Genomic DNA, 57,671 nt, shown 5'->3' with positions numbered 1-57,671 from the left:
AAACGGCTTAAATAGCTGTCCACAGCATGATAAGGAACGCCGCACATCGGTGCGCGTTCCTCCAGTCCGCATTCCTTTCCGGTCAGGGTAATCTCCAGCTCTTTGGACGCGGTCAGTGCATCATCAAAGAACATCTCGTAGAAGTCACCCAGACGATAGAATAAAATACAGTCACTATATTGTTTTTTGGTCTCCATGTATTGGGCCATCATTGGTGATAATCCAGCCACGTTTTAACTCTCCTGTCTTTCCACTTGCTTTCCCATGTAATAAAATCCTTTGGACTCCTCCAGCCATACATCCACAATCTTTCCGATGAGGCTTTCGTCTCCCGGGAAATGCACCACGGTGTTGTTGCTTAATCGTCCAGTCACATAGCCCTCTTTGTGGTCATCCAGAGTCTCCACCAGAACCTTCTGGGTGGTATGAAGATCGCGTCCACAGACCTCTGAGGAAATCTTCTGGACTTCCTTTAACAGACGGTCAAAACGCTCTTTCACCACATCCTCCGGCACCTGCTCCATGGCTGCTGCCGGTGTTCCGGTACGCTTGGAGTAAATGAAGGTAAAGGCACTGTCATAGCGGACACGGCGCACCACATCCATGGTCTCCTCAAAGTCTTCCTCGGTCTCTCCCGGGAAGCCCACAATGATATCCGTAGTCAGGGCGATATCCGGGATGGCCGCGCGCAGCTTATCCACCAGAGCCAGATAGCCTTCTTTATCATAATGGCGGTTCATCAGCTTTAAGATACGGCTGCTGCCGGACTGTAGCGGAAGGTGCAGATGATTGCAGACCTTCTCACAGTCGCGCATGGCCTTGATCAGGTCATCGGACAGATCCTTCGGATGGGAAGTCATGAAGCGGATGCGCTCCAGTCCCTCAATCTTATTGATTTCACGGAGAAGCTCGGCAAAGGTCATCGGCTTCTCTAAGTTCTTTCCGTAGGAGTTTACATTCTGGCCCAGCAGCATGACCTCTACCACGCCGTCTGCCACCAGTTTTTTAATTTCGGAAACAATATCCTCCGGCTTTCTGCTGCGCTCCCGGCCGCGCACATACGGCACGATGCAGTAGCTGCAGAAGTTGTTGCAGCCAAACATGATATTGACGCCGGACTTAAAGGAATATTTCCGGTCTACCGGGAGCTCCTCCACGATCTTGTCGGTGTCTTTCCAGATATCGACTACCATGCGGTTCTCGCTCATCATGCGGCAGCATAACAGCTCTGCCAGCTTGAAGATATTGTGGGTTCCAAAGATCAGATCCACATAGGAATAGCTCTTCTGGATCTTCTCGATCACAGATGGCTCCTGCATCATGCAGCCGCACAGGGAAATCATCATGCCCGGGCGTTTTTTCTTTAAGGTCTGCAGATAGCCAAGACGGCCGTACACCTTCTGGTTTGCGTTATCACGCACGGTACAGGTGTTATAAAGCACCAGGTCCGCGTTCTCAGATTCCACTCCCTTTAAACCGATCTGCTCTAAGATTCCGCAGAGTTTCTCGGAGTCTCTGGCATTCATCTGACAACCAAAAGTTGCAATGTGGAAGGTACCGTATTTTCCCTCTGCCTGAAGCTCCGAAAGCAAGGAACCCTCATAGCGCGCTGCCGCCTCCCCGCTGTCTACCAGGCCGTCAAACTGCTGCTTCCATAAAATTCTTGCCTGTTCTATAAAATAGTACTGACGCGCGCCCTCATCCTCCGGCGCCGCAGCACGGATCATTTCAAATTCCGGTGTTTCGTTCTGTTTGTATGTTTTCATTCTTTACCTCATTATTCACGTTATGCCGTTACATTAAAAAAGAATGTGCCTTGGCACATTCTCGCGCCGAGGCGCGGTTGCTTCGGCAACCATCTAACCTTGCGCCGAGTGCGCATCCCCGCGGAGCGCTTTGTATGATAGGGCAAACTTCCCTATCATACAAATTATAACATAAAAAGACTGGAATGCAAAGAGCCAAACGCCCGGAATCCCAGTCTTTTCTGTCCGATTTTGTTTTTTCTTTTCTCATCTGGCCTGTGGGGTTTCGCCTGTCTGGGAGACTTTCTTTCCCGTGCGGAAATCCACGCATTCCGACGGATCATAGTAGATCCGGTCTTCTGCCTCCAGAACCGCCTTTCCATTCTTCACAGACACAATATTCACTGCGCAGTTGGGCGGCACCTTACCGTGCCAGAAATCCGTCTTATCTTCATAGACATTGTGCAGGATTCCCCGGCAGGCACAGCCATGACTGGCAATCAGGATGGTCTTCTCCTGCCAGTCCGGATTGCTGGTCAGATCATCCCAGAATGCCTTCGTGCGGATGCAGAGATGTTCAATACTCTCTCCGTCTGCCGCCGTCTGGAAATGAAAGGGATCTTGATAAAAGTCCTGAAAATGTTCCGACGGGATCTCGAAGTTTGCCTTGCGGCAGCCCAGCCCCTCCCAGGAGCCAAAGCTCAGCTCTTCAATCCGGGCATCCTCTAAAACCGGAATTTTCCGGCCCGCCAGCACCAGATCTGCCGTCTGCCTGGCCCGTTTTAATGGGCTGGAAATGGCAAGATCAAAGGGAACATCTTTTAACGCCTCCCCGGTGATCTTTGCCAGCCGAATGCCATTTTCATTCAGTGGAATATCCGTCTGTCCCTGAAGCCGCCCCTCCGCGTTCCAGGGCGTCTCACCATGGCGAATGATATAAAGCTTCATTATGGTCTCACCTGCCCGTTTCCATAAATGATGTACTTGGTGGTGGTCAGTGCTTTTAAGCCCATCGGTCCCCTTGCGTGGAGCTTCTGAGTACTGATGCCGATTTCCGCCCCAAAACCAAACTCTCCGCCATCGGTGAAACGGGTGGATGCGTTGACATAGACAGCCGCCGCATCGATCCGGTTTAAGAACTCCTGGGCGTGATTGTAATCCTGCGTGATGATGGCCTCGGAATGGCCGGTATTGTAGCGGTTGATATGACGGATGGCCTCATCCAGGGAATCTACCAGTTTTAAGGACAGAATGTAATCCAGATACTCGGTTCCCCAGTCCTCTTCCGTGGCCTCCATAAATTCCGGCACAATGCCTCTCGCGCCTTCATCTGCCCGCACTTCCACAGACTTTTTCGCCAGGCGTGCTGCCAGCAGCGGAAGAAACTCCTCTGCAATGCTTCTATGTACCACCAGGGACTCGCAGGCGTTGCAGACGCCGATCCGCTGGGTCTTGGCATTTTCAATAATGTTCAGCGCCATCTCAAAATCCGCCGTCTCATCCACGTAGATATGACAGTTTCCGGTTCCTGTCTCAATGACCGGCACCGTGCTGTTCTGTACCACGCTGCGAATGAGTCCTGCGCCGCCCCGGGGGATCAGCACATCCACAAACTCGTTCAGCCGCATAAATTCTGTGGTTACCGCACGGTCGGTATCGGTGATCAGCTGTAGGGAATCCTCCGGCAGTCCGGCACGGGAAAGTCCGGTCTGCAGCCATTTGACAATCTCCTTGTTGGACTCAATGGCATCGCTTCCGCCCTTTAAGATCACAGCATTTCCGGTCTTAAAGCACAGGCCGAAGGCATCGGAAGTCACATTGGGGCGCGCTTCATAAATCATGCCCACCACGCCAAGGGGGACTCGCTTCTCACCGATCAGAAGACCATTCGGCCGCGGCTTCATGGAAATCACTTCACCCACCGGATCCGGAAGCTCTGCGATCTGCAAAAGGCCATCTGCCATGGCCTGCAGGCGGTCCGGCGTCAGCTCCAGCCGGTCGATCATACCCTGGCTCATGCCATTTTCTGCCGCCCGGATCACATCCTCCTGATTGGCTGTCAGGATGTCCTCTTCTCCGTCTAAAAGTGCCTGGGCCGCCTGGCGCAAGCCTTCATTCTTCTCTGTAATGCCAAGACTGTTTAAATAGGATGCCGCTTCCTTCGCGCGGGCACCGATCACTCTTAAATCCATGCCTTATCCTCCTGAATCGTCTTCATTCGCAACTGTTTCCTGTTTTGTAACTGTTCAGTACCCTCACAGTTACGGGCAAAAATCCATTGAAAATTGCCTTCTGCAATGGGATTTTTGCCTGCAAGCCCATGTTTTCATACGGTCAGCGCAGTGAATGCGCAGACCTACTGAACAGTTACCCTGTTTTTATTTTATACTGCTGCATCTTCTCTGCCGTACAGTACTGTCATCCGTTTTCCTGTTCTCCGGTCAGGACCACATCCATCCTCTTATCGTGTTCTTCGGTGGGCAGCACCGGGAATATCTGAAATGGATAGCAGACCGCTACCCGCTTATGCTCCGGCTCCTCCGAGAAAAAACGGTCATAAAAACCACCGCCGTAGCCCATGCGGTCACCCTCCCGGGTAAAAGCCGTTCCCGGTGTGATTACCACCGCCTGCGGACAGTCTGCTTTCTCGCAGTGTCCTGCCGGTTCCAGGATCTCACGAAAGCCTCGAACCAGGTCCTTTTGCCCCCGCACCAGATAAAAGTCCATCCGTTCTCCTGCCACCCGCGGCAGCGCCACCGAAAAGCCCTGCTGCCACAGCACATCCATGAGTCCGAAGGTATCGACCTCTCCGCCAAAGGAAGCATACAGATACACGGTAGCTGGAAGCTCTGTCTCCGCCCTCAGGCCGGTTAAAAGTGCTAAGACCTGGTTTCGGATGTTCGCGTCCATGATTTCTTTCCTGCCGATGGATTCCGGCTTTAAAAGTTCTGCCCGCAGTGTGCGGATCTGCCTGCGGATTTCTTTTTTAAGACTGGGTATCTTTGATTCCGCCATATTTCTTGCCCAGATCGGTAATACTGCCGTCTTTCTCCTTGATGGAAATGTTGTTTAAATGTGCTCTCATATTATTTTTGATGGCCGCCACATACTCCTTGCGAAGTCTTGCCTGCTCTTCCTTTTCCTCCTCGGTCAGTCCGACAGACTGGGATTTGTGGTAGAGGGTGTTGATGCGGTCGATACTGCTCTGATCCATAGTTGTTCTCCTTTGCTCGTTTATACTTCATATTTCGTATTGATGTAATCCATCAGGTCAAAATCCCGGTTGGGATGGGCCAGGAACAGAGTCCCTTTTTCTTCCCCCTCCATTAGCTCATGGATCACATCGACATCATCCGCGTTACAGATGATCATGTCAGATCCACTGTCCGTGGCAATCCGGGCCGCTGCCAGCTTCGCCGCCATGCCGCCGGTTCCCACATCGCTGCCGGAGCCTCCGCCCATGCCAATCAGCTCCGGTGTAATTTCTTCCACCAGGCCGATAAATTCTGCCTCCGGATTCTTGTGGGGATCCTCGGAATACAGCCCGTCAATGTCGGACATGAGGATCAGCAGATCCGCGCCGATGAGGGCTGCTACAATGGCAGAAAGCCGGTCATTATCACCAAACTGAATCTCATGGGTAGACACGGTATCGTTCTCGTTGACCACCGGAACTGCCCCCAGGCGCAAAAGCTCCTCGAAGGTATTCTGGGCATTGACCCGGGAATCCTCGTTGGTCATGGTATCCTTTGTCAAAAGCACCTGCGCCGCAATGTGGTTATACTCGGAAAAGATCCGCTGGTACACCATCATGAGCCGCGCCTGGCCTACAGCCGCGTAAGCCTGCTTCTCGGAAATGGTCTGGGGGCGTTTCTGTCCGCCCAGAGCCTGCCGTCCGGCCGCAATCGCGCCGGAGGAAACCAGAACGACGTCTTTCCCCTCTCCCTTCAGATCACAAATGACGCGGATCAGCTTTTCAATCTTAAAGAGATTCAGCTCCCCGGTCTTTTCATGGGTCAGGGAAGAAGAACCGATCTTGATGACGATCCGTTTTTTATCTTTCAGTTTTTCTCTGAAACTGTTCATATCCTGCTCCTTATCAGAATGCCACCGCATAAGGCAGCATCCGTTATCATTCTTATTCGGTAACTGTTCAGTACCCTCACAGTTACCTTATTCGTTCTTTTTACATGGACTGTAGCGCTTTGCGATGGCCTCTGCCACCTTCACGCCATCCATCGCCGCGGAAGTGATGCCGCCTGCATAACCGGCGCCCTCGCCGCAGGGGTAAAGGCCCGGCACCTCGCTCTCGAACTGTTCATCCCGCCAGATGCGCACCGGGGAGGAAGTCCGGCTCTCAATGCCTGCAAAAATGGCATCCGGCCGGTCAAAGCCATGAATCATATGTCCAAAGCCTTCCATTGCCTCCATCAAAGCCAGATTCAGCGGCTCCGGCATAATGGAACGGACATCGCCAAAGGCCCACTCGCCCCGCATCTGCGGTACCACATCGCCCAGCTTTGTGCTGATGGTATTCTGGCAGAAATCCCCATAAAGCTGTACCGGAATCTTTCCGCCTGCAGCCCGGTATGCTGCCTCCTCCAGCTTTCGCTGGAAGGCCACGCCGCTTAAGGGCCCACTCTCCGGGAAATCCTCCGGCGTTACCGTAACAATCAGGGCACTGTTGGCATTCTCTCCGGCCCGGTCGTGATAGCTCATTCCATTCACTGCCAGACGTCCGGCTTCCGAGGAAGCATTCACTACGTAGCCGCCCGGGCACATGCAAAAGCTGTACACGCCACGTCCGCTCTTTGTCTGCCTGGTAAGCTTGTAGTTTGCCGCGCCCAGGGATCCGGCGTCCTCCCGTCCGTACTGAGAAAAGTTGATCATCTTCTGGGGATGCTGGATGCGCAGCCCCACCGCAAACGCCTTCTGTTCCATAGGAATCTGATGTTTTAACAGCATGGAAAAGGTATCCCTCGCGCTGTGTCCGATGGCCAGCACCACCACACTGCTTTTGATTTCTTCTTCCGTTAAAGCGCCCGTCTGCGGATCCGCAAAAGAGACTTTCACGCCGCACACCCGGCTGCTTTCTGTGAGAAGGTCTGTCACCTGGGTATCAAACCGCACGGTTCCGCCCAGGCGGATGATCTCTTCCCGCATGTGTTTTACCACCTCAGCCAGCACATCCGTGCCGATGTGCGGTTTATGATCATATAAAATGGAAGGATCCGCGCCAAACTCGGTAAAGAGTTCCAGCACCAGCTTTCCGCGGCCCAGCGGGTCTTTCACCAGCGTATTCAGCTTTCCATCGGAAAACGTACCGGCACCGCCCTCGCCAAACTGCACATTGGTCTGGGGATCCAGGGCACCGCCCTGCCAAAAGGCATTCACCTTTTTCTGGCGTTCCTCCACGGAGCTGCCGCGTTCTAAAAGAATCGGCTGGTAGCCGTGCCGCGCCAGCATCAGGCCGCAGAACAATCCTGCCGGACCGGTTCCAATGATGACCGGGCGCTCCTTTAATGCTGTCTCCCCGGATTCCGGGAACTGGTACCTCGTTTCCTTGCAGAGGTTTACCTGGGGACTTTTCACCTTATGTAAAATCTCAGCTTCTTTTTTCACGGAAACATCCACGGTATAGCTGTAAAACAGCTCCGGCTTCTTTCTGGCATCCAGAGAACGTTTCCGGATGTGAAGCTCTTTTATTTCTTCCGGCGATACCCGCAAAAGCTTTGCCGCCTTTTTTGTAAGTGCCTCCGGCGTATGGTCTGCCGGAAGCTTGATCTGTGTTAATCGTATCATAATCTAATTTCTCCCTGCCGTTCTTCCTGCCACAGCCCCGGTACTCCAGGCCCACTGGAGATTATAGCCGCCGCAGATGCCGTCTACATCCGTCAGCTCGCCCACCAGAAACAATCCCTTCACCAGTTTTGACTCCATGGTATCAGGACGAAGCTCTCTGGTATCCACGCCGCCGCAGCAGACCTGGGCCTGCTCAAAGCTGTTGGTCGATGTGACCGGCACCTCAAATTTTTTCATCTGCATGGCCAGGGCCTCTAACTGGCCGTCTTTGATGCGCCCGCAGGTGCCATCCAGCGGAATTCCTGCCTGTTTTAACAGCACGGCCGCCAGTTTCTTATTCAAAACACCGTTTAAAAACTCTCCGGATGGCCGGTAACCCAAGGCTGCTTTCCGCTGCTTTAGCATAGTCCTGGTATCTTCCATACTCTTTGACGGAAAGAAATCCAGCACTGCACTGACTCTTCTCCCCTCATCCAAAGCCCGGGCCGCGTAACGGCTCACCTGAAAGGTCGGAATACCGGAGATGCCGTAATCCGTCAGCTGCACCTCTCCTTCATCGGCCGCCAGGGTCTTTCCGTCACTCACCAGCCGCACCACCGCCTCACAGCGCACGCCAGCCAGCTGCTTGAAGAACGTCCCCCTGCATTTTAACTGTACCAGAGCCGGAAGCGGTTTGATGATAGTGTGCCCAAAGACCTTTGCCAGCTCATAACCGCTGCCGTCGGAGCCGGACACCGGCGCTGCCTTGGAACCAGCCGCCAGAATCAGGCTGTCCCCCCGAAACGTACCTTGGTCGCTTTCCACGGTAAACGTGCCATTTTTCGTCTTCCATGCCTTCTTAATATGGCAGGAAAGCACGGTCTGAATGCCCAGATGCTCTGTCTCAAACCGCAGGGCGTCCAGCACCGAAGCGGCCTGGTCCGAATTCGGGTAAATGTAGCCGTTCCGGTTCTTGGTCACAATGCCGATGCCGTCAAAAAAGCTCAGCGTATCCCAGACAGAGAAACGGTCCAGCACCTTCATGGGAAACAGCTTCTGGCTGCTCCGGTAATGTTCCGGGCGCAGGGACAGGTTTGTCATGTTGCACCGCCCGTTTCCCGTGGATAAAATTTTCTTTCCCACCCGGTCCATATGCTCCAGAATGGTCACCTCTGCGCCCTCTCTGGCCGCCATGATGGCTGCCATGAGGCCGGAAGCTCCGCCTCCGATGATCAGTACTTTTTTCTTCACGTTTCTCCTCCGTAGTTTCCCTCAGTCATTTGGATTCTATTGTATCCAGTTTGCCGTTTCTTTTCAAGTAAATTTTGTCAGCTTGTGTAGGACTCCAGATAATTAAAGACCTCTGCCATGGAAGAAAACCAGATTCCTTCCCGCAGCTTCGTGCGCTCTGGCAGCGGAAAATCCATCAGTGGCACATGGGTATACAGGCAGATGGTCTTCCGGTCTTTTAAAAACACCAGAAGCACACCATCCTCCGCCACCAGATAATACATCTCCCGGCTTTCCGTCACCGCCTGCACATGGTCTTTATTCGCGGCCATCTGGTCTTCCGTCACGGTTTCCGGTGCCGCTCCGCTTTCTATTGCAGTTTCCGGTGTGTCCCAGGCTCCGCTGTTTTCCCGGCTGCGCCGCACGGAAAAAGCAATCAGGATGCAGACCAGACTGACGCCCAGAAACAAAAATAAACAGATCCTATACTTTTTCATGGAAAATCCCTCCAGGTATAGTATCTGCTTATTTTTACTGTTTTATCCAGTTTTCCTGATGATTCCGTGTTTTCCCGCCGCAGACAGGCATTCCGGCTCTTATTTTCCCTCGATTTTTGCCGGCTGCATGTCATTGGTGGTGCAGATGCAGATCCAGGTCTTGCCCGGATTTAAAGTGATCTCATTGCCGGACGCGTCGTAATAATGGGTCACGCCGAACTCTCCATCCTTCTCACAGGTGATGTCCTCCACCTGTCCATTGGAAATGTAGTAGCCCCAGGTATCTGCCTGCACGTTGATGTTGCGGTACTCGGTGGACGCGTAGTAAGCCGCCGGGCAGTACTGGATGATGATGTTCTTCACCGCAATCTGTCCCTCACTTCCCATGTGCGGTCCGCCATACTGGAAACGGTAATACAGGCCGTCATCCTCATGGTACTCAAACCACGGATTGTTCAGCTTGTAGCCCGGGGTTACCTTGTAAGCCTCGCGCACATCCGCTCCGTGCATGACCGCTTCCGTGCCTTCCTTCGCAAACCGGAAATGCCCGTCATAGTCAGCATCGTACTCCTGGCTGTAGCCCAGCTTCTCAATGGCACGCTGAATGCCCTCAAAGCTCGCATAGGCGTTGTGCGGAGATTTTTTATCTTTGGAACGGAAATAAGCCGTGCTTCCCTGTCCTTCAATCCCGTTGATATTATCAATGAATTTCAGATAAGGCTTCGCAAAGGTGCTCTGGCCGAAATGTGCGTAGATGGCGTCAAACTCTCTTGCGAAATACACATAGTAAGTACGGCAGCTGCGCACGGAACCGATGCGGGTCAGGTCATCGTAATCCTCCATAATCGCCAGATAGCGGTTCATGGTGGCCTCCACCGGTGCCTCGTAAACCACTCCAGCCCGGTTGATGCCATACTGCGGCAAAGCTGCCTTGTCATTGCTCATCATAATCGCCAGCGGACGCCGGTTGCCCTGGGATACCGGCACCATTTCTCCAGTCAGATAGCTGCGGATCATGCCATCCTTTTCGACTCTCGGCTCCTGCTCATCCGGATCTGCTGCCCCGGTCTCCGGCGCTTCTGTCTCTGGTGCCTCCGTTTCAATCTCAATTGGCTTTGTCTCCGGTGCTTCCGATGCCGATTCCACGGTGATCTTATTGTCTGCTTCCTTTGCCCCGCAGCCGGTCAGTGCCGCAGCCCCCACTGCAAGACACCATGCTGCCATTATGCCAAACGCATACTTCTTCCCCTTGTTTTTTCTCATCTATGATAGCCCTCTCCTGCCAGTATCTCTCTCTGCCGGGTTTCCATTACCTCTCGCTCCGCCTCCTCCATGTGATCATAGCCACACAGGTGAAGCATGCTGTGGGCAATGAGGAAAGCCAGCTCCCGCTCTCGGGAATGGCCGTATTTTTCTGCCTGCTCAATGACCTTTTCCACGGAAACAATGATATCTCCCAGAATCAATTCTCCCGTCTCCGGATTGAAATAATCTTCCACAGCATCCTCCACATGACTGAAGTCTGATTCCTTCTCAAAGTCGATCATCGGGAAGGAAAGCACATCTGTCGGACGGTCGATCTGGCGGTAATCCCGGTTGATCTCCTGGATCGCGTCATTGTCCGTGAGGATCAGGTTCACCTCAGCCTCATACGGACATTTCTCATAGTCCAGAGCTGCCGGGATGATGTCGTTTGCCACCTTCTCATAGTCCACATCCAGAGGCTTGTCTGTCTCATATTCAATATTAATCGTCATGGTATGTTCCGCCTTTCTGCATTCCGTTATCTGTGATATTTGAATTCTTTTAACCGGTGTGTTTTTTCCTTCGGCGGCTGCTTGGCCGGATTCTTTTTCTCATAGTCATCGTAAGCCTGTACAATCTTCTGAACCAGCGGATGACGCACGACATCATTGCTGGTCAGGTTGCAGAAGCCAATGTCATCAATTTTACCAAGCACCCTCATGGCCACATCCAGACCGGATACCGCGCCGCTCGGCAGATCCTTCTGGGTTTTATCGCCGGTGATGATGACTTTGGAGCCAAAGCCGATACGGGTTAAAAACATCTTCATCTGGGCCGGTGTGGTATTCTGCGCCTCATCCAGAATGATGTAGGCGTTATCCAGGGTACGTCCACGCATGTATGCCAGCGGTGCCACCTCGATCAGCCCCTTCTCCTGGTTGTGTAAAAAGCTCTCGGCTCCCATGATCTGGTACAGCGCGTCGTAAAGTGGACGCAGGTACGGGTCGATCTTGCTCTGCAGGTCACCCGGAAGAAAGCCCAGCTTCTCTCCCGCCTCAATAGCCGGACGGGTTAAGATGATGCGGTTTACATCTCCATTCTTAAATGCCGAGATGGCCATGGCCATGGCAAGGTAAGTCTTGCCGGTTCCGGCCGGTCCGATGCCAAAAACGATCATCTTCTTGCGGATAGTGTCCACATACTGCTTCTGGCCTACTGTTTTCGGTTTGACCGGCTTTCCGTTGATGGTCCGGCAGATAATGTCTTTGTCAATCTCCAGGATTGCATCGTCCGATTCCGCAAAACATAAAGAAAGCGCATAGTCCACATTCTGCTCGGTAATGGCATTGCCGCGCTTTGACAGCTCCACCAGATTGTTGAACACGCTCTTGGCGCGGCGGATCATCAATTCCGGGCCGATCAGCTTAATGGCGCCGTCTCTTGCCACAATGGTCACATGCAGCGTCCGCTCGATCTTCTTTAAATAGCTGTCAAACTGGCCGCACACATTCTTCTCATGCTCTGCCGGGATATCAATTATTGTCTCAATTACACTCATTCTGTATTATTACTCCTTCAAATTATGCTGTCATCACGGTATCCTGCGGAATTTTCAGTTCAGAAAATTCCTGCCTGTGAACGATTCCAGCTTTTGACCGGTTCCGGCATTCTCCTCCACGGTCATGCTTCCGCAGATCGTCCAGCCGGTACTGTTATCTAATATTTTAACATCATTTTCGATTATTTGTACCCCTTTTTCGGTTAATTTTTGTAATTTTCTTTCATGAACCGCTTTTGTCAGGGCATTTAACTCTGTTTTCGTTCGTTTCCGTTCTACAGTTTCATACTCCCTGGCCGTGATGGTTTCGGTCCAGACCGGAAGAAAAAAGTCTCCGAACAATACCATCTGTCTGGAAATGCCGGTCAGTTCCCAGTTCTGTTTTCCAGTTAAGGGAAGCATGGCCAGAATGTCCACACTTCCAATCCAGAGGCGAAAGCCCTGCCGGTTCTTTCCGGTGTAGCTGCGCACCGTCTGGAAGCGCGGTACCTGTTCCCAGTACGTCTTTGTTGTCCGCAGCCGAATATCGGCATCTGCCCGCACAAACAGTGTCCGGACTACCTCCCCGGAATCATCAGTGACCGGCACCAGCCCTTCCACCAGAATCTGGCCCTTTTCCACCTCATCTCCCGGCTGGACTGCTGCCTTTCCTTCCCGCACCAGAATGGAAACGACCGTTCCCGCCGTTTCCGCCACCAGATTCCTTGGTGTTTCCTCCCGAGGGGGAATCCCCTCCGCCGTCTCATTTTCCCGCACCCGGATCTGCAGCCGGGTCCCGGCCACATGAGCGGATACCCAGACAATCTGAGGACAGCGGCTCCGAAGTTCTTCCTCGATCCGGTCACAATCCACACCAGATTTCGGCATTCCATAGCAGATTCCAATCTCCCGAAGCTGTCTGGTCAGCATGTCATCCGTAAAATGAAGATTCCCGGAAAAACTGATATTCCAGATAAACCGGGAAAGGACGAACAAAAGCAGAAAAAAAGAGGCCAGCCCTACGGCAAACAGCTTCCGTTTCCGGTTTCGGTATAAAAAGAAGGGCAGTCCCAGCTTTTCCTGAACGCGGACCTTCACCCCGGTTTTTCTTGCGAAAGGGCGGATCCGGTAAAAATCAGGCAGCAGCATACAGAAGCAGTACCCTTCTTTTCCACAGGACAGATTCCACAGCTGGATTCCTCCGCTCCGGCACAGGTTAAAAAACCGTTCCGGTGAGCGGCCTGTCAGTCGTACTCTCACATATCCGGCGTAACACTGTTTCAGCCACCGCATGCCCCGCCTCCCGCTAATCACAAAATTCCATGCTCTGGATCTGGCCGCAGATTTTCATGGAATCACGGTCATAATACACGATATTCAGCCGCTTTCCGCAGATCTGCAGCCTGCAGTTCTTTCCCTGAAGCCGGATACAGTTCTCCTCAAACAGCAGGATGCCCCGGTAATTTTCTACTGTCACACTGTATCTTCCGGAAAAGGATAAAAGGATCTCCCCCAGCATTACATCGCCCGGAAGCTTTAACTGCTCTGCCACTGACTGTTTCGCATGTTCCAGCATGCCACCGCTCCCGCTGTATTCTTTCACATAAAAATATACGAAAAAATCCCTGGTCATAGACCAGGGATTGCAGAAATACTTAATTAAATTTGCGTTTTCTTGCAGCTTCAGACTTTTTCTTGCGTCTTACGCTTGGTTTCTCGTAATGCTCTCTCTTACGAATTTCCTGCTGAATACCAGCCTTTGCGCAGTTTCTTTTGAATCTGCGTAATGCGCTGTCCAGACTCTCGTTCTCTTTAACGATAACGTTTGACATAGCTCACACCTAACCTCCCTCCAGTTGTGTACTTGTGCATAATACAACTGTTTGGGTATTTTATAGCACTGGTATGATTATAGCATAAAATCTCTATTCGTCAACTGTTTTTTTAAGTTTTTTTGCGGATTTTCGTACTTTTTTGCATAACAGCCGGAACACACCACTCTGGTGCATTCCGGCTGTCTTTGTTTCTTTGTATTTTTACTGAATCTGCTCAGCTGCAGTCTCGTAAGCTTTCTCAAGAGCTGCGTCCACACCGGCCGGGTTCTTGCCGCCTGCCTGTGCCATGTTCGGACGGCCGCCGCCGCCACCGCCAACCAGGCCGGCAATCGCCTTAACCAGGTTGCCTGCATGAGCGCCCTTCTTCTGAGCCTCATCGGTTGCGGTTACCATCAGGTTGACCTTGTCACCCTGAACGGATGCCAGAACGATCACGCCCTCGCCAAGCTTGTCCTTTAACTGGTCGCCCAGTCCGCGCAGGCCGTTCATGTCTACGTCTGCTACCTTCGCAGCCAGAACCTTCACGCCCTTCACGTCACGAACCTGGTTCATAACATCTCCCAGGGATTCGTTTGCCAGCTTGCTCTTTAACTTGTCGTTCTCAGCATGCAGTGTCTTCATCTCCTCCAGCATAGATTCGATCTTGGCTTTTAAATCTGCCGGAGTGGTCTTTGCTGCCTTTGCTGCCTCAGCCAGCTCCTGCTCCAGGTTCTCGTAGTAGCGCATCAGGCCGTCGCCGGTCAGTGCCTCGATTCTGCGGACACCTGCTGCGATACCTGCCTCAGAGAGGATCTTGAATGCATGAATTGCGCCAGTGTTAGCGACATGAGTACCACCGCAAAGCTCGGTAGAGAAATCGCCCATCTTAACCACACGAACCTTCTCACCATACTTTTCGCCAAACAGCGCCATAGCGCCGGTCTTCTTCGCTTCATCCAGACTCATCTCCTGTGTTACAACATCCACGTTCTCCTGAATCTTCTGGTTTACCAGCTCCTCAACCTTCTTGATCTCCTCCGGAGTCATAGCGGAGAAATGGGTAAAGTCGAAACGAAGTCTGTCCGGAGTAACCAGAGAACCAGCCTGCTCCACATGGTCACCAAGAACGGTACGCAGTGCCTTCTGCAGAAGGTGGGTTGCGCTGTGGTTCTTCTCAGTGGAACGGCGGGAGGTCTCGTTTACCTTTAAGGTAACAGTCTCGCCTGCTGCCAGCATGCCGCTGGTCATATGTCCTACATGGCCAATCTTACCGCCCTGTAAGTGGATGGTATCCTCTACAACGAAGGTTCCGTTGTTTGCGCCGGTAATCACACCGGTATCACCGCACTGGCCGCCCATGGTTCCGTAGAATGGGGTTTCCTCCACGATGATGGTTCCGCGCTGGCCGTCGGTCAGGGCCTCTACAATCTCGGTATCGGTGGTCAGAACCGTAATCTTAGACTCATGCTGCAGTCTGTCATAACCAACAAACTTAGAGGTAATCTCAGCCGGAATAGACTGGTATACGGTTACATCTGCACCCATGTAGTTGGTTGTCTTACGGGCTTTTCTTGCTTTCTCACGCTGCTCTTTCATTGCTGCCTGGAAGCCTTCCTCGTCTACGGTCAGGTTCTTCTCTTCCAGAATCTCGATGGTTAAATCTAACGGGAATCCGTAGGTATCATACAGCTTGAATGCGTTCTCGCCGGAAAGTACGGTCTCGTTCTTTGCGGACATCTCGCTCTCCATGTCTGCAAGGATTGCAAGGCCCTGGTCGATGGTCTTGTTGAACTTCTCTTCCTCTTCTGCAAGAACTTTTAAGATCATAGCCTTCTTCTCTTCCAGCTCCGGATATCCGTCCTTGGAAAGCTCGATGACGGTCTTGGAAAGCTCCGGCATGAATCTGCCCTCGATGCCAAGCAGACGTCCATGACGTGCCGCACGGCGGATCAGGCGGCGCAGAACGTAGCCGCGGCCCTCATTGGAAGGCATGATACCATCGGAAATCATGAAGGTACAGGACTTCACGTGATCAGCGATGATACGCAGAGAAATATCTTTCTTGTGGTCCACCTGGTACTTGGTATGTGCCAGAGCGCAGACCTCATCCAGAAGGGCTTTGTTGGTATCTACCGTGAACAGAGAATCTACGTCCTGAACGACAACAGCCAGACGCTCCAGACCCATACCGGTATCGATGTTCTTCTGCTTTAACTCGGTATAGTTGCCGTGGCCATCGTTCTCGAACTGGGTAAATACGTTGTTCCATACCTCGATGTAACGGTCGCACTCACAGCCTACGGTACAGCCCGGCTTGCCGCAACCATACTTCTCGCCGCGGTCATAGTAGATCTCGGAACACGGACCGCACGGACCTGCGCCATGCTCCCAGAAGTTGTCCTCTTTGCCGAAGCGGAAGATCTTCTCAGCCGGAACACCAATCTCCTTGTTCCAGATGTTGAAGGCCTCATCATCGTCCAAATAAACAGACGGATACAGACGGTCCTTCTCCAGTCCTACCACCTCGGTTAAGAACTCCCAGGACCAGTGGATTGCCTCATCCTTGAAATAATCGCCGAATGAGAAGTTGCCCAGCATCTCAAAGAAGGTGCCGTGACGTGCGGTCTTACCGATGTTCTCGATATCACCGGTACGGATACACTTCTGGCAGGTGGTCACACGTCTTCTCGGCGGGATCTCCTGTCCGGTGAAATAAGGCTTTAACGGTGCCATACCGGAGTTGATGAGGAGCAGGCTGTTGTCGTTATGCGGCACCAGGGAAAAGCTCTTCATTGCCAGATGTCCCTTGCTCTCAAAGAATTCCAGGAACATTCTTCTCAGTTCGTTTACTCCATACTTCTTCACTTTACTACTTCCTCCGTATTATCGCCGCCGCATGCTGCGCAGACAGCGGCTGGATTTTGCTGCCGTCCTTTATGCGCGGTCAGCCTCTTTTTTGTCTCTGAACTTCTTGCCGCAGATGATTCCCGCATACGCGAGCGCTGCAAAAATAACGGCTTTTACGGTATATCCAATCAGACTTGTTGCGATTGCTGCCATAATAACTTCCTCCTTATGTTCAGAAAAAATAAATCAATTCATCTTTGTATCTTACCATAGGAAACCATAATTATCAAGTCCCTACTGTCAGGTTCTTAACAGACTCCGCCAATGGAAAAAGCAGGCAGAAATCCATGATATTCCTGCCTGCTTCCTGTTTTCTGTTTTTATTCTGCCCCATCCAGAATGGTTTCATACTGCTTAGCCAGTGCGTAAACACGTTCCCTGGTAAGGTCCCGCAAAGAGCGGATGTATTCCAGCTCCTCCAGCGTACTTCCGCTCTGTTTCTTGGAGTTGGCCACTGCCGTGCTTTCCCGGTCGCGGACCCAGCTGCGCTGTTCTGTGAAGAACGCGGTCTTTTCATCCCCAGACAGCTGCTGCTCCAGGATTTCCAGAATGCTCTGCATCTTATTCTCCCAGATTTTTCGTTCTGTCTCCGCCGCGGCCTTCTGGGTGTTGGCACTGCCATCTGCCGCTGCGTTCCGGCGTTCCTCTGCCTGGGCATCCAGCTCAGCCAGCTGGGCCAGAATGCCGGCCTTTGTTCCAGCCTGTGTTTCTTCTTTTTCCATGGCTGTTCCGGCTCCGCCTGCTGCCTCATCCGGCATATCGGCCTGAGCCGCAATTCCAGAATTGCCCAATACCGACACATCTGCAGAAGCAGCGGCTATCTTCTGTTCCGAAAGCGCATACGCTTCCGCCGCCTCTTCACTGCCATCTTCTTTCCCAGATGTTCCGGCTGCCTCAGTGGCGCCTTCTGTCCCGCTTATCCCTGCGTTTCCAGCAGCCAAAGCGGCCTGCTCCGGCCCGATGGCGTTTTCCGCGATTCCCGTGGCTTCTGCGGCCCCGGCCTCTTCTTCTGCCAGTGCCATGTCAGCCTGTCCGGATACACTCTTTTCCGCCCGTTCCTCTGAAACATACTGCGCCTCACCAGCCGCCAGATGCCGCGCGGAATAATCTGTGATTCCGATTCCTGCCACGCAGATCACTGCAATGGCTACCCAGATTCCTTTTAGCTTCATAAATCAATCAGTCCTGCCTATTCTGATATTGTTCCGTTTCACTGAACATACCATAACATAAACAGGACTAAATGAAAATATAAGTTCAAAAGAAGTAAATAATCGTAAGAAAGCCTTAACAGTTTCTGGTAGCTAACAAAAAGCCGCACTGATGATCAGGCCTCCAGTCCCTCATCGGTGAGAAGACCGGCTCCATCTGCCGCCGTGGTGGCCAGCTGGTCGCACCGTTCATTCTGCGGATGGCCCGCATGGCCCTTTACCCAGATGAAATTCACCCGGTGCGGAGCCTTTGCCTTTAACAGCCGCTCCCACAGGTCAATATTTTTCACCGGACCGCTCTTTCCGCGCTTCCAGTTGTTCTTCACCCAGTTGTCAATCCAGTGCTGGTTGAAGGCATCGGTCAGGTATTTGGAGTCCGAGTACAGATTCACCTCGCAGGGGCGGTTTAATGCCTCCAACGCCACGATGGCCGCCATCAGCTCCATGCGGTTGTTGGTGGTTTTTTTGTATCCGGCGGACAGCTCCTTTTCGTGGAGCTGCCCCTTGCTGTCCGTAAAATGCAGGACTGCGCCGTATCCTCCCGGTCCGTCTGGATTTCCCCTTGCAGAACCATCGGTGTAAATCTGTACTTTTGACATAATCTGTTATTCTCCTATCTGTCCCATTTGTCACATAATGCATTGATCTGGTCGGCAAATTTTGCCAGATCCTTGTTGGCTCCACCCTCATTTCTGCGGATCACGCCCATCAGGCGCTCGCCTGCAGCCAGAAGCCGTGCAAAGACACCACTGGCTTTCTTCGCCGGAGCACTCTTGGCCGGAATCGGGATTCCTGCGGTCTCCCGTACCCAGACGCCTTTGATCAGGTCAAACTCCGAACCTGAGAACGGTGCTTTGGCAGGCACGCCGGTCTTTTCCGTTAAAAGTTCTGCAAAGCGGTCGCAGACATCGTCGTTGCCGTGAACTACGAAGAACTGCTGCGGCTTCTTTTCAAAGGCCAGGGCCCAGGTCAGAAGACCGTTCTGGTCCGCATGGCCGCTGATGTCGTGGAGTATCTCAATGTGGGCTTCCACATCGATACTCTCACCAAAGAGTTTCACTTCCTTCGCGCCATCTACCAGGGTGCGGCCAATGGTGCCTACCGCCTGGTATCCGGCAAAAATCACCGTACATTCCTTCCGCCACAGGTTGTGCTTTAAATGATGGCGGATTCGGCCTGCGTCACACATGCCGGACGCGGAAATGATAACCTTCGGCTTCGCGTCGAAGTTGATGTTGATGGATTCGTCGCTGGTAACGGAAAGCTTCAGCCCTGGGAAGGCAATCGGGTTGATGCCCTCCTCCACCAGTTCCCTGGTTTCCTCATCGTAGCATTCCGCCTGGTTTTCCTTGAAAACATGAGTAGCCTCCACAGCCAGCGGACTGTCCACGTAGACCTCGAAATTATCGTGACCGTGGATCAGATGCTGGGATTTGATCTGACGGAAATAATAAAGAAGTTCCTGGGTACGTCCTACCGCAAAGGCCGGGATCACGACATTGCCGCCCCGGTCCAGAGTTTCCTGGACGATCCGCACCAGCTCGGAAATATGGTTTTTTCCCTTCTGGTGGAACCGGTCACCGTAGGTGGACTCTATGACTGCGTAGTCCGCCTCTTTGGTGTAGATCGGATCCCGGATCAGCGGCTTGTTGAAATTGCCGATATCGCCGGAAAAGACGATCTTTTTCTCAACGCCGTCTTCCTTCATCCAGATTTCAATGGATGCGGAACCAAGCAAATGTCCGATGTCCGTAAAACGGATGGAAACCTCATCGTTCACTTCCACAACTTCATCGTAATTATAGCCTTCAAAATGCTCCAGCACACCCAGCGCGTCGTTCATCTCATATAACGGCGGCACTTCCGGACGTCCGGCACGCCGTGCTTTCCTGTTTTTCCACTCCGCGTCCATCTCCTGGATATGCGCAGAGTCCTTTAACATAATATTGCAGAGATCACAGGTAGCGTTGGTGGCAATGACCCGCCCCTTAAAGCCTCTGGCATAAATATAAGGCAGCATGCCCACGTGGTCAATGTGGGCGTGGGTCAGAAGTACAAACTGGATATCAGACCACGGTACCGGCGGCTCCACATTTTCATAAATGTTAACCCCCTGCTCCATGCCGCAGTCTACCAGAAATTTGCTGGCACCAACTTCCAGATAATGACAGCTTCCAGTTACCTCATGAGCTGCTCCACTGAAAACCAATCTCATAAAGCACCCTCCTTTTGTATGCGGGGCTTTCGCAAAATTGTCCACTCCACATTCCCATATCGTTGTTCGCTTGCTCCCACTTACACACGTTCGCCTGTGTCGGATTTCATCCGCCACATTCGTACATGCTTGTTCGAGATGCGTACAACCTGATATGGGAATGTTCCGTGGCCAATTTTACAAAAGCCAGTTAGATAATGATGCAGATCAGGCCTCCGTTGCTGTCGTTGATGATCTTCTGGAGCGCGTCCTGAAGCTTTGCCTGGCACTCCTCTGTCATCTGGCTTACCTTGGCCTGAATCCCATCCTCCACAATCTGTTCTATGGATTTTCCGAAGATATTTGTCTCCCAGATTCCATTCTCTTCCCGGTTTGCGTTGTCTTTCATATAGGCAATCAGATCCTGAGCCTGCTGCTCGCTTCCCACGATGGGAGCAATTTCCGTCTGGATCTGGGCCCGGATCAGGTTGATGGACGGCGCTTCCGCCTTCATCTTGACCCCGTAGCGGTTCCCGTGACGGATCACCACCGGCTCATCCAGCACGATCTCCGAGCGTTCCGGCGTCACCACGCCGTAGCCTCTGGCCCGCACCTGCTCCACCGCGTTCTGAATCTTGTCATACTCGGACTTTTTCGCCGCAAGATCTTTTAGCTGCTGCATCAGCTGATATTCGTCCGCAATGGACAGCCCGGAAAAATCACTTAGGATCTGGTAATAATAGCCATCCTCAAACAGCATGCGCACCGTGACCTTCCCATCTGACAGATCCATCCGCCCGGTCTCCATACTGTTTACGGCTTCCGCTTCCTCATCCTTCCAGGAATCCCTGAAATCTTTCATCCTTCGGATGTGGCTCATGGCATTGCGGGCCGCCTTCACGGCCTGCTGCTTGAGCCAGTGGGAAGCCGGAAGAATCTCCAGCCATTTGGGGATCTGGAAATCCACCTCCGTTACCGGGAACTCAAACAGAACCTGCTTTAAGATCTGGTAAATGTCCCCGGCCTTTAACTGTTCACAGTTTACCGGCATAACACAGACACCGTACTTTGTCTCCAGTTCCCTTGCCAGATTTCTGGTCTCCTCGGAATACGGGCGGCTGGAGTTTAAAAGCACCAGAAACGGCTTTCCGATCTCCTGAAGCTCCCGGACTGCCGTTTCCTCTGGTTTTATGTAGGCCTGACGCTCCAGTTCTCCAAAAGAGCCGTCCGTGGTGACGACAAGGCCAATGGTGGAGTGGTCCCGGATTACCTTGCGGGTGCCGATTTCCGCCGCCATGGTAAAGGGAATGCTCTCCTCAAACCAGGGCGTTTTTACCAGCCGCTCCTTTTCATTTTCCATGTGACCGCTGGCACCCTCCGTCATAAATCCCACACAGTCCACCAGCCGCACCTTCACCGCGGTATCCTCCCCCAGTTCAATGCGGGCCGCTTCCTTGGGAACAAACTTGGGTTCCGTGGTCATAATCGTCTTGCCCGCCGCGCTCTGGGGCAGTTCATCCCGGGTGCGGTTTTTCTGGTGTTCATCCGTAATTCCAGGCAGCACCATCTGCTCCATAAACCGCTTGATGAAGGTGGATTTTCCGGTCCGCACCGGTCCCACAACCCCCAGATAAATCTCGCCTCCGGTCCTTGCCTGAATATCCCGGTATACACTGTACCCTTCCATATAGACACTCCCCCTAAAACAGACTCTGTTCCGGCAGACGAAAATGCACCTGTCGCCGGTCCCTGCTGTTTAAAATATATGCGGAAGTGTCCGAAAATCATGCTATCTGCATCACCAAAATTACTTCTTTCCCATATAGAGGTGGCGCGGGATGCCGTCTACCATGACGGACGGGGAATCACCCTGGATCAACGGCCTTACATAATCAATAAATTCTTCAGTCACATAAGTACCGTCCTTGGTGATCCATTCTCTCGGCACCATCTTCTCGCCGTTGGCGATCTTGTGTACATCGTAGATGCCGGTCGCGCACTGGTACGGATCATCGGATACACGGTCAATGACAACCATCTTGCCGGAATCGCCCTCATCGGCTGCCTTTACTGCGGCACCGCCCACCATGAAGGCCTCATTCACATCCACACGGGATGCCAGATGAGCTGCGCTTCGCTGTAAGGTGGAAAATTCTACGGCACGGGTCTTGCAGCCAATATCGCGATGGATCACGTTGGCCAGATAACTTGCAGTTCCGGTCAGCTGCTTGTGTCCGAATGCGTCTACATAGTCGGACGCGCTTCCCAGTTCGCTGACATAACGGCCATCCTTGATGCGGATTCCTTCCGAAACCGCCACAACAACGACATCCTTCTTTTCCAGAAGCTTTCGCACCTTCGCGGTAAACTTTTCGATGTCAAAGGTCAGCTCCGGCAGATAGATGAGATCCGGTCCGTCGCAGTCCTCCCCCCGGGACAATGCAGCCGCGCCGGTCAGCCATCCTGCATTGCGGCCCATGATCTCAATGATGATGACCTGCTGTTTTTTGTAAGAGAAGCCGATGCCATCCCGGATTACTTCCTTGGTGGAGGTCGCAATATATTTGGCTGCGCTTCCATAACCCGGTGTATGGTCAGTCAGGGCCAGGTCGTTGTCAATGGTCTTCGGAACACCGACAAACTTCTGGGACTGCCCCGTCAGGATCGCGTAATCCGACAGCTTTTTGATGGTGTCCATGGAATCATTTCCGCCAATGTAAATAAAGCATTCGATGTTCAGCTTATTTAAGATCTCAAAAATCTTTACATAGATTTCCTGATTCTCGTGGATATCCGGCAGTTTGTAGCGGCAGGTGCCAAGGAATGCAGATGGTGTACGCTTTAAGATTTCCACATCCAGATCACTCCGGATGTACTTGGAAAGATCCACATACTGCTCATCCAGAAGTCCCTGGATTCCGTAAAGCATTCCGTATACCTTTTTCGCTCCGCGGTCAACTGCCGTACGGTACACACCTGCAAGACTGGAATTGATGACGGCAGTCGGTCCTCCGGACTGTCCAACGATTACATTGCCCTTCATAGTAAATCCTCCTTCATATAGTCTTCGCGTAACGGGTCCCCACACCCGATTACTTTGCCTAAATAATACCACAAAAAGGAGCGAAAAGTCTAGGACTTTCCGCTCCTTTTTGTGGTATTTTCAGACACTTTTAAATTTTGAAACAAATTCTCGCTTTTTGTCAAACTGCGTCATCTGTTTTGCTTTTCCCGGCGTTTCGCACAATGCAAACAAAACTGTACCTGTCTTTACTCGCTCAGATATGCCTTCTTAACGGAATCATCGTTCATGAGCTCTTTTGCGTCGCCGCTGAGGGCAATCTTACCGGTCTCCAGAACGTAAGCACGGTTCGCAATGGAAAGGGCTTTCTTCGCGTTCTGCTCAACCAGAAGCACGGTTACTCCGTCTGCATTGATCTTCTGAATGATGTCAAAGATCTCGTTTACATACAGTGGAGACAGACCCATAGACGGCTCGTCCATAACGATCAGCTTCGGATGGGACATCAGCGCGCGGCCCATAGCCAGCATCTGCTGCTCACCACCGGAAAGCGTACCGGCCATCTGGTTCTTACGCTCTTCCAGACGCGGGAAACGCTCGTAAACCATTTTCAGCGTCTCATCCATCTCATTTTTGTCGTTTCGGGTATAAGCGCCCAGCTTTAAGTTCTGCAGAACGGACAGCTCTGCGAATACGCGGCGTCCCTCCGGCACATGGGCAATTCCCATGCCAACCAGCTTGTAGCCCGGAATTTTTGTGATATCTTTTCCCTCATAGGTAATGGTGCCCGCCTTGGAAGGGATCAGACCGGTGATGGTCTGCAGCGTAGTGGTCTTGCCTGCACCATTCGCTCCGATCAGGGCGATGATTTCCCCCTGGTTTACCTCAAAAGAGATTCCCTTGATTGCCTGAATGACACCATAGTAAACTTCCAGGCCTTTTACCTCAAGTATTGCCATCGCTCTAACCTCCTACTCTCCAAGATAAGCGGTGATAACGCGCTTATCGTTCAGTACTTCTGATGTCTCGCCCTGGGTCAGCACCTGACCGAAGTTTAAAACAGTCACTTTTTCGCAGATACCGGAAACCAGCTTCATATCATGCTCGATCAAAAGCACAGTCATATCGAAGTGATCACGCACGAAACGGATGGTATCCATCAGCTCTGCGGTCTCGTTCGGGTTCATGCCGGCTGCCGGCTCGTCCAGAAGGAGAAGCTTCGGGTCCGTTGCAAGGGCACGGGCAATCTCCAGCTTTCTCTGCTTACCATAAGGAAGGTTGGATGCCTTGTAATCGCACTCCTTGTCCAGGTCGAAGACCTTTAACAGTTCCATAGCACGGGCATTCATCTCCTTCTCTACCTTATAATAACGTGGCAGACGGAAAATACCCTCGATGGTGGAATACGGATGATGGTTGTGCAGGCCAACCTTTACGTTATCCAGAACGCTCAAGTCCTTGAACAGACGAATGTTCTGGAAGGTTCTTGCAATACCTGCCTGATTAATCTCGATGGTGCTCTTTCCGGTCAGCTCCTTGCCGTCCAGGGAGATGGCACCGTGATCTGCCTTGTAGACACCGGTCAGCAGATTGAAGATGGTGGTCTTACCTGCGCCATTCGGTCCGATGAGGCCGTAAAGCTGTCCCTTTTCGATGGTCAGGCTGAAGTTGTCAACTGCCTTTAATCCGCCGAATGAGATGCCGATATTTTTTACTTCCAGCATAGCCATATTATGCAGCCTCCTTTGCAGATTTCTTATTCTTCTTAATGCGGTCCAGGAAGACAGATCTCATCTCAATAGCCTTCGGACTGGAGTTGAAGATCATCATGACAATCAGGACTACTGCGTAGATCAGCATACGGTAATCGTTCAGACCGCGTAAGAGCTCCGGAAGCATGGTCAGGATGATAGCCGCAATCATGGAGCCGCGAATGTTGCCCAGGCCACCCAGTACGACGAATACCAGGATCATGATGGACATGTTGTAACCGAAGTTCTTCGGGGTTGCTGCCAGGGAGGATAAGTTGTGGGCATACAGAACGCCTGCAACACCAGCCAGGGCTGCGGAAATGGCAAATGCCATCAGTTTGTACTTGGTAATGTTGATTCCCACGGACTCTGCAGCAATACGGTTGTCACGGATGGACATGATGGCACGTCCGGTGCGGGAATTGATCAGGTTTAATACGATAAACAGGGTGATCAGCACCAGGATGATACCCACGGTGAAGGTTGCCGCCTTCGGAGTACCGGTAATACCCTGGGCACCCTTGATGATGACAACACCATCTGCGCCCATGCCAAGGGATGTGGTATCCTTGATGGAAAAATGAAATCCGTTGGAATCCAGGCCCACATACATAACATTAATGAGGTTCTTGATGATCTCACCGAACGCCAGAGTTACGATAGCCAGGTAGTCACCTTTTAAGCGCAGTACCGGAATGCCGATGATGATACCGAACACACCTGCTACTGCTGCTCCAATGATCAGAGCCAGGAAGAAACGCATACCGACAGACGGGATTGCGTTCTCCATGCACTTGGTGAAAAACGCACCGGTAAATGCGCCCACGCACATGAAACCGGCATGCCCCAGGCTTAACTCACCCAGAATACCAACTGTTAAGTTTAAGGAGACAGCCAGGATCACATAGATACACAGCGGAACCAGAAGTCCCTTTAACAGGCTGGTCATATGTCCGGTCGCTCCCAGAATCTGTACCAGGATCCAGCAGGCAATTACGATCGCGTAAGTGATGCTGTTCTGGATTAATACTTTGTTCTTTTTCATTCCGTTCACCTACACTTTCTCCGTAATCTTTTTGCCCAGAATTCCGGTCGGGCGCACCAGAAGTACGACGATCAGCACTGCAAATACAATGGCGTCAGAAAGCTGGGAAGAAATATATGCCTTGGAAAGGTTCTCGATCACGCCAAGGAGTACGCCTCCGATGAGGGCACCCGGAATGGAGCCGATGCCGCCGAATACAGCTGCCACGAAAGCCTTGATACCCGGCATGGAACCGGTGTACGGAGTCAGAGACGGATAAGCGGAACATAACAGCGCACCTGCAATTGCAGCCAGGGCGGAACCGATCGCGAAGGTAATAGCAATCGTGCTGTTAACGTTAATGCCCATCAGGGTAGCCGCACCGGTATCTTCCGATACAGCCAGCATAGCCTGGCCAACCTTGGTCTTGTTGATAAAGGTTGTTAAAGCCACCATGATCACGATACAGGTAATGATCGTAACCAGGGTAACACCGGAAATGGACAGTGCGCCGTCTGCCAGCTTTAAACTCGGCACGTTCACAACGGATGTGAACTGACGTGCGTTGGAACCAAAGATCAGCAGTGCCACGTTCTGCAGCAGATAGCTGACACCGATGGCCGTGATCAGAACGGCCAGGGAAGATGCGCCTCGCAGCGGCTTGTAAGCCACACGCTCGATCACAACGCCAAGCACCGTACAGGCGATGACTGCCACCAGAACACCCACCATCGGCGGGAGTCCCAGGGTACTTACCATGGTAAAAATGACGAAGCCGCCTACCATAATGATATCACCATGAGCAAAGTTCAGCATTCTTGCGATGCCGTAAACCATGGTGTAGCCCAGTGCAATGATCGCGTAAACACTGCCCAGGCTGATTCCGTTAATCAAATAAGACAGAAAACTCATGTACCTACCACCTCTTTACTTTTTCTATAGAAATAAAACATAACTGGAATTATAGCATAGTCATATTTGAAGTTCAAGCAGAAGTTCGCGAATACGCACCATTTGTCCGTACAGGAAAGACACTTTTCTCATGTCGTTCTTGACGCATATGACGAACTGTCCAGATGGAAGCAAATTCCCGAAAAGCTAAAAAAGGAGACCGTCCAATGGACGATCCCCTTTCGGATGTATCATTTATCTGTTCAGAAAAATTACTGCATCTCGTACTCGCCGTTTACGATCTTAACAGCCTTCGGTGCTTTGTTCGGCTCGCCGTTTGCGTTCCAAACCATGTCGGAACCAGTCAGACCATCAATAGAGATCTCGGTCATAGCCGGCTTTAATGCGTCGCAGATATCAGAAGCGCTCATATCGGCGGTAACGCCTGCCTTCTCAGCAGCTGCCTTGATTGCATAAACTGCATCGTAGGAATCTGCTGCGAACTGGTTCGGCTCAATGCCGTAAGCTGCTACATAAGCCTCGGTGAATGCCTTACTGCTCTCCTCAGTGGTGGAGAACGGAGTTAAGAGCATCAGACCCTCTGCCAGGGAAGTATCAAAGTTCTCTACGGAAAGGATACCATCCATACCGTCACAGCCGAAGAAGATCGGTGCGAACTCTTTATCATGTGCCTGCTTTAAGATGATGGAAGCCTCCTGATAGTAGATCGGAAGGAATACCAGCTCTGCGCCAGCGTCTTTTGCCTTGTCAAGCTGTACAGAGAAATCGGTGTTGCTGTCTGCGGTAAATGCCTCGTCAGCTACGATCTCCAGGCCCTGGTTTGCTGCCTCTGCAACAAATGCCTCACGGATACCGGAAGAATACTCGGTAGAGCTGTCGTAGATGATTGCGATCTTGGTAGCCATCTTGTTCTCGCCAATGTACTTAGCGGAAGCGGTACCCTGATCCGGGTCTGCAAAGCATACGCGGAATGCGTTATCAGTTGCTACGCACTCAACTGCGGAACCGGACGGAGTGATCAGGAACATATTGTCAGACTCTGCCTCTGCGCCTACAGCGATACACGGCTTGGAAGTGGTCGGTCCGTCTAATACCTGCATACCCCAGTCTTTTAAGGTATTGTATGCGTTGATGGATTTCTCCGGGTCATTCTCATCATCCTCAGCCTTAACCTCAACGTTCATGCCGTTGATGCCGCCAGCCTCGTTGATCTCCTTTGCTGCCAGCTCTGCGCCGTTTGCAACTGCGTTGCCGTAAGCTGCGCCTGCACCGGTTAACGGTCCGATTACGCCTACCTTTAAGGTGCCGCCTTCTGCGCCTGCTGCTGCCTCAGTCTCTGCGCCCTCTGCTGCTGCAGTGGTCTCAGCGTCTCCTGCTGCTGCGGTAGTCTCTGCCGGCTTGCTGCCGCCACATGCTGCTAAGGATGCTGCCATCATAGCTGCCATACCAAAACTAACCAGTTTTTTCTTCATAATGTTTCTCCTCCTCTTAATGAAACAGGCTTCCTGAACCTTCAGGAAGCCGTGCCCTTAAAGCTGAGCTTATTATAGTTGTCCCAAAAACACTTGTCAAGAACTTTCTTGCGTTAAAGCGAAATCTTAGTGAAATATTAGGAAATTTTGTTTCAAAACTCCGGTTCATAGACTTTCCACCATGGAAAATTCAGTCCAGAAAATTCCTGCCACGGAAAATTCCTACCACGGAAGATTGCTGTTTTCCACGGTTTTATCCCGCAGCATCAGATCCGCCACTGCCTCTTTCGCGGGCTTTCCGTCAAACAGCACTTCGTTGACTGCCTCGATGATCGGCATGGACACCTCGTACTTCTTTGCCAGGGCCAGTCCTGCCTTGGCGGAATACACGCCCTCTACCACCATCTGCACCTCATCCATGGCCTCCTTCATGGAGTAGCCTTTTCCGATGAGGATACCGGCACGACGGTTACGGCTGTGCATGCTGGCACAGGTTACGATCAGGTCACCGATTCCGGTCAGACCCGCAAAGGTTTCCATCTTTCCGCCCATGGCCATGCCAAGGCGGCTGATCTCTGCCACACCACGGGTGATCAGGGCTGCCTTGGTGTTGTCGCCGTAGCCCAGTCCGTCCGCGATTCCGGCTGCCAGGGCAATGACATTTTTCAGTGCTCCGCCAATCTCAATGCCCAGGATATCCGGGCTGATGTAGACCCGGAACACCGGGCTCATGAAAATGTTCTGGATCTTCTCTGCGGTTTTCCGTGTCTTCGCTCCGGCCACACAGGTCGTCGGAAGCCCGCGGCTCACCTCTTCCGCGTGGCTCGGTCCGGAAAGGACTGCCACATCAGCCCCGGGAAGCTCTTCCTCCAGAATGTCCGTCAGGGTCATGAGGGTTGACTCCTCGATGCCCTTTGCCACATTGACCACCAGCTGTCCTTCTTTTAAAAAGGGGTTCATCTTCTGCGCGGTCTCCCGTACATAAATGGAAGGAACCGCCATCACCAGAAGATCCTTATCTTTCATAGCCAGTTCCAGATCGGAGGTAAACTCCATATCGTCCGGGAGCACCAGATCCGGAAGAGTCTTTAAGCGGCGCCCCGTCCGCAGACTCTCTACGTCCTTCTCAAAAACAGACCACTCCGTCACCTGGTGACCGTTCTCGTGAAGCAGGAAGGCCAGGGCGGTTCCCCAGCTTCCCGCGCCAATTACGCCCACATTTGCCATAGGTTTATTCCTTTCTGGCACCCAGCTTATTCTCTGTGCCGCTTAACAGTCGTTTGATGTTGGCATGGTGGCGCCAGATTCCCATAGCGGAGATCAGGCCCGCCAGCACATAAAATTCTGTCAGATGCGCTGCCGCAATGCCAAAATCACCGCGCCAGCCGCAAAACACCATACCGATAAAGAAACAGATCATCACCAGGATGGAGCCCAGGGAGACATAACGGGTGATGGCCACTGCTGCCACAAATACCACCAGACATACCAGCATCACGCGCCAGTCTGTGGAAGCCAGAAGCCCTGCGGAGGCTGCAATGCCCTTTCCGCCCTTAAATCCCATGTAAAACGGGAAGTTATGTCCCAGGATCACGCCAAATCCGGTGTAGAGCAGGTACACATACAGAAGCTCCGGCTGGCTGCGGAACAAAAGACGGGTCAGCAGGCAGGCAATGATCGTCTTGCCCGCGTCACCTAAAAATACGATCAGTCCCGCTTTCTTTCCCATGACACGAAGGACATTGGTACTGCCGGAATTGCCGCTTCCGTAATTGCGGATATCCATATGTTTCGATCTGCTGTAGATGTAACCGGTCTGAAACAGGCCAAACACATATCCCATTACCAGACAAAGTGCTCGCTCCATTAGTCCTCCTTTCCATTCCTTTCACGAATCAGGAACTTCAGGGCCGTACCCTTAAATCCAAAGGATTCGCGGATCCGGTTCTCTAAGTATCTCACATAAGAGAAATGCATCAGTTCTTTGTCGTTTACGAAAATAACGAAGGTCGGCGGCTTTACCGCTACCTGGGTCATGTAGTACAGCTTCAGACGTTTGCCTTTGTCAGACGGCGGCTGCTGCATGGCAACGGCTTCCGTCATGATTTCGTTCAGCACGCCGGTAGCAATACGCATGGTCTGGTTCTCACGCACCATGTCGATGAGCTCAAACATCTTGTTCATACGCTGTCCGGTTACGGCAGAGATGAATACCATCTCAGCATACTGCATGAAGGACAGGGTATCCTTGATCTTTCTGGTGAACTCGTAGATGGTCTTGTCATTCTTTTCGATGGCATCCCACTTGTTGACTGCAACAATGATTCCCTTGCCGCGGTCATGGGCAATGCCTGCGATCTTCGCGTCCTGCTCGGTCACGCCCTCAGTGGCGTCAATGACCAGAATGACCACATCCGCACGCTCTACAGCAGAGACGGTACGGATGATGCTGTAGCGCTCCAGGTCTTCTTTGATCTTGCTCTTGCGGCGCAGGCCCGCGGTATCGATGAAGATATACTCAGTTCCGTTGTATACCACCTCGGTATCGACCGCGTCACGGGTCGTTCCGGCAATGTTGGAAACGATCACGCGGTTCTCACCTAACAGCTTATTAATAATAGAAGATTTACCTACGTTCGGTTTTCCGATGATGGCTACCTTCGGGCGGTCATCCTCCTCTTCCTCTAACTGTTCCAGGGTGAAATGCTTGGACACTTCGTCTAACAGGTCACCGATTCCCAGACGGGAAGCTGCGGATACCGGGATCGGATCCCCGATTCCCAGGTTATAGAACTCGTAGACATCATTTCCGAATTTCTGGATGCTGTCTACCTTGTTGACTGCCAGAACCACCGGCTTTCCGGATTTGCGGAGCATGTCCGCAACCTTGGAGTCGGAATCCTGCAGCCCCTGACGCACATCCACGATAAAGATGATGACGTCTGCGGTGTCAATGGCGATCTGTGCCTGTTCCCGCATCTGGGACAGGATGATATCGCGGCTGTCCGGCTCAATACCGCCGGTATCCACCAGGGTAAAGTTCATGTTCAGCCAGGTACAGTCCGCGTAAATACGGTCTCTGGTTACTCCAGGCGTATCCTTTACGATGGAGATGGTCTCCCCCGCCAGTACATTGAACAGGGTAGACTTTCCAACGTTCGGGCGCCCTACAATGGCAACGATTGGTTTACTCATGTGTGATCTCCTTTAACTCATATCCGTCATAGACGGTATCTTGTTCTTCTTCCAGGCCAAGAACGGCATCCACCAGATCCTGACCGCTTGATTTTACAATATTCACCGGAACTTGTAAAGCGTTTTGCACATCGGTGCGGGTGAGGTCGTCCAGGAATACCTCCTCGCCGCTGCGGAACATGCAGATAGGAAGCAGCAGGCGCTCGCCCAGCGGCACCACCGACATCTGCTTCTTTAAATCCTGACCGGTAATGAGTCCGGCCACGGTAATGCTCTCTCCGAAGAAGTCATTGCGAATGGCATAGAGGTGTACCTTTTTCTGCGGGAACTTTGCCTCGATCTTGTCAAGCTGTCTGCGCAGATACGGATACGCCAGTCTGCCGGTGGCAATGGACAGAGTCTCCTCTTTTACCTTCAGATCCTCCGGCAGCGTCTCCAGCGCTTCGGTTACCTCGGTGTCCAGAAGCCGCAGCATGCCCACACCGTTTTCCAGCTGCGGGAAGCCGTCATAACGCTCGGTTTCCGGGAGTTCCCGCTCCGCCAGGATATAGAATTCATCACTGGCATGGATGAAATGGATGCCATACTGTTCATACACGATCTTCTGCCACTTCTCAATGATGTCAATGGCACTCTCCGCGTCTTCTTTTTCAAACGGCTTTAATGGATACAGGCCGTCCCGGTACTTGGAAAGTCCCACCGGCACCACGGAAGCACTCTGCATATACGGAAGATACTTCGTCATATCCCGGATGGTATGGTCCAGTTCCTCCCGGTCGTTCACACCCTTGCACAGCACGATCTGGCCGTTCATGGGAATTTCTGCCTCACAGAGCCGGTCGATCTTCTTTAAGGCCTCTCCGGCAAAGCGGTTGTGCAGCATCTCGCAGCGCAGCTTCGGGTTCGTGGTATGCACGGAAATGTTGATGGGCGCCAGTTTGAAATCAATGATACGCTGGATGTCGTGCTCCTTCATGTTGGTCAGGGTCACGTAGTTTCCCTGCAGGAAGGAAAGACGGGAGTCATCGTCCTTAAAATAAAGGGTTTCGCGCATGCCTGGCGGCATCTGGTCGATGAAACAGAAAATGCACTTGTTGCTGCAGGATTTGTAATCACTCATAAGGCCATTCTCAAAGGTGATGCCCAGGTCCTGATACTCATTTTCAATCTCCAGCTCCCACTGCTCGCCGTCTGCCTTTTCCACCAGCATGACCATGCTTTCGCTGTCTACATAATATTCATAATCAAAGATATCTTCCACTTCATTTCCATTGATCGTAAGCAGGCGGTCGCCTGGCTCCAACTCCAGTTCCTCTGCAATAGAGCCCGGATCAACGGATTTTATCAGATGTCCTTTTTGTTTCTTCATAGATATTCCTTTCTCGCAAATTTCCGGGATCTGTTCTGACATTGGTTCCCCTCCATCTGCACTCCTTTCATCATAACAAGATTCCCTTTCTTTGTCAAAGCAATCGGCCCCTGGTTTTCGCCAGTTTTACCTGTTTTTTTGTATTTTTTTACAAAATCCCCCAAGACTCTTGACGCTTCCATTTTTTAAGGATATAAATATGATGGATTATAACGTTTCAATATTCTACCTGAAGGAGTATGTACCAATGGCTAACAACTATGTGTTTAATGACATTTTACCGGTAGCGCCGTTAAAACTCGCTGCCCTGGAAAGCTCTAAGGATCTGGCAACCAAGGTAAACGATCATATTGTTACCTTCCGCCGCAACGATACTGAGGAGCTGCTTCGCCGCCAGCAGGATTTAAACTACCGCGGCTACGATGTGGATTCCTATCTTCTGGACTGCAAGTGCCCGCGTTTCGGTTCTGGTGAGGCAAAGGCTGTCATCAACGAATCTGTCCGCGGCGCGGATCTGTTCGCAATGGTGGATGTAACCAACTACAGCATCCCATACAGCGTATGCGGCTACACCAATCACATGTCCCCGGATGACCATTTTCAGGACTTAAAACGCATCATCGGTGCTTCCGTAGCTACCGCGCACCGTGTCAACGTTGTTATGCCCTTCTTATATGAAGGACGTCAGCACAAGCGTACCAAACGTGAGTCCCTGGACTGCGCCATGGCACTGGAGGAGCTGATCTCCATGGGCGTTTCCAATATCATCACCTTTGACGCCCACGACCCGCGTGTGCAGAACGCCATCCCGTTAAGCGGTTTCGATAACTTCATGCCGACTTACCAGTTTGTAAAGGCGCTGTTCACCCATGACACTTCCTTAAAAATTGACAAAGACCACTTGATGATCATCAGCCCGGATGAGGGCGCCATGAACCGTGCCGTATACCTGGCTAATAACCTGGGTGTTGACATGGGTATGTTCTACAAGCGCCGCGACTACTCCAGAGTTATCGATGGACGCAACCCGATCGTGGCTCATGAGTTCCTGGGTACTTCCGTAGAAGGAAAGACGGTTCTCATCATCGACGACATGATCGCATCCGGCGAGAGTATGTTAGACACCGCCAGAGAATTAAAAGACCGTAAGGCAGAGAAAGTCATCATCTGCTGCACCTTCGGCCTGTTCACCAGCGGCCTGGAGAAATTCGACCAGTACTATCAGAACGGCTACATTGACTATGTCATCACTACCAACTTAAACTACCGTCCGAAAGAGCTGTTAGAGCGTGAGTGGTATCTGGAAGCCGACATGAGCAAATACCTGGCAGCCATCATCAACTCCTTCAACCATGATGTCTCCATCGGCGCTGCCCTGTCTCCGACCGAGAAGATCCAGAAGCTGGTAAAACGCTATCAGGCAGACGGATACGATTATTATCAGACTATCCGGTAAATTTTTATGTAATACCATATGTAAAAAAAGAGCTTCGCACAGTATATGATCAGCTGTGTGAAGCTCTTTTTGTCTGATGCTATTTTCATCCTTTCAAAGGCAGTCCGGCACGGCAGATTTTCTCATTCTCTCGCCAGGCCTTCGCCCTTCTATGAATCCTATTCTCTCAGTACCAGAAACGCTGCCAGATTTCCCCGCTCCGTTCCCATGATCCGATGGGAAAAGAGATGGGTCGGATTGCACCGGGTACAGATGTCCGTTGTGTGGATCTGATTTTCCGGGATTCCCGCTTCCTGGAGCACGATCTGGTTCGCTCTCCACAGATCCACCTGATATTTTCCGTCCGGTTTTTGATAAAACAGGTCTTTATGGTACTGCTCTGCAAAACCATCCGCAAATTTCGCAGCCACCTCCGGTCCTACCTCAAAGCAGTCCTGGCAGATGCTCGGCCCGATGCAGGCAATGACATCTGCCGGATTCGTTCCGTATTCCCGGTTCATGGCTTCCAGTGTGGCTTTTCCCATGCGGTGCACCGTGCCCCTCCAGCCAGAGTGGGACAGGCCAATGGCCTTGTGGACCGGATCCACAAAATACAGCGGCACACAGTCCGCGTAAAAGGTCACCAGTGTGATACCCGGAATATTGGTGATCAGGCCGTCTACATCCTGGTACTCCCTCTCTTTTACAATGCCCTTTCCTGCGTCTTCCTCTGTCACTTTGCGGACATTGGTGGTATGGGTCTGGTAGGAAAGGACCATCTTTTCCGCATCGGTTCCCAGAACTGCTGCCATGCGGCGGTAATTCTCCAGAACGTGCTCCGGATCATCATTCCGGGTAAAACTGAAATTCATGGTGGAGAACACGCCCTCGCTGACACCGCCGTGGCGGGTGGAAAAGGCATGGCTTACCAGGCCGGTGGCATCCAGAGCCGGAAAAGCCAGATAGGTGACGCCATTTTTCTCACGGATTTCGATTCCCCGATTTGCAGAATGTTTCATACCTGTCTGATTTTCCGCTGTCACATCACTTCGCTTGCGAATCCATGCTTTCTGCTCCATCTGTGTCCTCTCCTTTTTGTTTCCAATTCTTCCTGATTTTCTTTTTTCAATACACATAACTGTTCAGTACCCTCACAGTTACGGGCAAAAATCCATTGAAAATTGCCTTCGGCAATGGGATTTTTGCCTGCAAGCCCATGTTTTCATACGGTCAGCGCAGTGAATGCGCAGACCTACTGAACAGTTACCAATACACATACAATACCAGTTGTCGCACCACATTCAGGCTGACGATTTTCATTTTCGTCTCCAAAATGCGTTCTTCTGCGCCAATCTCAACAAAACGCGTCCCGGATCCAGGTAATCTGATCTCCCAGAATGCTCACCACATCAAACCGGCACGGCATGTCCTCCGGGTAACGGCGGCTGTAGAGATAGAACTGCGCCGTATAGCGGATCCGCTGCTGCTTTACATAGCCCACCGCCTCTGCCGGCATACCATTCCGGGCTGTTTTCCGGTACTTCACCTCAAAAAACACCAGATAACGCCCATCCCGCCCGATCAGGTCGATCTCACCCTGGCGGCATCTAAAATTCCGCTCCAGAATTTTCACGCCCTGGCGGGTCAGAAATTCTGCTGCCAGTTCTTCTTTCCGGATTCCGGTCTCCCGTTTGTTCTGTTTGTTATCCATTCACACCTGTGCTTTCTTTCTGTCTGCACGCTGCATTGTTTCCCCAAAATATTTTCTGTTCGCAGTTTTACTTCTACACAAAGTTCTTGATAAAGCTTCTTCTATGAATCGGTGTCGGCCCAAATTCTTTCAATGCCGCAATATGCGCTGCGGTTCCATATCCCTTATGCTTTGCGAATCCGTACTCCGGGAACAGGGTATCATACTCGACCATCATGTGATCCCTGGTTACCTTGGCCAGGATGCTGGCCGCCGCAATGGAAACGCTCTTGGCATCGCCCTTGATGATCGGAACCTGGTTGATTGCCACACCCGGAATCGTTACAGCATCATTCAACAGTAAATCCGGCTGCACGGAAAGTCCGGCAATGGCCTGCCGCATAGCCTCATAGGTTGCCTGTAAAATGTTGATCTCATCGATCACATCCGGCCCCACAATGCCCACACTCCAGGCAACCGCCTTTTCCTTGATTTCTGTAAACAACGCCTCCCTGCGCTTCTCGGAAAGCTTCTTGGAATCGTTCAAAAATAAAATCTCACAGTCCACCGGCAGAATGACTGCTCCGGCTACCACCGGGCCTGCTAACGGACCGCGGCCCGCCTCATCGATGCCGCAGATGGCGGTGCAGGCTGCGTAAGTATCCTCATACTCCCGCATGGCTGCCAGTCGGGCACGCTCTGCTTCGAGTTTTTCCCCAGTTAAGGTTCTCAGTGCCATGCCCTACGCCTCCCCGCTTTCGCTGTTCTGCCCTGCAGCACCTGATTCCTGTGCGGAATCCGCTTTGTCCCCATCTGTTTTCTTCACCGGCGGAAACTCCAATGTAATCCGGCCCAGCTTGCCGCTGCGGTAATCGTCGATCACCAGGGCTGCGGCACGGCTGTAATCCGGCTCACCGCCCTTAGCCAGACATCCGCGCACCTTTGCCACCTGGATCAGCAGGTTTTCTTCAGAAGTCTCATCAATCTTGTAGCGCTCTTTTAAGACATCCGGATAATGCTTCTGCAGCAGTTTCAGAAGCTCCAGAGCCAGCTCATCTTTATTTAAGATTTCATCGTTGATGGAACCGATGAAAGCTAGCAGAAGTCCTACTCTCTGATCCTCAAATTTTGGCCAGAGGATACCAGGCGTATCTAAAAGCTCCAGAGTCTTATTTAAGCGGATCCACTGGTTTCCCTTGGTCACGCCTGGCTTATTTCCGGTCTTAGCACAGGCCTTTCCCGCGAACGAGTTGATAAAGGTGGATTTGCCTACATTCGGGATTCCTACCACCATGGCACGCACCGGACGGTTCATGATGCCTCTGCGACGGTCACGCTCAATCTTCTCTTTGCAGGCCTCCTGTACGACACCGTTGATCTGCTTGATGCCGGCACCACTGCGAGAATTGATCTTCACTACAAAATATCCTTTTTCCCGAAACCAGTTTGTCCAGGCCTCATTGTAACGCTCGCTGGACAGATCCGATTTATTTAACAGAATCAGTCTTGCCTTGCCCTTGCCAAGCTCATCAATATCCGGGTTGCGGCTTGCCAACGGCACACGGGCGTCTACTACTTCAATGATCAGGTCGATCAGTTTGATGTCTTCTTTCATGGCACGTTTCGCTTTGGTCATGTGCCCTGGATACCACTGTATATTCACGGATGTTCCTCCTATGTTTTCCTCTTGCAAACTTTAGCTATTTGTAACTGTTCAGTACCCTCACAGTTACAGCTGTTTCTACTATATTTTTCTATGCTTTTGTCGTACTTTCCGATTGTCGGGCAATCGTATTTCTGACACAAAGACCATTCCGTTTCTGTCAGGTCAGGACCGGATCAGGCTGATATGGATCAGCGGGAACAAACGCAGCCACACCTTTCCAACAATCTGGTCTTCCCGCACATTGCCGATATTGGCAAAGCGGCTGTCCTCACTGCTGTCCGGATTGTCCCCCAGCAAAAAATATTCTTTGTCTTCTAGTTTAACCGGATTCTCCGCCAGCCCGGAAAGGGAAATCTTCCGGTCCTCCGGCAGGGAAACCTGCTCCTGGTTCACATACAATTCCCCATCTATAATCTGAACCACATCCCCGGGGATGGCCACAACCCGCTTTACATTGGTCTTCTGGTCTTCCCGCTCAAATACCACCACATCCATGCGGTCCGGTTTTCCAATCTCATATGTCAGCCGGTTCATCAGCACAATGTCACCGGAAGTAAGCAGCGGCTGCATGGACTGCCCGTTCACTGTAACCTGTGTTCCAAAAAACACCAGGCAGAACCAGGCAAAGGCCAGCGCCACCACCACATCCACGATCCAGCCGCAGATTTTCCGGATCATGTTCTGTTCCTCACTCAGATAAAAATCCACTTATTTATACTCCATTCTACCATGATGTTTTCACGGCAATCGCGCATTCCTGGCAATGCTATTCCATATTGGCAAAAAGGGGGAAGTTGCTTGCAACTCCCCCGCTTTCCTGCTCTCTGCGTCTTACGCGCATAATACGCAGAAAGGGACAATTTTCATTGTCCCCTGTTCCACGCAAAATTATTTAACTAACTCTTTAACCTTAGCAGCTTTACCTACTCTGTCTCTTAAGTAGTTCAGTTTTGCACGTCTTACTTTACCTCTTCTAACAACCTCGATGTTGTCTACGAACGGGGAATGAATCGGCCAGGTCTTCTCTACGCCGATGCCGTTGGAGTTCTTACGAACGGTGAAAGTCTCTCTTGCGCCGCCGTTCTGTCTCTTGATTACGGTACCCTCGAATACCTGGATTCTCTCACGGTTACCCTCTTTGATCTTGTTGTAGACCTTAACGGTATCTCCTACGGAAAACTCCGGTACGGAAGCCTTTAACTGTGCTGCTTCAATGTTCTTAATAATTTCGTTCATTTGTGTGATCCTCCTTCATATGTTTGATGTTCTTTAATGCTTCTTCCGCAACAGAGGAACATCTCTTTTTCTAGTCACAACGGTATAATGATACCATAGCGGCAGATAAATTGCAAGCACTATTTTATAGAATTTATCTGCAATTTTCATCTGTCAAACGGGTTATTTCTGCGCCTCAGCACGGTCTGATCCATTGCTTTCCTGCGCCTGTGTTTCTGTTTTCGCAGTCTCTTCTTCCTGGATCAATTCCGCCAGATACTGCCGCTCTTTCTTGGACAGATTCGCCTCTTCTAAAAGATCCGGCCGTCTCTCCAGGGTCCGCTTAATGGACTGCTGTCTTCTCCAGGTCTCGATGTTTTTGTGGTGTCCGGAAAGTAGCACCTCCGGCACGCGCATGCCCTGGTAAACCTCCGGGCGGGTGTACTGCGGATACTCCAGAAGATTGTCGTGAAAAGACTCAATCTCTGCGGAGACATCGTTATTTAAGACGCCAGGCACCAGACGGGAAATGCAGTCGATCATGACCATGGCCGGAAGCTCGCCGCCGGTCAGGACATAATCTCCCACAGAGAGGTAATCGGTTACGATAAGCTCCAACGCACGCTCGTCAATGCCCTCATAATGGCCGCATAAAAATACCAGGTCTTCTTCCTGCGCCAGTTCTTCCGCAATCTTCTGGTTGAAGGTCTGTCCCTGCGGGGTCATGTAAAGCACGCGTGGACGCTTGCCGATACGCTCGCACAGTGCCTCGTAGGCATCGCACACCGGAGCCGCCTGCATCACCATGCCGGCGCCGCCGCCATAGGGGGTATCGTCCACATGGCCGTGTTTTTCTTTCGTGTAATCCCGGATGTTGACCGCCTCAATGGAGAGCAGTCCTTTTTCGGCTGCCCGGCCGATGATGCTGGTGTTTAAGCCGTCTAACACCATCTCCGGGAACAGGGTTAAAATGTGATAATTCATACTTCTCATGTCCTCCTGACTTGTGTTTACAGGTCCAGAAGACCATCCAGAATGTGAACAGTCACAGTCTGGCTCTCCAGATTTACGTCCAGAATGCACTGCGGGATCGCCGGGAACAGATACTCTTTGCCTTCCAGGCTCTCGATAACGTAAACATCATTGGCGCCGGTCTGCAGGACATCAGTCAGGGTGCCGAACTCTTTGCCTTCATCAGTCACAACTTTTAAGCCGATCAGATCCGTAATGAAGTTCTCATTCGGAGCCAGCTTCACAGCCTGGTCGCGGCGGATCAGCAGGTCTTTTCCTTTGTATTTCTCGATGTCGTTGACATTGTTAAACTCCTTGAACTTTAAGATGACCATGTTCTTGAAGAACTTGACGCTCTCAATGGACAGGGTCATCTGCTCTCTGCCTGTATCAAGGATGACAGTTTTCAGTTTTTTAAAACGGTTTACATCATCGGTTGTAGGGTACACCTTGACCTCACCGCGTACACCGTGGGTGGATGAGATCACACCAACTCTTAAGGTATCCTCCATCATTTTGTTCCTCCGAAATATCGCGTACTACGCGTTTCTCACACTATCTACTGCATGTCAGAAAACGCAGGCACGCGTTTTCAAACGTTTCTACAAAAAGAAAAACTGCCGCAGGAAATTCCGACGACAGTTTCTGATGGTTACTGTATATCTACAACAACCTTTTTTTCTTCTTTGGAAGCGGCTGCCTTGACAACGGAGCGGATTGCTTTCGCAATGCGTCCCTGCTTGCCAATCACCTTTCCCATATCAGATGGTGCAACCTTTAATTCAATAAAAGTGCCGCTTTCCTTTTCGGTCTCGGTAACAACCACCTCGTCCGGATTGTCAACTAATGCTTTTGCAATAACCTCAACCAGTTCTTTCATAGCGATCACCTCTCAGATTACTGAATGCCAGCGGTCTTCAGAAGCTTTGCTACACGGTCGGTCGGCTGTGCGCCGTTTGCTAACCACTCCTTGGTAGCCTCCTCGTCAAACTTGATAACGCTCGGCTCCTGGTTCGGATCGTAAGTACCAACCTCAGCGATGAATCTGCCATCTCTCGGGGATCTGGAATCTGCAACAATGACTCTATAGAAAGGTTTCTTCTTAGCACCCATTCTTCTTAATCTCATCTTTACTGCCATGTCAATTTCACCTCCTTAAAATTATACTGATAATGTATCAACAAATACAGAAAGCTCTGTACTGTCACCTTGTAAGCTGCCTTAGAAAGGCATTTTCAGCTTTCCGAGCATGCCGCCCAGTCCGCCGCGTCCGCGCTTGCCCCCCATCATGCCTGGAAGCTGTTTCATCATTTTCTTCATCTGATCAAACTGCTTGGCAATGCGGTTTACCTCGCTGATATCCACTCCAGCACCCTCAGCGATACGCTGTTTGCGGGAAGGATTCAAGAGGCCCGGATTGGCGCGCTCTTCTTTTGTCATGGACAGGATGATGGCCTCCACACGGTCCATGGATTTTTCATCCACCTCCGGGATTCCGCCCTTCATCTGTGACATGCCCGGCATCATGCTCATGATACTGGTCAGTCCGCCCATTTTTTTGATCTGACGCATCTGGTCCAGGAAATCGTTGTAGTCAAACTCTGCTTTGCGCAGCTTCTGGCTCATTTCCTTGGCCTTTTCCTCGTCGACCTCCATCTCGGCTTTCTCGATCAGGGTGAGGATGTCTCCCATACCCAGAATGCGGGATGCCATACGGTCCGGGTAAAACTGTTCCAGATCGGAAAGTTTCTCGCCCATACCAATATATAAGATCGGTTTGCCAGTCACAGCCCGGATGGAAAGGGCTGCGCCGCCTCGGGTGTCGCCATCCAGTTTGGTAAGGATGACACCGTCGATGCCGACTTTATCCTGGAAATTCGAAGCTACATTGACTGCGTCCTGACCGGTCATGGCATCTACTACCAAAATGGTCTGGTCTACGTTCACAGCCTCTTTGATGTTCTCGAGTTCTTCCATCATGCCTTCATCTACATGAAGACGTCCGGCGGTATCGAGGATCACCACGTTGTAGCCGTTCTTTGCCGCGTGCTCCATAGCGGCCTTTGCAATGTTCACCGGGTTCTGATTCTCTCCCATGGAGAAGACCGGAACACCCTGTTTGTCTCCGTTGATCTGGAGCTGCTGGATTGCTGCCGGACGGTATACGTCACAGGCAACCAGAACCGGTTTGCGGCCCTTTGCCTTCAGCTTTCCTGCGATCTTCGCTGTCGTTGTCGTCTTACCTGCACCCTGAAGACCTGCCATCATGATGACGGTAATCTCATTCGTAGGCTTTAATGCGATTTCCGTGGTGTCGGAACCCATCAGGCGGATCAGCTCTTCGTTAACGATCTTGATCACCATCTGGCCCGGCTGCAAGGAACCAAGCACTTCTTCGCCAACGGCGCGTTCCTGAACGGAGCTTATGAACTGTTTTACAACCTTGAAGCTTACATCTGCCTCCAGGAGAGCCATCTTGACTTCCTTCAGGGCAGTCTTTACATCCGCTTCGCTTAAACGGCCTTTGCCGCGCAGGTTTTTAAACACGTTCTGCAGTTTATCGGATAAGCTTTCAAACGCCATAGGTAACCTCCTGTTCAGAACCGATCACGGCACATGCCGAAATCAAAGTTCCATGATGTCGTTGGAAATCTGTTCAATCTCGTCGATCAGACTTTCATCTTTTGTTTCTTTGAAAATTCTGGTCTTTTTATGGATTTCCTCCACCATGCGGCGTGTAGTCTGGAACTTGCTGATCAAATGTAGCTTGTCTTCGTACGCGCTTAAGGTTTTGTCACAGCGCTTGATGAGGTCGTGAACACCCTGACGGCTGATCCCGTTCTCTTCTGCAATCTCGCTTAAGGACATATCGTTGTATACCACATCCTCGTAGATGCTGCGCTGATGCTCTGTGAGCAGTTCTCCATAAAAATCATAAAGCAAACTTTGTTTTACAATGCTTTCCATAACATCACCTTGGCTATCATACACGAAAGGCGCTTTGCTGTCAAGTATTTTTTCTTGACACTTGCAAAAATTTTTGTTTTCTTTTTTATACACCGACTTTCGGGCAGATATCCGCCAGGCAGCAGCGGTCACAGTAGGGCTTGGTGCGGGCCGTACAGACTTCTCTTCCATGCCATACCAGGCGATGACAGAAATCACTGCCTTCCTCCGGCGGCACCAGCTTCCAGAGTTCCATCTCTACTTTCTTTGGCTCCTTGATACCGTCCACCAGTCCCATGCGGTTCACCAGGCGGATGCAGTGGGTATCGGTGACAATGGCTGGTTTTCCAAACACGTCACCCATGATCAGATTGGCACTCTTTCTTCCCACGCCCGGCAGTTTTAACAGGGCATCGAAATCATCTGGCACCTTACTGCCGTACTCATCCCGCAGCATCTTCATGCAGGCGCTGATGTCCCGGGCCTTGCTCTTGCCCAGGCCGCAGGGCTTAACGATTTCCTCAATCTCTTCCACCGGAGCCTCTGCCAGAGCATCCACATCTGGGAATTTCTCGTAGAGGGCCGGAACCACCTTATTTACCCGCTCGTCAGTGCACTGAGCCGCCAGGCGCACACTCACCAGAAGCTTCCACGCCTCCTCGTAGTCCAGCGTACAGTCCGCATCCGGGTAAGCTTCCTTCAGTCTCCGGATGATTTCCAGAGTCTTTTGTTTTTTTGTCATGTTGTTTATCCTCACTATTCATTGCGAGAGCAGGGCTGTTGCAGAACAGGGGCCAGAGCTTTCCGCATATCAGGTTGTACGCATCTTGAACACGCATGTCCGAATGTGACGGATGCAACCCGACACAGGCGAACATGTGTAAGTGAAAGCAAACGAACAACGATATGTGAAAGCGTCGGACCCTATTTTGCTACAGCCCTGCAACATTTACTCGTTAGACTTACGATTAATAAATTCTGTCCGGATTTTCGAATACACAAATTTCTGGCTATGGTACAGTCCGTAATATCCACTCAGGGTAAAGCACACTGCCACCGCAATGGAATAATACGGCATGGCCGAAAATCCAAACAGTTCAAAGGCCATGAACATGGTGGATACCGGGCAGTTGGTCACGCTGACAAACAGGCAGGCCATACCGGCAGAAGCGCAAAGCCCTACGGGAAGCCCGGTCACAAGTGCCACGGCATAACCGAAGGCCGCGCCCACAGTCAGAGTCGGCACGATCTCACCACCCTTAAAGCCTGCGCCCAGGGCCACGCCGGTAAACAGGATCTTTAACAGGAAGGCATACACCGGAATGGCTTCTCCCTCAAATACCCGCTCAATGATCTGCGCACCGCTGCCATTGTACAGGCGGGAGGGGAACAGCAGAGTCAGACCGATAAAGATCACGGCACCTGCCACAACCCGCAGATAGGGGTTCGGGAAATATTTCCGGTAAAAATGACCGCACTGATGCAGACTGACGCATAAGAAAATCCCTACGCAGGCGCACAGGATTCCCAGAAGCACCGCAAAGGCTGCTCCGGAAAGTCCAAACTCCGGTACTGCGCCGATGTCATAATGCTCCGGCACAAGACCCAGTTTTCCGGAAATTGCCGCGCCCAGAAAGGAAGCAAACAGGCACGGAACCAGCGCCGCATAATACATGACGCCGATGCTGATGACCTCCATGGCAAACACGCCGGCAGCCAGCGGTGTTCCAAACAGCGCCGCAAACCCGGCGCTCATACCGCACATGATAGCAATCTTCCGGTCCTTCTCATCGAGGTGGATTGCCTTTCCGATCACGTTACCTAGGCTTCCGCCAAGCTGCAGTGCTGCTCCCTCTCTTCCGGCAGAAGCGGAAACCGCATGGCTTAACAACGTGGAAATGAAGATCAGGGGGGCTGTAGCCGCCGTCACATCTTCTCCCGCGGAAATGGACTCGATGACCATATCCGTTCCCTTGTTTTTCTCCTCATGGGATACCCGGTACAGCCACACGATGGCAAGACCCGCAAAGGGCGCCAGAAACAGCGTCCAGCCATGGCCCTTCCAGAAGGAAGTGACCAGCTGGATGCCGTGGCCGAACAGCGTACCCACAAGCCCGACAATGACACCAGTCACCAGGGAGATTCCTGTCCATTTCAGGAAGTAATGGATGTTCTGGCGCAGCGGTTTTAATTTTTCATCTGTAGTTATACTATTCATACTTCATCCCCGCTCCAGATCAGTCGCTGTAGGTACCTTTGGACTTCACCAGCTTTGGACGGTAGCCTGCATCATTTAACGCCTGCACGATGCGGTTCTTATGCTCAGTTCCCTCAGCCTCCAGGGTAATGCGAAGCTCTACAGCCGCATTGCGGTTGATGCTGATAAACTGGTTATGCTCCAGCTTGATGACGTTGCCGCGCTGCTCTGCCAGCAGGGAAGAAACCTTTGCCAGCTCGCCTGGCTTGTCCGGAAGCAGTACGGATACGGTAAAGATACGGTCTCTCTGGATCAGGCCATGCTGTACTACGGAAGACATGGTGATGACGTCCATGTTGCCGCCGCTTAAGATGGAAACGATCTTCTTTTTCTGTACGTTTAAGTGTTTTAATGCTGCTACAGTTAACAGGCCGGAGTTCTCCACGATCATCTTGTGATTCTCTACCATGTCGAGGAATGCTACGATCAGTTCAGAATCCTCTACGGTGATGATCTCATCCACGTTTTTCTGGATGTACGGGAACAGTTTCTCGCCCGGACGTTTTACTGCAGTACCATCTGCGATGGTGTTCACAGCCGGAAGGGTCAGCACATGGCCTGCCTTTAAGGACTCCTGCATGCAGTTTGCACCAGCCGGCTCTACGCCGATGACTTTGATCTTCGGATTTAAGAGTTTTGCCAGAGTGGAAACGCCGGTACAGAGTCCGCCGCCGCCGATCGGAACCAGGATATAATCTACCGTCGGCAGTTCCTTGATGATCTCCATAGCAATGGTTCCCTGACCGGTTGCCACATCCAGGTCGTTGAACGGATGCACGAAGGTGTAGCCGTGCTCTGCTGCCAGCTCATAAGCGTGGTCGCATGCCTCATCGAACACATCTCCGTACAGCACAACCTCAGCGCCATAGCTTCTGGTGCGGTTCACCTTCATAAGCGGAGTGGTGGTCGGCATCACGATGGTAGCCGGAATGCCTGCCAGCTTCGCCGCGTAAGCCACGCCCTGGGCATGGTTTCCTGCGGATGCGGTGATCAGGCCGCGCTGCTTCTCTTCTTCGGTCAGTGTGCTGATCTTATAGTAAGCGCCGCGCACCTTGTAAGCGCCGGTGTACTGCATGTTCTCCGGTTTGAAGTAAACCTTGTTGCCGGTTGCAGCGGAAAAATACTCACTGTAAACCAGCTTGGTCTCCTGGGTTACCTTCTTGACCTCCTCGGAAGCCTCCTCGAATTTTTCGAGGGTTAAGCCCTCTTCCTTCTCTTCTTCTAATACCTGCTCTTTTGCCATGTCTGTATTCTCCTTTTGTCTGATATGGTATATGACTGTATTGCTTTTTTAATCTTTCTTGACGTCAAATAAAGCTGTCACGAAATCCTGGGAATTGAACTTCTGAAGATCGTCAATCTTCTCTCCCACACCCACGTATTTCACCGGAATGCCAAGCTCGGACTGGATTGCCACGGCAATGCCGCCCTTCGCGGTTCCATCCAGTTTTGTCAGGATAATGCCGGTGATATCGGCAACCTCCATAAACTGTTTCGCCTGGGCCATCGCGTTCTGTCCGGTCGTACCATCCAGGACCACCAGGGTCTCACGGTAAGCGTCCGGGTATTCCTTGTCGATGATGCGGTTGATTTTCTTTAACTCTTCCATCAGGTTTTTCTTGTTGTGCAGACGGCCTGCGGTATCGCAGATCAGCACATCGGCCTGACGGGATTTGGCTGCTGCCACCGCGTCATAGATGACGGCTGCCGGGTCAGAGCCCTCCTGCTGCGCAATGATCTCCACACCGGCGCGGTTTGCCCACTCGGTCAGCTGCTCAATGGCTGCCGCCCGGAAGGTGTCCGCTGCTGCCAGAATGACCTTCTTGCCCTCATCCTTTAACTGGCCTGCCAGCTTGCCCACGGAAGTAGTCTTGCCGACGCCATTGACACCAATCACTAAAACGACGGATTTGCGGTTCTCAAACTCGTAGGCATTCTCGCCCAGATCCATCTGTTCCCGGATGGAATCGATCAGGAGCTGTTTGCACTCGGACGGCTCCTTGATATGCTGTTCCTTTACCTTTTTCCGTAAATCTTCCAGCACGGACATGGTGGTCTGGATGCCCAGATCGCCCATGATGAGGGTCTCTTCCAGTTCCTCATAAAAATCCTCGTCAATGGCAGAAAAACCACTGAAGATGGAATCCATGCCGGAGACGATGTTTTCTCTTGTTTTGTTTAAGCCCTCAACCAGACGGCTGAAAAAGCCTTTTTTCTTTTCTTCCACTAGATAGCAAGCCTCCTTATGTTTCTATGCAAAGCCGGCTGCCCGGCCTGTTGCTGTTCACGCTGCCGCGTTCTCCGCATGCGATTCGAACGCATTACGCGTCTAACTGGTCCTCGATCAGGTTGACCGATACCAGAGTCGACACACCCTTCTCCTGCATGGTAATACCATACAGCCGGTCCGACGCCACCATGGTGCCTCGCCGATGGGTGATGACAATAAACTGCGTGTTCTTCGTCAGTTTATGTAAGTATCCCGCATAGCGGTCTACGTTGGAATCATCCAGCGCCGCCTCGATCTCATCCAACAGACAGAAGGGAGACGGTTTTAAGTTCTGGATGGCAAACAGCAGCGAAATGGCTGTCAGCGCCTTCTCGCCACCGGAAAGCTGCATCATGTTCTGCAGTTTCTTGCCCGGCGGCTGGGCGATGATCTGAATGCCCGCCTCCAGAATATCTTCCTCCTCCTGCAGGGATAACGTACCATGGCCGCCTCCGAAGAGTTCCTTGAACACCCGGTCAAATTCCTTGCGGATTTCCTGGAACTTTTCTTCAAACTGGCGCCGCATGCCGGTATCCAGTTCCTCAATGATGCCCTGCAGGGTGGCTTCTGCCTCCACCAGGTCATCGTGCTGGGTCTTCATAAACTCATACCGCTCGGAAATCTCTTTATAATCCTCGATGGCGTTGACGTTGACGCTGCCCAGGGCACGGATGGAAGACTTCAATTCTTCGATCCGCTTTCGCACCTCAGTGAGGGATAATTCCTCTGTACTTCGAAGCTCTTTCGCCGCCCCCGGCGTCAGTTCGTATTCGTTCCACAGGTAAGCAATCTGGCTTTCCCACCGCTCCTCCAGCTTTTCTCGCTGGCTCTGCAGGCGGAACAGGTCTTTGTCCAGGCGGCCGATGCGGCCGGATAAATCTTCCCGTTTTCCAAAGAAAGACTTCTGCTGGCCGGACTTTTCTTCCTTCAAAGCTGCCTGGTTCTCAATCTCTGCGGCAATCTTCTGTTTTTCTTCCTCCGCGTGAAGGATCAGATCCAGCAGGTTCGCGATCTCCCGGTTCTTCTCCTCAATGACAGAACCGGAATCCGTGCCATGACTCTGAAGCTCCGCCTGTTCTTCTTTTAATGTCTGGATTTCCTGCTCTACACGGTGAATATTTTCTTTTACAAAATCCACCCGCTGTTTTAAATTCGCTGCTTCCAGGCGGATGGTTTCCAGGGCTTTCGCCTTTTCCTCCCGGACCTTCTTCTGGGTCTCCAGTTCGCCGGACACGCGTTCCATCCGTGTCTGTTCCTGGTCACTGTCCTTTTTCAGGACATCCCGCTCCAGGGCAAGTTTCTTTCTTCCAGCCTCAATCTCGCTGATCTGGCTTTCCAGCTGGCTGTTTTCCAGCGCAAGATCCTGATAGGAATCACGAATCTCCTCCCGCTTGTCCTCCAGCTGGCTGACGCTCATCTGCCGGGTGTTGGCCTGGAGGGATACCTGGTGATGTTCCTCTTTCAGGCTTTCCAGCTCTTCCTTCTTCTGCTGGGCCAGGCCTTCATTCATGGTCAGCTCTTCCTGCAAACGGTCCGAAGCCTTCAGCGCCTTCTGGCATGCCGCCTCCAGTTCCTCCAGTTCGCGTTTCCGTCCCAGAAGATTACTGGAGTTCTTGAAGGCACCACCTGTCATGGATCCGCCCGCGCTGAAGAGCTCACCCTCCAGCGTTACGATTCGCAGGGAATATTTGAATTTTCTTGCCAGGGCAATGGCATGGTCGATGGTATCTGCCACCACCACACGCCCCAGCAGATATTTGGCAAGGACCTGATATTCCTTCTCCACATGGACCAGATCGCTGGCCAGGCCAATCACGCCCGGCTCCCTCAGAGCTTCCGGTCTGGAGAATCCGCCGCCCTGCCCAATGCTCGTTAATGGCAGGAAGGTCACTCGTCCATAGCGGTTCTTCTTTAAATACTCAATGAGCTGCTTGGCGGTCTGCTCGGAATCCGTCACCACGTTCTGGATGCTTCCGCCCAGAGCCGTCTCAATGGCAGTCTCATACTTTTTCTCGGTGGTGATCAGATCCGCCACCACGCCCCGGATGCCATGCACCCGGTCCCGCACCTCCATGACCCGGCGGATGCTTCCGCCGTAGCCCTCATAGCGCTCTGCCAGGTTCTTTAAGGATTCCAGCTTCGTGTACGCGGTACGGTACTCCTGCTGCTTTTCATTTAAGGAACGAGTGATCCGCCGTACTTCCGCTTCATACTGGGTGAACTGGCTCTCGCACTCCGTCTGGGACAGCTCCAGTGTTTCCAGACGGGCCGTTGTCTCTGCCAGCCTTTTGCGTTCAGTGTCCAGCTGTTCATCCTGTACGGACTCATCACTCTTAAATTTCAGAAGCTTCTGGCAGACCTCCGAACGGCGCACCTGCACCTGCTCCAGCATGGCTTCAAAACGCTGGTCTTGGGCGTGAATGGAAGCACTCTCATTCATGCCATTCATCATTCTGGTTCTGGCATCCTCAATCTGCTGCTCCATGAGCATCAGCTTTTCATCCAGCGCCATCAGCTCAGCTTCCGCAGCTTCCTGGCTGCTCTTGCTGGTGCCTTCCGCCTCCGTGATGCCCGCGTTATCTGCCTGGTACTGCCGGATCTGATTCTCCTTTTCCTCCAGGGAATGCCCAATGGACTCAATTCGGGAGCGGATGTGCTCCGCGTTCATCTTCTCGGTGTTGATCTGTTCTTTTAAAACGTTGATCTGGCCTTCCAGATTGCCTTTAAGCATCTCGGCCTGGTTCATCTGGGTCCGCTTTTCCGTTAACTGGCTGTCCAGCTCTGCGACTTCCTGCTCCAGCGTTTCGTAGGCTGCCTTCAAATGTTCCGATTCCGCGTTCGCGTCCTGCAGGTCTCCGGAAACAATGGACTCGCGTTTGCTGATTTCCTGCAGCTGCTTTCCGTTTTCTTCCGATTCCATCAAAAACAGGTTTACATCACAGGTTTTTAATTCTTCCCGCAAGGCCAGATATTTTTTTGCTGTTTCCGACTGTCTGGCTAACGGTCCTACCTGTTTTTCCAGTTCGGAGAGAATGTCGCTCACGCGGACCAGGTTCTGTTTCTCATCTTCCAGCTTTTTCTGGGCAATGGCCTTGCGGCGCTTGAATTTGACAATACCAGCTGCCTCATCAAACAGTTCCCGGCGTTCTTCCGGCTTTCCGCTTAAAATCTTGTCGATCTGGCCCTGTCCGATAATGGAATAACCTTCCTTACCGATACCGGTATCATAAAACAGCTCGCTGATATCTTTCAAACGGCAGGTACTTCCGTTGATCTTGTACTCACTCTCGCCGGAGCGGTACAGACGCCGGGACACCGTCACCTCATCGTAATCAATGGCAAGCTGATGATCGGAGTTGTCCAGCGTGATGGCCACATAGGCAAAGCCCTGAGGTTTTCGCAGCTCGGTGCCCGCAAAGATGACATCCTGCATGGAACCGCCTCGCAGCTGTTTGGCCCGCTGCTCACCGAGTACCCAGCGCACCGCGTCAGCAACATTGCTCTTGCCGCTTCCGTTCGGTCCCACAATGCCGGTAATGCCATTGTGGAACTCAAACAGAATCTTGTTGGCAAAGGATTTGAATCCCTGTATCTCAATGCTCTTTAAATACATTCTTTCCCTCTCAGTTTCAAAATGCCGTGGTAAGCGGCCACAGCCTCCGCTGCCTTCTTGGTTCCGCCGGTTCCGCGGCCCAGTTCCTCGCCGCCGGATAACGCCCGTACCTCAAAGACCTTATGATGATCCGGTCCCTCTTCCCGCAGGATCTCGTATTCCAGATGTGCCCCTGCAGTTGCCTGGATCATCTCCTGCAGAATAGTCTTGCTATCGTAAAAGAGCTGCTTGTGCTCGATATCATTCAGAACAAAGCGGTGAATGAACTCTTTTGCATTAGCAAAACCACCATCCAGATAAATGGAGCCGATGAGTGCCTCCATGGCATCCGAAACTACAGAGTTGCGCTCTCTTCCGCCGGTTGCTTCCTCACCCTTTCCCAGGAGCAGATAGCTTCCCAGTTCCAGATCTGCCGCGCAGTAGGCCAGTGTCGGCTCGCATACCAGACTGGCACGGATCTTGGAGAGTTCTCCTTCCGGTTTCTCCGGGTATTTATGGTACAGAAAATCACTGGAAACCACTTCCAGAACCGCGTCTCCCAAAAACTCCAGACGCTCGTTGCAGACTGCCTTGTCCTTCTTATGCTCATTGGCATAGGAACTGTGGGTCAGGGCACGGTGGAACAGATCTTTATCTTTGAACGTATAGCCGCACCGCCGCTCCAGTTCGTTTAAATCACGATTCATCTACGTTAACACTCCTTATGCTTCTTCATTTATGCGTGCAGAATCTCCGCGCGTATATATTATGGGAAAGGGGCGCGCAAGGAATGCACAGCCCCTTTCTTTATTTCTTTGTAACTGTTCAATACCTTCGCAGTCACATTTCTTTCATACTGTTTTCAGTTCCGGCTTAGTTCAGCGCGTTCTTGATCTGCTCGATGGCATCGGAAACGCTGACGATCTGCTCAGCAACCTCAGTCGGGATCTCGATATCAAACTCTTCCTCGATGCCCATGATGATCTGGAAGATATCCAGGGAATCTGCGCCAAGATCTTCTACGAAGGTGGTCTCCATGGTGATCTCGTCCGGCTCAATGTTTAATACCTCTGCGATGATGTTCTGTAACTTCTCAAATTCCATAATTTCCTCTCCTAACTTTTCTTTCTTATTTTGTAACTGCCCGAAGCCCGGGCCGTTTACTTACGGATTTTGCTGTGAACTGGCAGGTTTCGCTGCAATTCTTATGCTTCTGCCTTCTTTTCGCTCTGTGCCTGGCTGTCCAGGCATTCTTTGATTTTTTCGTTGATCTTCTGCTCTTTGAAGGTCACACACTGGATGATGGAGTTGCAGACCTCGGTGGCCTTGGAGCTTCCGTGGGTCTTAACCACAAGACCCTTCAGACCCAGCATCGGCGCACCGCCATACTGGCTGGCGTCAAATGCCTTTAAAGTCTCCTTCAGCGCCGGTTTTACCAGCAGAGCTCCGATCTTGCTGCGCAGGGAACTCATCATGCCCTTCTTCACCATGGAGATCAGTGCTGCGCCGGTGCCCTCGTAAAGCTTTAAGATGACATTACCTGTGAAGGCCTCACAGACGATGACATCGGCTCCGCCGTGGGGAATTTCCCGGGCTTCAATGCTTCCTGTAAAGTTGATGTCTTTGCATTCCTTTAAGAGCGGGAAGGTTTCCTTCACCAGGGCATTGCCCTTCTCCTCTTCTGCACCGATGTTTACGATGCCGACTCTCGGCTTGCTAATACCTATTACATGTTCCATATAAATAGAACCCATGCGCGCGAACTGGACCAGATGGGATGGACGGGAATCTACGTTAGCCCCGCAGTCAAGCAGCAGGGATACGCCCTTCTCCGTAGGAATCAGCGCGCCAAAGGGCGGCCGCTCCACACCTTTGATGCGTCCCACCAGCACCTGTCCGCCTACCAGGACTGCTCCTGAACTGCCTGCTGACACGAACGCGTCTGCCTCGCCGTTCTTTACCAGGTTCATTCCCACTACAATGGAAGAATCCTTCTTTCTCCGAATCGCGTTCACCGGCGGCTCTTCGGTCTCAATCACTTCCGAAGCCTGAACCAGTGTGATCTGCTCCTTCGGATATGTGTGGGAGGCAAGCTCTTTTTGCACTGCCTCTTCCTGTCCGACTAACAGAATGTGGATGTCGCTCCGCTTATTTACAGCCTGAACGGCTCCCTTTACAATCTCGCCCGGGGCGTTGTCACCGCCCATAGCGTCAACAGCTACATTAATCATAGAGTATCTCCTTTTCGGCCTGTGCCGTTTCAATCCATTTCGTAATTAAATATACTAGATTCCATTCTATAAATCAATATGATTTTTTGGAAAGTACACGCACGAAAAAAGGAGCCAGACGATTACTCGCCTGACTCCTTTCAAAGCCATTTCTAATTAGTCCTCAACAGAAACGATCTCTTTCTTGTTGTAAGAACCACAAGCCTTGCAGACTCTGTGAGGCATCATCAGAGCGCCGCACTTGCTGCACTTTACTAAATTCATAGCGCTCATTTTCCAGTTAGCTCTACGTTTGTCACGTCTTGCTTTGGAAGATTTATTCTTTGGGCAGATAGACATGGTTTACACCTCCTTAAACTTTTGAAATAAATCCTGGATTACTGACATTCTTGGGTCAGGCGAACTCCGGTCACAGGAACATTCCGTGTGATTAAGGTTCGCACCACATCTATTGCAAATTCCTTTGCAGTCTTCCCTGCATAATACCTTCATAGGCAGATTAAGCAATAGTTCGTTACTGAGCAACCGGTCTACATCCAGATTATAGCCGCTTACATAGGGCTGTTCATCGAGATCTTCTGTACGCTCGCTTTCGGTCTTTGACATATCCAGTTCTTCGTCGAATTCCAGATTAAAAGGAATATCGACCGGTTCTAAGCATCTGTCGCATGGCATCTGCAAAGTTACCTCTGCACTGCCGGTGAGAAGAAGCTTCTTGTCCCCAAGATTACGGACATGCAGCTGTACCGGACTGCGTGATACGATGTCATATGCATCCTTGCTGGTGCAAAGCTGGTTCATGTCGATATCGCACGTATAGTCTTTCTCTTTTCCGTCTACGGAAAACAGCTCTGTTAAATTAATAAGCATATTAGTCTCCTAATACGCACCTGTGTAATTATACACAGGTGCGCCGGCTTTGTCAACAAATATTTTAATTTTTTCCAAAAACTGATTTTTGAGGATTAAGCCTCTACCAGTCTCTTGGTCTCTCTTGCGATTGCAAGCTCCTCGTTGGTCGGGATCAGCATTACTTTGACTTTGGAATCTGCTGCGGAAATAACAGCGTTCTTTCCTCTTACATCGTTAGCCTGATCGTCGATCTTCACGCCAAGGTAACCTAAGTACTCGCAGATAGCTTTTCTGCTTGCCTTGTCGTTCTCACCAACACCAGCGGTAAATGCGATTGCATCTACGCCGTTCATAGCTGCGGTGTAAGCGCCGATGTATTTTGCTACACGGTAAACGAATGCATCCAGAGCTACTGCTGCTAAGTGGTTGCCCTCTTCTTTTGCCTTCTCGATATCACGGAAGTCGCTGGAGATGCCGCCGCTCATGCCGAGTACGCCGGACTTCTTATTGAGGATGTTTAATACCTCGTTAACGTCCTTGCCCTCTTTGTTGCAGATGAACTGAACAACAGCCGGATCGATGTCACCACTTCTGGTACCCATGATCAGACCCTCAAGAGGAGTAAGACCCATACTGGTATCTACGCACTTGCCGCCGATGGAAGCAGATACGCTTGCACCGTTGCCTAAGTGGCAGACGATAACCTTTGCGTTCTCCGGATCCAGTCCGCCGAACTTGATAGCCTCGCCGGATACGAACATATGGCTGGTGCCGTGGAAGCCGTAACGACGGATGCTGTATTTCTCATAGTACTCGTGCGGGATTGCGTACAGGTAAGCCTTCTCCGGCATAGCCATACCGAAACCGGTATCCCATACTGCTACGTTTGGCTTGCCCGGCATTGCTGCCTCGGCTGCCTCGATACCCATTAAGTTAGCCGGGTTGTGCAGCGGTCCCAGATCGAAGCACTCGCGGATTACTTTCTTAACGTCATCGTTTACAATGATGGACTCGCTGTACTTGGTACCAGCGTGCAGTACGCGGTGACCGATTGCTGCGATCTCATCAGTGCTCTTGATTACGCCGTGCTCAGCGTCCTGAAGAGCGTCCATAACCATCTCGATTGCTACGGTGTGGTTCGGCATGTCTTTCTCTACGACATATTTGTCCTTGCCAGCCGGCTGATGGGTCAGTTTGGAGCCCTCGATACCGATTCTCTCGCACAGACCTTTTGCGATTACGCTCTCATCGGTCATGTCGATCAGCTGATACTTTAAGGAAGAGCTTCCGCAGTTGATAACTAAAATCTTCATAATGTGATATTCTCCTATAATAACTGAACTAAATTACTGATTCTGGCACTGTACAGCAGTGATTGCAACAACGCCTACAATATCCTCAGCAGAGCAGCCTCTGGACAGATCGTTAACCGGTTTTGCGATACCCTGGCACATCGGGCCGTAAGCCTCTGCCTTGCCAAGTCTCTGAACCAGCTTGTAGCCGATGTTTCCTGCATCCAGATCCGGGAATACCAGAACGTTTGCGTGACCTGCAACCTTGCTGTCCGGAGCTTTGGAAGCGCCAACTTCCGGAACGATTGCTGCGTCAAGCTGAAGCTCACCGTCCAGTGCAAGCTCCGGAGCCATCTCCTTAGCCAGCTTGGTAGCCTCAACGACTTTGTCAACATCAGCATGCTTTGCGGAACCCTTGGAAGAATGGGACAGCATAGCAACTTTCGGCTCCTCGCCGGTCAGCATCTTGAAGCTCTCTGCAGAAGATACTGCGATTGCAGCCAGCTCTTCCGGATTCGGATTCTGGTTCAGGCCGCAGTCTGCGAATACGAAGGTACCGTTGCTGCCAAGATCGCAGTCCGGAACTTCCATTAAGAAGAATGCGGATACCAGCTTGGTGCCCGGTTTGGTCTTGATCACCTGCAGGCACGGACGAAGTGTGTTTGCGGTAGAATGGCATGCGCCGGAAACCATACCGTCAGCATCGCCGTTCTTGATCATAAGGCAGCCATAGTAAGCGTAGTCGCTTAAGATGGTCTCTTTTGCTTTCTCAGGAGTCATGCCTTTGGACTTTCTCAGCTCAACGAACAGGTCGATATACTCCTGTGTTTTCTCGTAAGTCTGTGGATTGATGATCGTAGCACCGGATACATCCAGTCCCTCACTGTGAGCGCCGATATCTTCCGGAGTACCGATGATAACAAGATTTGCAAGGTCCTCTTTCAGAATTTTCTCTGCAGCGACCCAGGTTCTGCGGTCCATGGACTCAGGCAGTACGATTGTTTTTTTATCTGCCTTTGCTTTGGCTTTGATTACATCAATAAATCCCATAATAATACCCCTTTCATGATTTAATGCATATAGCCTTATTATATACGGACTAAAAAGCAAAAGACAAGCTGTATTTTGTATTTTTTTGCACTTTTTGTAAAACAAGCATTTCTGGAAAACAAAAAAGGTACAGATCCGGAAACCATGCGCACGCATGTTCCGGACTGCACCTCCTGTTCTTTTTCATACTGTTTTTGTTACGTTTCTTATGCCAGTGCTTCGAAAATCAGTTTGCCGACAACAGAACCGCCATCCAGTTTTCGCCATACCCATGAAAGCAAAGCTGATGATGGTTCCCAGACTGGACGGTGCTGCCTCATTGCCTGTTTTATGGTATATATTTCTTCCTATTATTTATGAAAGCAAAGTTTGCAGGTTGCGCATCCCTTTGCGATGGTGTCGGTCAGATCCAGAGTGAGCCCCATTTCCTCTGCGATGCCGCGGTCACCATCCATTGCAATGTCACATAACAGTGCACAGGTCTCATCGTCAAAGCCCTGTTTCTTCCATGCATTTAACAGTGCACAATAGTGGAAATCTACCGGTACTTCAGAATCGGTTACTTCGTGTACGTCCATCTCGAAGGTCTTCTGACCAAGCTCTCCGAGGAATACGCCTGCGAATTTTTTACCGTCGTTGGAACCGCCGCATGCCTCTTTGTATCCTTTGCCGTGGAAGTTACCACAACGGCGGATTGCTCTGCGGAATGCCGGTTCCGGATCGATTCCGTCTTTTCTTAATTCATCAAAGATCAGACCCATCCAGGTTGCGCGGTGCTCAATGGCTGCGCGGTTGATGTTTACCTCAACATCGTTTGTGAGTTTTGCCTCATTCTTAATCATTTCTTAAACTCCTCTCTCCGCCTGTCTAATCTGACAAGCTATTGATTAACTCCCGTAATCTAATCATATCAGTTTTTATGCGAATGTCAATACCATTCTTTGTTTATTTTTTATATTATTCTCATTTATGTTACCGTTTTTTATCATTTTTATAGAAACATTTATTTTTTATCGACTTTTTGCACATCTATCGCCCAATTTTCGTTTTTCAATCGTGCTAATCTCCCATTAATTTTACTTGCTTTTTTCGGTTTCTCACTATATACTTAATTTAAAATAAACATTTTTGATAGCACAACATAGAAAGTAGGGTTTAACTAGTATGACCAATTCAGTCACTATGACCAACAATAATTCCAATTTAAAAGAATATATCCACGATCAGATTTTAAAAGATGTCATTGAAGGAACTTTACA

57 protein-coding genes and 2 pseudogenes (2 of these 59 running past the window's edge) are annotated in these 57,671 nt (G+C 51.4%); 2 read left to right on the top strand and 57 right to left on the bottom strand.

Going from position 1 to position 57,671, the window contains the following annotated elements; all coding sequences use genetic code 11:
* From mutS to WMO41_RS03445, 32 genes and pseudogenes are all read right to left on the bottom strand, one after another.
* A protein-coding gene (gene mutS, locus WMO41_RS03600) for a DNA mismatch repair protein MutS (protein WP_349228618.1) crosses the window boundary here: on the bottom strand, positions 1-212 show its 5' portion. It extends 2,434 nt beyond the left edge of the window; only the first 212 of its 2,646 coding nucleotides appear in the window; it begins with the start codon at positions 210-212; its stop codon lies beyond the left edge, outside the window.
* Positions 213-233: 21 nt separating this feature from the next.
* Positions 234-1,766, bottom strand: coding sequence for a tRNA (N6-isopentenyl adenosine(37)-C2)-methylthiotransferase MiaB (gene miaB / locus WMO41_RS03595; protein ID WP_349228591.1), 1,533 nt, complete (start codon positions 1,764-1,766; stop codon positions 234-236).
* A gap of 246 nt (positions 1,767-2,012) precedes the next feature.
* Positions 2,013-2,693, bottom strand: coding sequence for a histidine phosphatase family protein (locus tag WMO41_RS03590; RefSeq protein WP_349228590.1), 681 nt, complete (start codon positions 2,691-2,693; stop codon positions 2,013-2,015).
* Positions 2,693-3,937: a glutamate-5-semialdehyde dehydrogenase gene (locus WMO41_RS03585; protein WP_349228589.1), complete on the bottom strand. Its 1,245-nt coding sequence runs from the start codon at positions 3,935-3,937 to the stop codon at positions 2,693-2,695. The genes WMO41_RS03590 and WMO41_RS03585 overlap by 1 nt, the downstream gene beginning before the upstream one ends.
* A 226-nt stretch (positions 3,938-4,163) precedes the next feature.
* Entirely contained in the window at positions 4,164-4,760 is a 597-nt protein-coding gene (locus WMO41_RS03580; protein WP_349228588.1) for a 5-formyltetrahydrofolate cyclo-ligase, read from the bottom strand.
* Positions 4,732-4,959, bottom strand: coding sequence for a DUF896 domain-containing protein (locus WMO41_RS03575; protein ID WP_118544194.1), 228 nt, complete (start codon positions 4,957-4,959; stop codon positions 4,732-4,734). The genes WMO41_RS03580 and WMO41_RS03575 overlap by 29 nt, the downstream gene beginning before the upstream one ends.
* 20 nt (positions 4,960-4,979) lie before the next feature.
* Positions 4,980-5,831 carry a glutamate 5-kinase gene (gene proB / locus WMO41_RS03570; protein ID WP_349228587.1) on the bottom strand — a complete coding sequence of 284 codons (852 nt, stop codon included), beginning with the start codon at positions 5,829-5,831 and terminating at the stop codon, positions 4,980-4,982.
* Between the two features lie 87 nt (positions 5,832-5,918).
* Positions 5,919-7,547, bottom strand: a complete 1,629-nt coding sequence (locus WMO41_RS03565) for an NAD(P)/FAD-dependent oxidoreductase (RefSeq protein ID WP_349228586.1) — start codon at positions 7,545-7,547, stop codon at positions 5,919-5,921.
* 3 nt (positions 7,548-7,550) lie between these two features.
* Positions 7,551-8,783 (bottom strand): annotated as a pseudogene (locus tag WMO41_RS03560) (BaiN/RdsA family NAD(P)/FAD-dependent oxidoreductase); the annotation flags it as partial.
* A 71-nt stretch (positions 8,784-8,854) separates the two neighbouring features.
* On the bottom strand, positions 8,855-9,253 hold the full coding sequence (locus WMO41_RS03555) for a hypothetical protein (RefSeq protein ID WP_349228585.1): 399 nt from the start codon (positions 9,251-9,253) through the stop codon (positions 8,855-8,857).
* Positions 9,254-9,352: 99 nt separating this feature from the next.
* Positions 9,353-10,516 carry a DUF3048 domain-containing protein gene (locus WMO41_RS03550; protein ID WP_349228584.1) on the bottom strand — a complete coding sequence of 388 codons (1,164 nt, stop codon included), beginning with the start codon at positions 10,514-10,516 and terminating at the stop codon, positions 9,353-9,355.
* The gene (gene ybeY, locus WMO41_RS03545) at positions 10,513-11,010 is read right to left on the bottom strand and encodes an rRNA maturation RNase YbeY (protein ID WP_349228583.1); all 498 of its coding nucleotides are present in this window, start codon (positions 11,008-11,010) and stop codon (positions 10,513-10,515) included. Before ybeY ends, WMO41_RS03550 begins: the two co-directional genes overlap by 4 nt.
* Before the next feature lie 26 nt (positions 11,011-11,036).
* Positions 11,037-12,056, bottom strand: coding sequence for a PhoH family protein (locus tag WMO41_RS03540; RefSeq protein WP_349228582.1), 1,020 nt, complete (start codon positions 12,054-12,056; stop codon positions 11,037-11,039).
* A 54-nt stretch (positions 12,057-12,110) separates the two neighbouring features.
* Entirely contained in the window at positions 12,111-13,328 is a 1,218-nt protein-coding gene (locus WMO41_RS03535) for a sporulation protein YqfD (RefSeq protein WP_349228581.1), read from the bottom strand.
* A gap of 13 nt (positions 13,329-13,341) precedes the next feature.
* Complete coding sequence (locus WMO41_RS03530) at positions 13,342-13,611, bottom strand: YabP/YqfC family sporulation protein (RefSeq protein WP_177291688.1); 270 nt, start codon at positions 13,609-13,611, stop codon at positions 13,342-13,344.
* 79 nt (positions 13,612-13,690) lie between these two features.
* Positions 13,691-13,867 carry a 30S ribosomal protein S21 gene (gene rpsU, locus WMO41_RS03525; RefSeq protein ID WP_005539624.1) on the bottom strand — a complete coding sequence of 59 codons (177 nt, stop codon included), beginning with the start codon at positions 13,865-13,867 and terminating at the stop codon, positions 13,691-13,693.
* Positions 13,868-14,071: 204 nt separating this feature from the next.
* Complete coding sequence (gene alaS, locus WMO41_RS03520; protein ID WP_349228617.1) at positions 14,072-16,681, bottom strand: alanine--tRNA ligase; 2,610 nt, start codon at positions 16,679-16,681, stop codon at positions 14,072-14,074.
* Between the two features lie 102 nt (positions 16,682-16,783).
* Positions 16,784-16,909: a hypothetical protein gene (locus WMO41_RS03515; protein ID WP_349228580.1), complete on the bottom strand. Its 126-nt coding sequence runs from the start codon at positions 16,907-16,909 to the stop codon at positions 16,784-16,786.
* Between the two features lie 167 nt (positions 16,910-17,076).
* Positions 17,077-17,928, bottom strand: coding sequence for a lysozyme inhibitor LprI family protein (locus WMO41_RS03510; protein ID WP_349228579.1), 852 nt, complete (start codon positions 17,926-17,928; stop codon positions 17,077-17,079).
* Between the two features lie 155 nt (positions 17,929-18,083).
* Positions 18,084-18,566, bottom strand: a complete 483-nt coding sequence (rnhA, locus tag WMO41_RS03505; protein WP_349228578.1) for a ribonuclease HI — start codon at positions 18,564-18,566, stop codon at positions 18,084-18,086.
* A gap of 14 nt (positions 18,567-18,580) precedes the next feature.
* Positions 18,581-20,182, bottom strand: a complete 1,602-nt coding sequence (locus WMO41_RS03500; protein WP_349228577.1) for an MBL fold metallo-hydrolase RNA specificity domain-containing protein — start codon at positions 20,180-20,182, stop codon at positions 18,581-18,583.
* A 190-nt stretch (positions 20,183-20,372) separates the two neighbouring features.
* On the bottom strand, positions 20,373-21,848 hold the full coding sequence (spoIVA, locus tag WMO41_RS03495) for a stage IV sporulation protein A (protein WP_349228576.1): 1,476 nt from the start codon (positions 21,846-21,848) through the stop codon (positions 20,373-20,375).
* Positions 21,849-21,968: 120 nt separating this feature from the next.
* Positions 21,969-23,204: a diphosphate--fructose-6-phosphate 1-phosphotransferase gene (locus WMO41_RS03490; protein ID WP_177292359.1), complete on the bottom strand. Its 1,236-nt coding sequence runs from the start codon at positions 23,202-23,204 to the stop codon at positions 21,969-21,971.
* Between the two features lie 227 nt (positions 23,205-23,431).
* On the bottom strand, positions 23,432-24,142 hold the full coding sequence (locus tag WMO41_RS03485; protein WP_349228575.1) for an ABC transporter ATP-binding protein: 711 nt from the start codon (positions 24,140-24,142) through the stop codon (positions 23,432-23,434).
* A 12-nt stretch (positions 24,143-24,154) separates the two neighbouring features.
* Positions 24,155-24,913, bottom strand: a complete 759-nt coding sequence (locus tag WMO41_RS03480; RefSeq protein WP_349228574.1) for an ABC transporter ATP-binding protein — start codon at positions 24,911-24,913, stop codon at positions 24,155-24,157.
* A 1-nt stretch (position 24,914) separates the two neighbouring features.
* Positions 24,915-25,988, bottom strand: a complete 1,074-nt coding sequence (locus WMO41_RS03475; RefSeq protein WP_494338421.1) for a branched-chain amino acid ABC transporter permease — start codon at positions 25,986-25,988, stop codon at positions 24,915-24,917.
* Positions 25,989-26,870: an ABC transporter permease subunit gene (locus tag WMO41_RS03470; RefSeq protein WP_177291765.1), complete on the bottom strand. Its 882-nt coding sequence runs from the start codon at positions 26,868-26,870 to the stop codon at positions 25,989-25,991.
* Positions 26,871-27,121: 251 nt separating this feature from the next.
* Positions 27,122-28,342 carry an ABC transporter substrate-binding protein gene (locus WMO41_RS03465; protein WP_349228572.1) on the bottom strand — a complete coding sequence of 407 codons (1,221 nt, stop codon included), beginning with the start codon at positions 28,340-28,342 and terminating at the stop codon, positions 27,122-27,124.
* 222 nt (positions 28,343-28,564) lie between these two features.
* Entirely contained in the window at positions 28,565-29,569 is a 1,005-nt protein-coding gene (locus WMO41_RS03460) for an NAD(P)H-dependent glycerol-3-phosphate dehydrogenase (protein ID WP_349228571.1), read from the bottom strand.
* A gap of 4 nt (positions 29,570-29,573) precedes the next feature.
* The gene (gene plsY / locus WMO41_RS03455) at positions 29,574-30,209 is read right to left on the bottom strand and encodes a glycerol-3-phosphate 1-O-acyltransferase PlsY (protein ID WP_349228570.1); all 636 of its coding nucleotides are present in this window, start codon (positions 30,207-30,209) and stop codon (positions 29,574-29,576) included.
* Positions 30,209-31,537, bottom strand: a complete 1,329-nt coding sequence (gene der / locus WMO41_RS03450) for a ribosome biogenesis GTPase Der (RefSeq protein WP_177291605.1) — start codon at positions 31,535-31,537, stop codon at positions 30,209-30,211. Before der ends, plsY begins: the two co-directional genes overlap by 1 nt.
* Positions 31,530-32,906 carry a DUF512 domain-containing protein gene (locus WMO41_RS03445; RefSeq protein ID WP_177291606.1) on the bottom strand — a complete coding sequence of 459 codons (1,377 nt, stop codon included), beginning with the start codon at positions 32,904-32,906 and terminating at the stop codon, positions 31,530-31,532. The genes der and WMO41_RS03445 overlap by 8 nt, the downstream gene beginning before the upstream one ends.
* 247 nt (positions 32,907-33,153) lie before the next feature.
* Here WMO41_RS03445 and WMO41_RS03440 point away from each other — a divergent pair, with 247 nt between their 5' ends.
* The gene (locus tag WMO41_RS03440) at positions 33,154-34,362 is read left to right on the top strand and encodes a ribose-phosphate pyrophosphokinase (protein WP_349228569.1); all 1,209 of its coding nucleotides are present in this window, start codon (positions 33,154-33,156) and stop codon (positions 34,360-34,362) included.
* A gap of 158 nt (positions 34,363-34,520) precedes the next feature.
* Here WMO41_RS03440 and pgeF read toward each other — a convergent pair whose 3' ends face one another.
* From pgeF to WMO41_RS03315, 25 genes and pseudogenes are all read right to left on the bottom strand, one after another.
* Complete coding sequence (pgeF, locus tag WMO41_RS03435; RefSeq protein WP_349228616.1) at positions 34,521-35,360, bottom strand: peptidoglycan editing factor PgeF; 840 nt, start codon at positions 35,358-35,360, stop codon at positions 34,521-34,523.
* 335 nt (positions 35,361-35,695) lie between these two features.
* A complete protein-coding gene (locus WMO41_RS03430; protein WP_349228568.1) occupies positions 35,696-36,052 on the bottom strand; it encodes a YraN family protein in 357 nt (118 codons plus the stop codon).
* Positions 36,053-36,125: 73 nt separating this feature from the next.
* Complete coding sequence (gene rnhB / locus WMO41_RS03425; protein ID WP_349228567.1) at positions 36,126-36,770, bottom strand: ribonuclease HII; 645 nt, start codon at positions 36,768-36,770, stop codon at positions 36,126-36,128.
* A 78-nt stretch (positions 36,771-36,848) separates the two neighbouring features.
* Positions 36,849-37,694 (bottom strand): annotated as a pseudogene (gene ylqF, locus WMO41_RS03420) (ribosome biogenesis GTPase YlqF); the annotation flags it as partial.
* A gap of 165 nt (positions 37,695-37,859) precedes the next feature.
* Complete coding sequence (gene lepB, locus WMO41_RS03415) at positions 37,860-38,405, bottom strand: signal peptidase I (protein WP_349228565.1); 546 nt, start codon at positions 38,403-38,405, stop codon at positions 37,860-37,862.
* Positions 38,406-38,585: 180 nt separating this feature from the next.
* Positions 38,586-38,933: a 50S ribosomal protein L19 gene (rplS, locus tag WMO41_RS03410; RefSeq protein WP_349228564.1), complete on the bottom strand. Its 348-nt coding sequence runs from the start codon at positions 38,931-38,933 to the stop codon at positions 38,586-38,588.
* Between the two features lie 162 nt (positions 38,934-39,095).
* The gene (gene trmD, locus WMO41_RS03405; RefSeq protein WP_349228563.1) at positions 39,096-39,896 is read right to left on the bottom strand and encodes a tRNA (guanosine(37)-N1)-methyltransferase TrmD; all 801 of its coding nucleotides are present in this window, start codon (positions 39,894-39,896) and stop codon (positions 39,096-39,098) included.
* A gap of 26 nt (positions 39,897-39,922) precedes the next feature.
* A complete protein-coding gene (rimM, locus tag WMO41_RS03400) occupies positions 39,923-40,435 on the bottom strand; it encodes a ribosome maturation factor RimM (protein ID WP_349228615.1) in 513 nt (170 codons plus the stop codon).
* Positions 40,436-40,575: 140 nt separating this feature from the next.
* Positions 40,576-40,803, bottom strand: coding sequence for a KH domain-containing protein (locus tag WMO41_RS03395; protein ID WP_118532606.1), 228 nt, complete (start codon positions 40,801-40,803; stop codon positions 40,576-40,578).
* Between the two features lie 17 nt (positions 40,804-40,820).
* On the bottom strand, positions 40,821-41,063 hold the full coding sequence (gene rpsP / locus WMO41_RS03390; RefSeq protein WP_118532608.1) for a 30S ribosomal protein S16: 243 nt from the start codon (positions 41,061-41,063) through the stop codon (positions 40,821-40,823).
* A gap of 81 nt (positions 41,064-41,144) precedes the next feature.
* Positions 41,145-42,506: a signal recognition particle protein gene (gene ffh / locus WMO41_RS03385; protein WP_349228562.1), complete on the bottom strand. Its 1,362-nt coding sequence runs from the start codon at positions 42,504-42,506 to the stop codon at positions 41,145-41,147.
* A 42-nt stretch (positions 42,507-42,548) separates the two neighbouring features.
* Positions 42,549-42,890, bottom strand: a complete 342-nt coding sequence (gene ylxM, locus WMO41_RS03380; protein ID WP_349228561.1) for a YlxM family DNA-binding protein — start codon at positions 42,888-42,890, stop codon at positions 42,549-42,551.
* 85 nt (positions 42,891-42,975) lie between these two features.
* On the bottom strand, positions 42,976-43,611 hold the full coding sequence (locus tag WMO41_RS03375; protein WP_349228560.1) for an endonuclease III domain-containing protein: 636 nt from the start codon (positions 43,609-43,611) through the stop codon (positions 42,976-42,978).
* 207 nt (positions 43,612-43,818) lie between these two features.
* Complete coding sequence (locus WMO41_RS03370; RefSeq protein WP_349228559.1) at positions 43,819-45,087, bottom strand: chloride channel protein; 1,269 nt, start codon at positions 45,085-45,087, stop codon at positions 43,819-43,821.
* Between the two features lie 19 nt (positions 45,088-45,106).
* The gene (gene ilvA / locus WMO41_RS03365) at positions 45,107-46,369 is read right to left on the bottom strand and encodes a threonine ammonia-lyase (RefSeq protein WP_349228558.1); all 1,263 of its coding nucleotides are present in this window, start codon (positions 46,367-46,369) and stop codon (positions 45,107-45,109) included.
* A gap of 48 nt (positions 46,370-46,417) precedes the next feature.
* Positions 46,418-47,353 carry a signal recognition particle-docking protein FtsY gene (gene ftsY / locus WMO41_RS03360; protein ID WP_177292479.1) on the bottom strand — a complete coding sequence of 312 codons (936 nt, stop codon included), beginning with the start codon at positions 47,351-47,353 and terminating at the stop codon, positions 46,418-46,420.
* A 94-nt stretch (positions 47,354-47,447) separates the two neighbouring features.
* Positions 47,448-51,008 (bottom strand): chromosome segregation protein SMC, encoded by a 3,561-nt coding sequence (gene smc / locus WMO41_RS03355; protein ID WP_349228557.1) that lies wholly within the window; start codon positions 51,006-51,008, stop codon positions 47,448-47,450.
* Positions 50,999-51,694 (bottom strand): ribonuclease III, encoded by a 696-nt coding sequence (gene rnc / locus WMO41_RS03350; RefSeq protein ID WP_349228556.1) that lies wholly within the window; start codon positions 51,692-51,694, stop codon positions 50,999-51,001. The genes smc and rnc overlap by 10 nt, the downstream gene beginning before the upstream one ends.
* 166 nt (positions 51,695-51,860) lie before the next feature.
* Complete coding sequence (gene acpP / locus WMO41_RS03345; protein WP_118532624.1) at positions 51,861-52,091, bottom strand: acyl carrier protein; 231 nt, start codon at positions 52,089-52,091, stop codon at positions 51,861-51,863.
* Between the two features lie 101 nt (positions 52,092-52,192).
* Complete coding sequence (gene plsX / locus WMO41_RS03340) at positions 52,193-53,218, bottom strand: phosphate acyltransferase PlsX (protein WP_349228555.1); 1,026 nt, start codon at positions 53,216-53,218, stop codon at positions 52,193-52,195.
* Between the two features lie 156 nt (positions 53,219-53,374).
* Positions 53,375-53,557: a 50S ribosomal protein L32 gene (rpmF, locus tag WMO41_RS03335; RefSeq protein WP_118532628.1), complete on the bottom strand. Its 183-nt coding sequence runs from the start codon at positions 53,555-53,557 to the stop codon at positions 53,375-53,377.
* A 3-nt stretch (positions 53,558-53,560) separates the two neighbouring features.
* Positions 53,561-54,088, bottom strand: coding sequence for a YceD family protein (locus WMO41_RS03330; RefSeq protein WP_177292817.1), 528 nt, complete (start codon positions 54,086-54,088; stop codon positions 53,561-53,563).
* A gap of 95 nt (positions 54,089-54,183) precedes the next feature.
* Positions 54,184-55,383: an acetate/propionate family kinase gene (locus tag WMO41_RS03325; protein ID WP_349228554.1), complete on the bottom strand. Its 1,200-nt coding sequence runs from the start codon at positions 55,381-55,383 to the stop codon at positions 54,184-54,186.
* A gap of 33 nt (positions 55,384-55,416) precedes the next feature.
* The gene (gene pta / locus WMO41_RS03320; RefSeq protein WP_118532634.1) at positions 55,417-56,412 is read right to left on the bottom strand and encodes a phosphate acetyltransferase; all 996 of its coding nucleotides are present in this window, start codon (positions 56,410-56,412) and stop codon (positions 55,417-55,419) included.
* Positions 56,413-56,762: 350 nt separating this feature from the next.
* Positions 56,763-57,254, bottom strand: coding sequence for an L-2-amino-thiazoline-4-carboxylic acid hydrolase (locus WMO41_RS03315; protein ID WP_349228553.1), 492 nt, complete (start codon positions 57,252-57,254; stop codon positions 56,763-56,765).
* A gap of 322 nt (positions 57,255-57,576) precedes the next feature.
* On the opposite strand from WMO41_RS03315, the gene WMO41_RS03310 reads away from it, so the two are divergent.
* Positions 57,577-57,671 carry the 5' portion of a GntR family transcriptional regulator gene (locus WMO41_RS03310; RefSeq protein ID WP_349228552.1) on the top strand. 562 nt of this gene lie beyond the right edge of the window, so the window shows 95 of its 657 coding nt (coding positions 1-95); it begins with the start codon at positions 57,577-57,579; its stop codon lies beyond the right edge, outside the window.

It is taken from the genome of Ventrimonas faecis (genome assembly GCF_040096075.1).
Classification (GTDB): Bacteria; Bacillota; Clostridia; order Lachnospirales; family Lachnospiraceae; genus Brotaphodocola; species Brotaphodocola faecis.
The sequence above is the reverse complement of the archived record's forward strand: the minus strand, read 5'-3'. Positions and strand labels throughout refer to the sequence as shown.

Coding starts and splice junctions, on each gene's coding strand:
- smc (WP_349228557.1), bottom strand. CDS start 51,008: ATGTATTTAAAGAGCATTGAGATACAGGGATTCAAATCCTTTGCCAAC.
- WMO41_RS03565 (WP_349228586.1), bottom strand. CDS start 7,547: ATGATACGATTAACACAGATCAAGCTTCCGGCAGACCATACGCCGGAG.
- WMO41_RS03430 (WP_349228568.1), bottom strand. CDS start 36,052: ATGGATAACAAACAGAACAAACGGGAGACCGGAATCCGGAAAGAAGAA.
- WMO41_RS03510 (WP_349228579.1), bottom strand. CDS start 17,928: ATGAAGCTAAAAGGAATCTGGGTAGCCATTGCAGTGATCTGCGTGGCA.
- WMO41_RS03465 (WP_349228572.1), bottom strand. CDS start 28,342: ATGAAGAAAAAACTGGTTAGTTTTGGTATGGCAGCTATGATGGCAGCA.
- WMO41_RS03330 (WP_177292817.1), bottom strand. CDS start 54,088: ATGCTTATTAATTTAACAGAGCTGTTTTCCGTAGACGGAAAAGAGAAA.
- WMO41_RS03370 (WP_349228559.1), bottom strand. CDS start 45,087: ATGAATAGTATAACTACAGATGAAAAATTAAAACCGCTGCGCCAGAAC.
- proB (WP_349228587.1), bottom strand. CDS start 5,831: ATGAACAGTTTCAGAGAAAAACTGAAAGATAAAAAACGGATCGTCATC.
- spoIVA (WP_349228576.1), bottom strand. CDS start 21,848: ATGGAAGGGTACAGTGTATACCGGGATATTCAGGCAAGGACCGGAGGC.
- rnc (WP_349228556.1), bottom strand. CDS start 51,694: ATGAATCGTGATTTAAACGAACTGGAGCGGCGGTGCGGCTATACGTTC.
- rnhA (WP_349228578.1), bottom strand. CDS start 18,566: ATGTCAAAAGTACAGATTTACACCGATGGTTCTGCAAGGGGAAATCCA.
- WMO41_RS03375 (WP_349228560.1), bottom strand. CDS start 43,611: ATGACAAAAAAACAAAAGACTCTGGAAATCATCCGGAGACTGAAGGAA.
- WMO41_RS03445 (WP_177291606.1), bottom strand. CDS start 32,906: ATGAAGAAACAAAAAGGACATCTGATAAAATCCGTTGATCCGGGCTCT.
- rimM (WP_349228615.1), bottom strand. CDS start 40,435: ATGGAGGATACCTTAAGAGTTGGTGTGATCTCATCCACCCACGGTGTA.
- WMO41_RS03395 (WP_118532606.1), bottom strand. CDS start 40,803: ATGAAAGAACTGGTTGAGGTTATTGCAAAAGCATTAGTTGACAATCCG.
- WMO41_RS03585 (WP_349228589.1), bottom strand. CDS start 3,937: ATGGATTTAAGAGTGATCGGTGCCCGCGCGAAGGAAGCGGCATCCTAT.
- WMO41_RS03460 (WP_349228571.1), bottom strand. CDS start 29,569: ATGGCAAATGTGGGCGTAATTGGCGCGGGAAGCTGGGGAACCGCCCTG.
- ilvA (WP_349228558.1), bottom strand. CDS start 46,369: ATGGCAAAAGAGCAGGTATTAGAAGAAGAGAAGGAAGAGGGCTTAACC.
- WMO41_RS03550 (WP_349228584.1), bottom strand. CDS start 10,516: ATGAGAAAAAACAAGGGGAAGAAGTATGCGTTTGGCATAATGGCAGCA.
- alaS (WP_349228617.1), bottom strand. CDS start 16,681: ATGTTCCTGGAATTCTTTGAGAGCAAGGGACATCTGGCAATGAAGAGC.
- WMO41_RS03535 (WP_349228581.1), bottom strand. CDS start 13,328: ATGCGGTGGCTGAAACAGTGTTACGCCGGATATGTGAGAGTACGACTG.
- WMO41_RS03325 (WP_349228554.1), bottom strand. CDS start 55,383: ATGAAGATTTTAGTTATCAACTGCGGAAGCTCTTCCTTAAAGTATCAG.
- ylxM (WP_349228561.1), bottom strand. CDS start 42,890: ATGGAAAGCATTGTAAAACAAAGTTTGCTTTATGATTTTTATGGAGAA.
- WMO41_RS03540 (WP_349228582.1), bottom strand. CDS start 12,056: ATGAGTGTAATTGAGACAATAATTGATATCCCGGCAGAGCATGAGAAG.
- rpmF (WP_118532628.1), bottom strand. CDS start 53,557: ATGTCTATCTGCCCAAAGAATAAATCTTCCAAAGCAAGACGTGACAAA.
- ybeY (WP_349228583.1), bottom strand. CDS start 11,010: ATGACGATTAATATTGAATATGAGACAGACAAGCCTCTGGATGTGGAC.
- WMO41_RS03575 (WP_118544194.1), bottom strand. CDS start 4,959: ATGGATCAGAGCAGTATCGACCGCATCAACACCCTCTACCACAAATCC.
- WMO41_RS03590 (WP_349228590.1), bottom strand. CDS start 2,693: ATGAAGCTTTATATCATTCGCCATGGTGAGACGCCCTGGAACGCGGAG.
- WMO41_RS03315 (WP_349228553.1), bottom strand. CDS start 57,254: ATGATTAAGAATGAGGCAAAACTCACAAACGATGTTGAGGTAAACATC.
- WMO41_RS03515 (WP_349228580.1), bottom strand. CDS start 16,909: ATGGCAGCAATCGCAACAAGTCTGATTGGATATACCGTAAAAGCCGTT.
- WMO41_RS03485 (WP_349228575.1), bottom strand. CDS start 24,142: ATGGCAATACTTGAGGTAAAAGGCCTGGAAGTTTACTATGGTGTCATT.
- WMO41_RS03490 (WP_177292359.1), bottom strand. CDS start 23,204: ATGAAGGGCAATGTAATCGTTGGACAGTCCGGAGGACCGACTGCCGTC.
- WMO41_RS03480 (WP_349228574.1), bottom strand. CDS start 24,913: ATGGCTATGCTGGAAGTAAAAAATATCGGCATCTCATTCGGCGGATTA.
- der (WP_177291605.1), bottom strand. CDS start 31,537: ATGAGTAAACCAATCGTTGCCATTGTAGGGCGCCCGAACGTTGGAAAG.
- WMO41_RS03555 (WP_349228585.1), bottom strand. CDS start 9,253: ATGAAAAAGTATAGGATCTGTTTATTTTTGTTTCTGGGCGTCAGTCTG.
- rpsP (WP_118532608.1), bottom strand. CDS start 41,063: ATGGCAGTAAAGATGAGATTAAGAAGAATGGGTGCTAAGAAGAAACCT.
- trmD (WP_349228563.1), bottom strand. CDS start 39,896: ATGAATTATCACATTTTAACCCTGTTCCCGGAGATGGTGTTAGACGGC.
- rnhB (WP_349228567.1), bottom strand. CDS start 36,770: ATGGCACTGAGAACCTTAACTGGGGAAAAACTCGAAGCAGAGCGTGCC.
- miaB (WP_349228591.1), bottom strand. CDS start 1,766: ATGAAAACATACAAACAGAACGAAACACCGGAATTTGAAATGATCCGT.
- WMO41_RS03580 (WP_349228588.1), bottom strand. CDS start 4,760: ATGGCGGAATCAAAGATACCCAGTCTTAAAAAAGAAATCCGCAGGCAG.
- plsY (WP_349228570.1), bottom strand. CDS start 30,209: ATGGAGCGAGCACTTTGTCTGGTAATGGGATATGTGTTTGGCCTGTTT.
- pta (WP_118532634.1), bottom strand. CDS start 56,412: ATGGGATTTATTGATGTAATCAAAGCCAAAGCAAAGGCAGATAAAAAA.
- rplS (WP_349228564.1), bottom strand. CDS start 38,933: ATGAACGAAATTATTAAGAACATTGAAGCAGCACAGTTAAAGGCTTCC.
- WMO41_RS03530 (WP_177291688.1), bottom strand. CDS start 13,611: ATGCTGGAACATGCGAAACAGTCAGTGGCAGAGCAGTTAAAGCTTCCG.
- plsX (WP_349228555.1), bottom strand. CDS start 53,218: ATGATTAATGTAGCTGTTGACGCTATGGGCGGTGACAACGCCCCGGGC.
- pgeF (WP_349228616.1), bottom strand. CDS start 35,360: ATGAAACATTCTGCAAATCGGGGAATCGAAATCCGTGAGAAAAATGGC.
- acpP (WP_118532624.1), bottom strand. CDS start 52,091: ATGGAATTTGAGAAGTTACAGAACATCATCGCAGAGGTATTAAACATT.
- WMO41_RS03440 (WP_349228569.1), top strand. CDS start 33,154: ATGGCTAACAACTATGTGTTTAATGACATTTTACCGGTAGCGCCGTTA.
- WMO41_RS03500 (WP_349228577.1), bottom strand. CDS start 20,182: ATGAGATTGGTTTTCAGTGGAGCAGCTCATGAGGTAACTGGAAGCTGT.
- rpsU (WP_005539624.1), bottom strand. CDS start 13,867: ATGTCAAACGTTATCGTTAAAGAGAACGAGAGTCTGGACAGCGCATTA.
- ffh (WP_349228562.1), bottom strand. CDS start 42,506: ATGGCGTTTGAAAGCTTATCCGATAAACTGCAGAACGTGTTTAAAAAC.
- WMO41_RS03470 (WP_177291765.1), bottom strand. CDS start 26,870: ATGAGTTTTCTGTCTTATTTGATTAACGGAATCAGCCTGGGCAGTGTT.